This window comes from Flavobacterium sp. 103 (assembly GCF_003096795.1).
Classification (GTDB): domain Bacteria; phylum Bacteroidota; class Bacteroidia; order Flavobacteriales; family Flavobacteriaceae; genus Flavobacterium.
Map to the genome: position 1 here is coordinate 3,667,229 of NZ_QENX01000001.1, position 57,671 is coordinate 3,724,899.

The 57,671-nt window shown below is 34.8% G+C and carries 50 protein-coding genes (2 of these 50 running past the window's edge); 22 read left to right on the plus strand and 28 right to left on the minus strand.

Features of this window, described 5'->3' with window-relative positions:
• The 8 genes from C8C85_RS15590 to clpB all read right to left on the minus strand — a co-directional run.
• On the minus strand, positions 1-25 hold the start of the coding sequence (locus C8C85_RS15590) for a DUF4199 domain-containing protein (protein ID WP_116797891.1). 470 nt of this gene lie to the left of the window's left edge; 25 of the gene's 495 nt are visible here — the first part of the coding sequence; the start codon lies at positions 23-25; its stop codon lies off the left edge, out of view.
• A 120-nt stretch (positions 26-145) separates the two neighbouring features.
• On the minus strand, positions 146-820 hold the full coding sequence (locus C8C85_RS15595; protein ID WP_116797892.1) for an HAD family hydrolase: 675 nt from the start codon (positions 818-820) through the stop codon (positions 146-148).
• 110 nt (positions 821-930) lie between these two features.
• On the minus strand, positions 931-1,152 hold the full coding sequence (locus C8C85_RS15600) for a hypothetical protein (protein WP_116797893.1): 222 nt from the start codon (positions 1,150-1,152) through the stop codon (positions 931-933).
• Positions 1,153-1,446: 294 nt separating this feature from the next.
• Positions 1,447-1,830 carry a hypothetical protein gene (locus tag C8C85_RS15605; protein WP_116797894.1) on the minus strand — a complete coding sequence of 128 codons (384 nt, stop codon included), beginning with the start codon at positions 1,828-1,830 and terminating at the stop codon, positions 1,447-1,449.
• Positions 1,831-1,989: 159 nt separating this feature from the next.
• Entirely contained in the window at positions 1,990-2,343 is a 354-nt protein-coding gene (locus tag C8C85_RS15610; protein ID WP_116797895.1) for a hypothetical protein, read from the minus strand.
• Between the two features lie 17 nt (positions 2,344-2,360).
• Entirely contained in the window at positions 2,361-2,645 is a 285-nt protein-coding gene (locus C8C85_RS15615) for a YtxH domain-containing protein (RefSeq protein ID WP_116797896.1), read from the minus strand.
• A 384-nt stretch (positions 2,646-3,029) separates the two neighbouring features.
• On the minus strand, positions 3,030-3,536 hold the full coding sequence (locus C8C85_RS15620) for a hypothetical protein (protein WP_116797897.1): 507 nt from the start codon (positions 3,534-3,536) through the stop codon (positions 3,030-3,032).
• Positions 3,537-4,202: 666 nt separating this feature from the next.
• Positions 4,203-6,806 carry an ATP-dependent chaperone ClpB gene (clpB, locus tag C8C85_RS15635; RefSeq protein WP_116797900.1) on the minus strand — a complete coding sequence of 868 codons (2,604 nt, stop codon included), beginning with the start codon at positions 6,804-6,806 and terminating at the stop codon, positions 4,203-4,205.
• A 229-nt stretch (positions 6,807-7,035) separates the two neighbouring features.
• Here clpB and ytxJ point away from each other — a divergent pair, with 229 nt between their 5' ends.
• The gene (gene ytxJ, locus C8C85_RS15640; protein WP_116797901.1) at positions 7,036-7,425 is read left to right on the plus strand and encodes a bacillithiol system redox-active protein YtxJ; all 390 of its coding nucleotides are present in this window, start codon (positions 7,036-7,038) and stop codon (positions 7,423-7,425) included.
• Between the two features lie 84 nt (positions 7,426-7,509).
• On the opposite strand, the gene C8C85_RS15645 is transcribed toward ytxJ, so the two are convergent.
• The 3 genes from C8C85_RS15645 to C8C85_RS15655 all read right to left on the minus strand — a co-directional run bounded on the left by C8C85_RS15645 (position 7,510) and on the right by C8C85_RS15655 (position 10,469).
• Positions 7,510-8,697, minus strand: coding sequence for a hypothetical protein (locus C8C85_RS15645; RefSeq protein ID WP_116797902.1), 1,188 nt, complete (start codon positions 8,695-8,697; stop codon positions 7,510-7,512).
• The gene (locus C8C85_RS15650) at positions 8,684-9,679 is read right to left on the minus strand and encodes a DUF2157 domain-containing protein (protein WP_116797903.1); all 996 of its coding nucleotides are present in this window, start codon (positions 9,677-9,679) and stop codon (positions 8,684-8,686) included. The genes C8C85_RS15645 and C8C85_RS15650 overlap by 14 nt, the downstream gene beginning before the upstream one ends.
• Before the next feature lie 211 nt (positions 9,680-9,890).
• On the minus strand, positions 9,891-10,469 hold the full coding sequence (locus C8C85_RS15655) for a hypothetical protein (RefSeq protein ID WP_116797904.1): 579 nt from the start codon (positions 10,467-10,469) through the stop codon (positions 9,891-9,893).
• A 518-nt stretch (positions 10,470-10,987) separates the two neighbouring features.
• On the opposite strand from C8C85_RS15655, the gene C8C85_RS15660 reads away from it, so the two are divergent.
• The gene (locus tag C8C85_RS15660) at positions 10,988-11,248 is read left to right on the plus strand and encodes a hypothetical protein (protein WP_133243393.1); all 261 of its coding nucleotides are present in this window, start codon (positions 10,988-10,990) and stop codon (positions 11,246-11,248) included.
• 100 nt (positions 11,249-11,348) lie between these two features.
• Positions 11,349-12,029 (plus strand): hypothetical protein, encoded by a 681-nt coding sequence (locus tag C8C85_RS15665; RefSeq protein WP_116797906.1) that lies wholly within the window; start codon positions 11,349-11,351, stop codon positions 12,027-12,029.
• Between the two features lie 69 nt (positions 12,030-12,098).
• On the opposite strand, the gene argH is transcribed toward C8C85_RS15665, so the two are convergent.
• The 11 genes from argH to C8C85_RS15720 form a co-directional block, all read right to left on the minus strand.
• Positions 12,099-13,379, minus strand: coding sequence for an argininosuccinate lyase (argH, locus tag C8C85_RS15670; RefSeq protein ID WP_116797907.1), 1,281 nt, complete (start codon positions 13,377-13,379; stop codon positions 12,099-12,101).
• Between the two features lie 180 nt (positions 13,380-13,559).
• Positions 13,560-14,660: a M20 family metallo-hydrolase gene (locus C8C85_RS15675; RefSeq protein WP_116797908.1), complete on the minus strand. Its 1,101-nt coding sequence runs from the start codon at positions 14,658-14,660 to the stop codon at positions 13,560-13,562.
• A gap of 55 nt (positions 14,661-14,715) precedes the next feature.
• The gene (gene argB / locus C8C85_RS15680) at positions 14,716-15,492 is read right to left on the minus strand and encodes an acetylglutamate kinase (protein WP_116797909.1); all 777 of its coding nucleotides are present in this window, start codon (positions 15,490-15,492) and stop codon (positions 14,716-14,718) included.
• 74 nt (positions 15,493-15,566) lie between these two features.
• The gene (locus tag C8C85_RS15685; protein ID WP_116797910.1) at positions 15,567-16,526 is read right to left on the minus strand and encodes an N-acetylornithine carbamoyltransferase; all 960 of its coding nucleotides are present in this window, start codon (positions 16,524-16,526) and stop codon (positions 15,567-15,569) included.
• Positions 16,527-16,787: 261 nt separating this feature from the next.
• Entirely contained in the window at positions 16,788-17,162 is a 375-nt protein-coding gene (locus C8C85_RS15690; protein ID WP_243412118.1) for a GxxExxY protein, read from the minus strand.
• A gap of 149 nt (positions 17,163-17,311) precedes the next feature.
• On the minus strand, positions 17,312-18,073 hold the full coding sequence (gene proB, locus C8C85_RS15695; RefSeq protein ID WP_116797911.1) for a glutamate 5-kinase: 762 nt from the start codon (positions 18,071-18,073) through the stop codon (positions 17,312-17,314).
• 85 nt (positions 18,074-18,158) lie between these two features.
• Positions 18,159-19,355 carry a glutamate-5-semialdehyde dehydrogenase gene (locus C8C85_RS15700; RefSeq protein ID WP_116797912.1) on the minus strand — a complete coding sequence of 399 codons (1,197 nt, stop codon included), beginning with the start codon at positions 19,353-19,355 and terminating at the stop codon, positions 18,159-18,161.
• A 176-nt stretch (positions 19,356-19,531) separates the two neighbouring features.
• Entirely contained in the window at positions 19,532-20,671 is a 1,140-nt protein-coding gene (locus C8C85_RS15705; RefSeq protein WP_116797913.1) for an aspartate aminotransferase family protein, read from the minus strand.
• Between the two features lie 87 nt (positions 20,672-20,758).
• Positions 20,759-21,736, minus strand: coding sequence for an N-acetyl-gamma-glutamyl-phosphate reductase (gene argC / locus C8C85_RS15710; RefSeq protein ID WP_116798510.1), 978 nt, complete (start codon positions 21,734-21,736; stop codon positions 20,759-20,761).
• A 262-nt stretch (positions 21,737-21,998) separates the two neighbouring features.
• Entirely contained in the window at positions 21,999-23,198 is a 1,200-nt protein-coding gene (locus tag C8C85_RS15715; RefSeq protein WP_116797914.1) for an argininosuccinate synthase, read from the minus strand.
• A gap of 111 nt (positions 23,199-23,309) precedes the next feature.
• Positions 23,310-23,933, minus strand: a complete 624-nt coding sequence (locus tag C8C85_RS15720; protein ID WP_116797915.1) for a GNAT family N-acetyltransferase — start codon at positions 23,931-23,933, stop codon at positions 23,310-23,312.
• Positions 23,934-24,806: 873 nt separating this feature from the next.
• Between C8C85_RS15720 and C8C85_RS15730 the strand changes: the two genes are divergently transcribed.
• From C8C85_RS15730 to C8C85_RS15740, 3 genes are all read left to right on the plus strand, one after another.
• Positions 24,807-25,238: a hypothetical protein gene (locus C8C85_RS15730; protein ID WP_116797917.1), complete on the plus strand. Its 432-nt coding sequence runs from the start codon at positions 24,807-24,809 to the stop codon at positions 25,236-25,238.
• A gap of 241 nt (positions 25,239-25,479) precedes the next feature.
• The gene (locus C8C85_RS15735) at positions 25,480-26,136 is read left to right on the plus strand and encodes a carbonic anhydrase (RefSeq protein WP_116797918.1); all 657 of its coding nucleotides are present in this window, start codon (positions 25,480-25,482) and stop codon (positions 26,134-26,136) included.
• 11 nt (positions 26,137-26,147) lie between these two features.
• Positions 26,148-27,323 carry a porin gene (locus C8C85_RS15740; RefSeq protein WP_116797919.1) on the plus strand — a complete coding sequence of 392 codons (1,176 nt, stop codon included), beginning with the start codon at positions 26,148-26,150 and terminating at the stop codon, positions 27,321-27,323.
• Positions 27,324-27,440: 117 nt separating this feature from the next.
• Here the strand turns inward: C8C85_RS15740 and C8C85_RS15745 are convergent, their stop codons facing one another.
• Positions 27,441-28,625 (minus strand): hypothetical protein, encoded by a 1,185-nt coding sequence (locus tag C8C85_RS15745; RefSeq protein WP_116797920.1) that lies wholly within the window; start codon positions 28,623-28,625, stop codon positions 27,441-27,443.
• 140 nt (positions 28,626-28,765) lie between these two features.
• Positions 28,766-30,049 carry a fumarylacetoacetase gene (gene fahA, locus C8C85_RS15750; protein WP_116797921.1) on the minus strand — a complete coding sequence of 428 codons (1,284 nt, stop codon included), beginning with the start codon at positions 30,047-30,049 and terminating at the stop codon, positions 28,766-28,768.
• 107 nt (positions 30,050-30,156) lie between these two features.
• Here fahA and glyA point away from each other — a divergent pair, with 107 nt between their 5' ends.
• The 7 genes from glyA to C8C85_RS15785 all read left to right on the plus strand — a co-directional run bounded on the left by glyA (position 30,157) and on the right by C8C85_RS15785 (position 36,306).
• Entirely contained in the window at positions 30,157-31,431 is a 1,275-nt protein-coding gene (gene glyA / locus C8C85_RS15755; RefSeq protein WP_116797922.1) for a serine hydroxymethyltransferase, read from the plus strand.
• A gap of 133 nt (positions 31,432-31,564) precedes the next feature.
• Positions 31,565-32,158, plus strand: a complete 594-nt coding sequence (locus C8C85_RS15760; RefSeq protein WP_116797923.1) for a tRNA-(ms[2]io[6]A)-hydroxylase — start codon at positions 31,565-31,567, stop codon at positions 32,156-32,158.
• 123 nt (positions 32,159-32,281) lie between these two features.
• On the plus strand, positions 32,282-32,839 hold the full coding sequence (locus C8C85_RS15765) for a helix-turn-helix domain-containing protein (protein ID WP_116798511.1): 558 nt from the start codon (positions 32,282-32,284) through the stop codon (positions 32,837-32,839).
• Between the two features lie 24 nt (positions 32,840-32,863).
• Complete coding sequence (locus C8C85_RS15770; protein ID WP_116797924.1) at positions 32,864-33,316, plus strand: response regulator; 453 nt, start codon at positions 32,864-32,866, stop codon at positions 33,314-33,316.
• Positions 33,317-33,326: 10 nt separating this feature from the next.
• The gene (locus C8C85_RS15775) at positions 33,327-35,111 is read left to right on the plus strand and encodes an ATP-binding protein (RefSeq protein ID WP_116797925.1); all 1,785 of its coding nucleotides are present in this window, start codon (positions 33,327-33,329) and stop codon (positions 35,109-35,111) included.
• Between the two features lie 14 nt (positions 35,112-35,125).
• Positions 35,126-35,626, plus strand: coding sequence for a GNAT family N-acetyltransferase (locus C8C85_RS15780; protein WP_116797926.1), 501 nt, complete (start codon positions 35,126-35,128; stop codon positions 35,624-35,626).
• A gap of 221 nt (positions 35,627-35,847) precedes the next feature.
• Positions 35,848-36,306, plus strand: coding sequence for a VOC family protein (locus C8C85_RS15785; protein WP_116797927.1), 459 nt, complete (start codon positions 35,848-35,850; stop codon positions 36,304-36,306).
• A gap of 6 nt (positions 36,307-36,312) precedes the next feature.
• Here C8C85_RS15785 and C8C85_RS15790 read toward each other — a convergent pair whose 3' ends face one another.
• Entirely contained in the window at positions 36,313-36,882 is a 570-nt protein-coding gene (locus tag C8C85_RS15790) for a pentapeptide repeat-containing protein (protein WP_116797928.1), read from the minus strand.
• 442 nt (positions 36,883-37,324) lie between these two features.
• Here C8C85_RS15790 and C8C85_RS15795 point away from each other — a divergent pair, with 442 nt between their 5' ends.
• The 4 genes from C8C85_RS15795 to C8C85_RS15810 all read left to right on the plus strand — a co-directional run bounded on the left by C8C85_RS15795 (position 37,325) and on the right by C8C85_RS15810 (position 43,663).
• Positions 37,325-37,720 (plus strand): hypothetical protein, encoded by a 396-nt coding sequence (locus C8C85_RS15795; protein WP_116797929.1) that lies wholly within the window; start codon positions 37,325-37,327, stop codon positions 37,718-37,720.
• 173 nt (positions 37,721-37,893) lie between these two features.
• The gene (locus C8C85_RS15800) at positions 37,894-38,976 is read left to right on the plus strand and encodes an efflux RND transporter periplasmic adaptor subunit (RefSeq protein WP_116797930.1); all 1,083 of its coding nucleotides are present in this window, start codon (positions 37,894-37,896) and stop codon (positions 38,974-38,976) included.
• 90 nt (positions 38,977-39,066) lie between these two features.
• Positions 39,067-42,237 carry an efflux RND transporter permease subunit gene (locus C8C85_RS15805; protein WP_116797931.1) on the plus strand — a complete coding sequence of 1,057 codons (3,171 nt, stop codon included), beginning with the start codon at positions 39,067-39,069 and terminating at the stop codon, positions 42,235-42,237.
• A complete protein-coding gene (locus tag C8C85_RS15810; protein ID WP_116797932.1) occupies positions 42,227-43,663 on the plus strand; it encodes a TolC family protein in 1,437 nt (478 codons plus the stop codon). The genes C8C85_RS15805 and C8C85_RS15810 overlap by 11 nt, the downstream gene beginning before the upstream one ends.
• 185 nt (positions 43,664-43,848) lie before the next feature.
• Here the strand turns inward: C8C85_RS15810 and C8C85_RS15815 are convergent, their stop codons facing one another.
• On the minus strand, positions 43,849-44,871 hold the full coding sequence (locus C8C85_RS15815) for a LacI family DNA-binding transcriptional regulator (protein ID WP_116797933.1): 1,023 nt from the start codon (positions 44,869-44,871) through the stop codon (positions 43,849-43,851).
• Between the two features lie 921 nt (positions 44,872-45,792).
• On the opposite strand from C8C85_RS15815, the gene C8C85_RS15820 reads away from it, so the two are divergent.
• From C8C85_RS15820 to C8C85_RS15830, 3 genes are all read left to right on the plus strand, one after another.
• Positions 45,793-47,274 (plus strand): xylulokinase, encoded by a 1,482-nt coding sequence (locus C8C85_RS15820; RefSeq protein ID WP_116797934.1) that lies wholly within the window; start codon positions 45,793-45,795, stop codon positions 47,272-47,274.
• A gap of 6 nt (positions 47,275-47,280) precedes the next feature.
• Positions 47,281-48,606: a xylose isomerase gene (xylA, locus tag C8C85_RS15825; RefSeq protein ID WP_116797935.1), complete on the plus strand. Its 1,326-nt coding sequence runs from the start codon at positions 47,281-47,283 to the stop codon at positions 48,604-48,606.
• 252 nt (positions 48,607-48,858) lie between these two features.
• A complete protein-coding gene (locus C8C85_RS15830; RefSeq protein WP_116797936.1) occupies positions 48,859-49,737 on the plus strand; it encodes a hypothetical protein in 879 nt (292 codons plus the stop codon).
• On the opposite strand, the gene C8C85_RS15835 is transcribed toward C8C85_RS15830, so the two are convergent.
• Positions 49,720-53,388 (minus strand): metallophosphoesterase, encoded by a 3,669-nt coding sequence (locus C8C85_RS15835; RefSeq protein WP_243412119.1) that lies wholly within the window; start codon positions 53,386-53,388, stop codon positions 49,720-49,722. The genes C8C85_RS15830 and C8C85_RS15835 overlap by 18 nt on opposite strands.
• A 385-nt stretch (positions 53,389-53,773) precedes the next feature.
• On the opposite strand from C8C85_RS15835, the gene C8C85_RS15840 reads away from it, so the two are divergent.
• Positions 53,774-54,946 carry a Pycsar system effector family protein gene (locus C8C85_RS15840; RefSeq protein WP_116797938.1) on the plus strand — a complete coding sequence of 391 codons (1,173 nt, stop codon included), beginning with the start codon at positions 53,774-53,776 and terminating at the stop codon, positions 54,944-54,946.
• On the opposite strand, the gene C8C85_RS15845 is transcribed toward C8C85_RS15840, so the two are convergent.
• Positions 54,943-57,312, minus strand: a complete 2,370-nt coding sequence (locus C8C85_RS15845) for a GAF domain-containing protein (RefSeq protein WP_116797939.1) — start codon at positions 57,310-57,312, stop codon at positions 54,943-54,945. The two genes, C8C85_RS15840 and C8C85_RS15845, sit on opposite strands and share 4 nt — an antisense overlap.
• Positions 57,313-57,554: 242 nt before the next feature.
• Here C8C85_RS15845 and C8C85_RS15850 point away from each other — a divergent pair, with 242 nt between their 5' ends.
• Positions 57,555-57,671 carry the 5' end (the start) of a glucose 1-dehydrogenase gene (locus C8C85_RS15850; protein ID WP_116797940.1) on the plus strand. 636 nt of this gene lie beyond the right edge of the window, so only the first 117 of its 753 coding nucleotides appear in the window; it begins with the start codon at positions 57,555-57,557; the stop codon falls past the right edge of the window.

The window sequence follows — 57,671 nt, forward strand, 5'->3', positions numbered from 1 at the left end:
CGTTTCTTAAGATGTTATTGAGCATAATTATAGTTTTTGGTATTGAATATCAAAGATATAGAAAAATTCCTTTTGTCATTTTTCGTTTTTGAATACCAATTCCTGGTCAAAGTTTGATGTGAGTTGCGTTTTAGGGAGGCACGAATTACATCAATATAGTAACGCCTTCGGGTTGCAAAACTTTAATTAAATCCAATGGATGGTTTAATACATATTTTGCTCCTTCGGCAAACAGTTCTTCTTCTGGACGATATCCCCATGACACTCCCACAGCAAGCATATTGGCATTGGCAGCCGTTTGCATATCAATACCAGAATCTCCCACGAAGATTATTTCTTCGGTTTTCAATCCTAATTTTTTACTTATTGCTATGGCTTCAGATGGATTAGGCTTTTTTAGTGATTCAATACTCAAACCGACTATAGGGTCAAAATAGTTTGGGAATAAAGCAGTCGTGATTTTCTTGCTAAGCTCATCCGATTTATTGGAGAATACGCTCAGTTTGATATTGTGTGAAATTAAGTGATCCAATAATTGGACAATCCCATCGTAAGGTTTTGTTTTACGAGTACAATTATCGCTATATTCTTCAATCATCAATTGGTAACAATGATCGATATGCTTTTCATCATTATGTGTTTCGGGCAATGATTTGCTTACCAAATTTCGAAGGCCGCTCCCAATAAAATATTGGTACGCATCATAATTATGAGTAGGGTAGTTGAGACCTTGAAGGACACTATTCATAGCATCTGCAATGTCTTCAAGTGAATTAACCAGTGTTCCGTCTAAATCAAAAATAACTCCTTTGAATTTCATTCTTTATTTTTTAATTCAATCGAAAGGATGTGCTTTTCGATTGTTGTTTTGGTATTGTGTCAAAGGTAGGAATATTGTTTTTTAAACATTTAGAATTTTATGTATTATAGTTATCTAACATCAAAAGGGTTTTGATTGTGTACTTTAATTGATTCCTCAGCGGGTTCTGCAAAATCGGTAGACTTGCGAGAGCTAGTGGTAGCCCATTTGAAATACTCCCCCAAAAAAACTATAAAGCCAACGACCAAATCATATTGCAATGCAAAAAAATCAATAACCAAATCATAAAGAGTCGCAAAAAAATCAATTAAGAAGTGTAATGTTGATTTCATAGTAGTATAGTTGTTTTATATCTTTTGTTTTTAAATTCTTTGAGAGACAAATCGTTACTGCTTTTAAGCTTGGATTTGGTTCTCAAAATCTGTCATAAAATTAGTTAAACTTTATTAATATATCGATAAAATACATTTATTTTATTTAAAAGTAAGAAATAACATTGTTTTAATGAATAATGAAATCAGAAGGATATCTACTAAAAAACGGCACTTCCATAATGTAGTATTGGAATCGCAGAGCTGTCTTATCGATAAAATAAAATCTAAATTATTGTCTATACAATAATTTGCTTAGCTTTTATTTTTATGAAAAAAATGATTCAAAAGATTGCTTCCAATGTTTTTGATGCTATCTGAATGCTTCGCCGCCACATTGGTCACAGCAAATTGGAGCATGGTTCCTAATACCTTTTTGACAGGACTTTGTGGATTGTCTCCAAAAATTTTTTTGGAAAGAAATCCAGCACCTAAGCCAAGCGTGTTTCCAACCAAATCATTTTTTATCTCGGGTGAAGTGGTTACTTCGTGAAATAGGCTTTTGATCAGATTGACAGGTTTTAAACTTTCATAGGTAAGATCAAATTGGTTTCTCAATAGAGCCAATTCAGTATCGTGTTTTTTCTCCTGTAGAAGAATCAATTCATTTAATGAATCTGTTTCGTTTATCATTTTCATATGTAGATATTTATTGTTTTTTATCGGTCATATGTAATTGCTTCGCCTGTTCGCTATCGCTTGGGTCACATATCTCCAGTGGTGTTTATCTCATCGGTTATTATTTTATTTTGGTATTCGATGATTTTCAATTGTGACCAATTTACGTTTATGCTCATTTCATAGCATTTTTTCTTTTAGCAATTGTTTAATAATAGAATTGCTAACGGGATATTTTAGCCATTGTTTGCGAAATAAATGAAGAAGAATTGCCATAAAAACATAAAAAGCACCTACTATAAAAAATCCGTAAGAGGTATCACCAAGCAGTTTTCCTAACCATATTGATACGCCCATGCTAATAATTAAAACTGAGAATACAACGGTCATAACCACTGCAAGTCGAGCAACAAGAGATGAGGCTACATCGGCGGATTTGTCTATGGCATTTAGCTTAATCAACTTTAGAGTTGTTTTACTGTAATCTTCTGCCCGCTCAAAAAGCATTGCTATAGGGCTTGTATCCTCAGTCATAATATATTTATTTTGGATTAATATTTTGAAGCGCTGTGATTGGTATCAAATTTTGCTTCATCAAATTCTGCTTTAGCATCCTCTGTTAGGCCTTGAGCAAATTCTTTTGCGTTTTGAAGTTTATCTGTGATGGAATCAGAAAACTCGTTAAGTTTTGATTTCAAATCGTCAGCATAATCATTTCCTTTATCCAAGATTTGTTTTCGGGTTACCGAACCTTTTTCGGGAGCAAATAGAATTCCTAAAATTCCGCCTATGGCAAGACCCGCTACTGTTCCTAATATTACTTTACCTGTACTCATAACTGTTTTGTTTTAGATTGTTTATATTTTTATATTGAATAGAATTTAAATTTTTAACTGCACTGCCCCAAAAGCACCCAGATAATTATAAAAACTAAAATTGTGCCGAAGCATCCACCTCCTAGTTTTTTTGCTCCATAACCTGCTAGCAGGCCTCTGAATATATTGTTCATAATGTTTTGTTTTTAAATTATTTTCAACCTTGTAAAGGTCAGAGTATTGGTTAAAGATTGTATTATAATACTTTTTAGAAAAGTTGTATTATTTACGGGTTATTCATTAGATAAACTAAAAAAGCAACTCCATTAGGAGTTGCTTTTTTGTTTTGTAAATACTAGGCTTCTGTTAACGACCCAGAGGCATAGAATTAATGGTGTATTTGAATTATTCATTCTCATCATCATCCTCAAAATCAAACAAATCCTCAGGATTAAAAGGAATATCTTCATCGGGGTCTTTATCGTGTGCATTTACTCCTGGTGGGTTGAACAATCCCCAATCGTCTTTAATATAATTCCACACATCAAAACCAGCTACCCAATCAATAAATAAAAGTCGGAATTCATCGATTTCTTTTCTCAACAAAAGGATATAGTCTTTGTCCGAGATATCCTCTTCAAAACGTAAACTACCAGCTTGAACATAGAGTTCTCTTGCTGCTTTTCGAATTATGGTGGCATTTTCCATTTTTATATCATACAACTCGACTGCTTGGGCTCCTGCAATTTTAGCGGGTATTATCATTGCATTTTCCAAGATAAATCGAACTCTTGTTTCTTGTAGAAATTCATTGTCAGCGGGGACAATTTCTACTAATCCTTGCGTGATTTTAAAAATTTGTTCTGCTTTTTGGTATAATGGTAATTTCTGTAATTCGTCTCGTTTTGACATACTTTTTGTTTTAAGTTCAAATTGGAATGGGAATGGATTGCAAATTCGCGTTATTGGTGTTGTTGAGGGTGTGCGACGAAGTCGGGAGACGCCGTTGAGCGGGTTAAATAACTAACAATTTTTGTTTATAAGTAATGGTGTAATTTAAGTTATTAAACTTGATTATCAGTAAATTTGATATTATTAATTTAAAATAAAGTATGTGATGAAGCATATTACCCGCAAAGTTGTACTTAGTTGTACTACCGAAAAAAAACTGTTTGTGTTTACTATGACACAAGTGAATAAAGATTCACAAAATGAAATTTCCTCAAAAAAATCAAATCAATTTAATATCCTGATAAACTCTCCAAATTATTCTAGTTTTGGACTAGAAGCAAAAAAGTTTATTTGCAAATAATTATAGATGTTGTTATCGGCGTTATAATTTTATTTATCCAAAAAAAATATTTCTAAAAAATTAGATGCCTTGCCTAGCCCCGATGGAAGCAAATATCCTTTTGGGATGGGGTTCAGCCCAAAAGATATTGCGTACAGCGGGAGTGAAGTTGATGAAAAAGCTAATTGCTCTGCTCCTAAACAAAAAAAAACACCAGCTTTTCGACTGGTGTTGTTGATGACCTTTGCCAAAGTTCAAAATTTTGGCAAAGGTTTTAGTAAGCTATATTAGTGTACCAACTCGGTTTGATTTCTAAAAACGAGTTCGTTGTCGAAGGCATCGAGTAGGATGATGCTCTCGGGATGTACTTTTCCGGCGAGGATTTCTTTGGAGAGTTGGTTGAGGACTTCTCTTTGAATTACTCGTTTTACGGGTCTGGCACCAAATTGCGGGTCATAACCTTTCAGAGACAGATACGCGATAGCTTCGGGAGTGGCGTCCATCGTGATGCCTTGTTGAGCAAGCATATCGGTAACGTTTTTCAACTGCAAGCCAACGATTTTGGTAATGTTTTTGGCGGTAAGCGGCGTGAACATTACGATTTCGTCGATACGGTTGATGAACTCGGGGCGTACAGTTTGTTTCAATAATCCGAGTACTTCAACTTTAGCGATTTCGGTGGCGGCTTCGATACTTCCTTTTAGATTCTCGAATTTTTCTTGAATAATCTGGCTTCCCATATTGGAAGTCATAATGATAATGGTGTTTTTGAAATCGGCCAAACGTCCTTTGTTGTCGGTCAGACGGCCTTCGTCGAGTACCTGCAACAAGATGTTGAAGGTGTCCGGGTGGGCTTTCTCGATTTCGTCCAGCAGAATCACAGAATACGGTTTACGACGCACGGCTTCGGTCAATTGTCCACCCTCGTCATAGCCCACGTATCCCGGAGGCGCACCTACCAATCGGCTCACGCTGTGGCGTTCTTGGTATTCGCTCATGTCGATTCGGGTCATGGCGTTTTCGTCATCGAAAAGATATTCAGCCAGAGCTTTAGCAAGTTCGGTTTTCCCAACTCCCGTTGTTCCAAGGAAAAGGAAGGTTCCCACTGGTTTTTTCATATCCTGCAGTCCGGCACGGCTACGACGCACGGCGTCACTCACGGCTTGTATGGCTTCTTCTTGACCTACCACACGTTTGTGCAGTTCTTCTTCCAGATGCAACAGTTTTTCGCGTTCGCCTTGCAACATTTTCATTACGGGAATTCCGGTCCATTTGGCCACTACTTCGGCAATGTCTTCGCGGGTAACTTCTTCCTTGATCAATGAAGTTCCTGATTGGTTTTCGGCCAATTGTTTTTGGAAAACAGCCAATCGATCTTGTGCTTCCTTGATTTTTCCGTAACGGATTTCGGCTACTTTTCCGTAGTCGCCCTCACGTTCGGCGCGTTCGGCTTCGAATTTGAAATTTTCGATTTCGGTTTTTACTTCCTGAATATTATCGGCGACTTCTTTCTCGGATTTCCATTTGGCATAAATCTCATTTCGATCTTCTTTGAGATTGGCCAAATCCATTCCCAATATTTTGAGTTTGCTTTCGTCTTTTTCGCGTTTTATGGCTTCAATTTCGATTTCCAACTGCATTATTTTTCGATCCAGAACGTCCAGTTCTTCTGGTTTGGAGTTGATTTCCATACGCAGTTTGGAAGCCGCTTCGTCCATCAAATCGATGGCTTTGTCTGGAAGAAAACGATTGGTGATGTAGCGTTGCGAAAGCGTTACGGCTGCAATAATCGCATCATCCTTGATTTGTACTTTATGATGTGTTTCGTATTTTTCCTTGATACCTCTAAGGATTGAGATGGCACTTTCTGTATCGGGTTCTTCGATGATGATTTTTTGAAAACGACGTTCGAGGGCTTTGTCTTTTTCGAAATATTTTTGGTATTCGTCTAGAGTCGTTGCACCGATGGCTCTTAATTCTCCACGAGCCAAAGCTGGTTTCAGAATGTTGGCGGCATCCATTGCGCCATCGCCACCACCTGCACCCACAAGCGTGTGAATTTCGTCAATAAATAATACGATGTCTCCTTCGGCAGCAATCACTTCTTTAACCACCGATTTCAAACGTTCTTCGAATTCCCCTTTGTATTTGGCACCCGCAATCAAGGCTCCCATATCGAGAGAGAATACGATTTTGTCTTTCAGGTTATCGGGTACGTCGCCATCCACAATTCTATGTGCGAGACCTTCGGCAATGGCTGTTTTACCCACACCGGGTTCTCCCACAAGCATTGGGTTGTTTTTGGTTCTTCGGGTCAGGATTTGTAATACACGTCGAATTTCCTCGTCACGACCAATCACAGGATCCAGTTTCCCGGTTCTGGCCAGTTCGTTGAGGTTTTTGGCGTATTTGTTCAAAGAATTGTAATTTTCTTCGGCTGAGGCTGAGGTTACTCTTTCGCCTTTACGCAATTCTTCGATAGCGGCTTTCAGTCCTTTTCCGGTTACGCCTTGGTCTTTCAGGATTTGGGCTGCTTTGCTTTTGGAATCAAAAATGGCCAGAATCAAATGCTCGATGGAAACGTATTCGTCGTTCATTTTTTTGGCAATGATTTCGGCTTCGTTCAGGGTTGTATTGGCGGTTCTGGAAAGCTGAATTTCGCCTCCGGATACTTTTGGAAAACTCTGAATTGTTGCATCCAAAATTTGAATAAATAAAGGCACATTGACGTTCAGTTTTTTCAAAATAAACGGAGCCACATTCTCATCAACTTCAAAAATAGATTTGAAAATGTGTTCGTTTTCTATTTGTTGTTGACCCAAACTCTGAACCAGTTGCTGCGAAAGCTGTATGGCTTCCTGCGATTTAATGGTAAATTTATTAATGTTCATGATTAAAGGTTTTATGTTTTATATGTTTGTTTTACTTGTAATTAGCTATAAGTTTTAATTATGGTTAATCAGTTATAACCAATTGTTGATTACTGAATTTCACTATTTAATAACTAACTTTGCAAAATAATCATCAAATGGTATTCCACTATAAATTTACGGACAATTTGACGTTTCCGTGATGATTTTTATCATATTAAAAAGACAAAAAGACATAAAATAAGACAAAATGAGCATATTCAATTCCCTATTCGGTAGTTCAGAAGAAAAGAAAGTAACAGGAAGTAAAATCAATTGGATTCCGCTTCAATTCGTAGGGCAGTTGGATGAGATTGCAGCATCATCGGACGAAAAGCCTGCAGTGATTTTTAAACACAGCACACGTTGTAGCATCAGTAGATTTGCCCTTAAGCAATTTGAAAATGAATATGCTTTAGAAGATAAAGTTGATGCTTACTTTTTGGATTTAATCGAATACCGTGATGTTTCCAATGAAATTGCTAGCCGCTTTCAGGTAGTGCACCAATCCCCACAATTATTGCTGATCAAAAATGGTCAATCGGTTTATGATGCTTCGCATAGTGATATTGATGCGGGTGATTTGGTGGAGAGATTGTAAAATAATACCGCAGATTCGCAGATTTTTTTTAAAGTTTAAATCTGCGAATCTGCGGTAAGATTTTTATGTTTTAATGGTCTTGTTTCAAAATTTCCCATTCGAACCGCCACCGCTAAATCCGCCGCCACCAAACTTCATTGGTGATTCATCGACTTTAGCTTCGGGTTTAAGTCCAAATTGTGAAGCGACCACAAGAGTTTGCAGATTGGCAAAAGAATTTGGATTGGCAAATCGGTCTTCCTTGAAGGTAATTCCGGTTTCTTTATGCTTTGTTTTTTTTATGGAAAAATAAGTAAAAGCAAATACAGCCAATCCTCCAATGGTTAAAGCCACTTCAGGAGGTAAAACGTGATGATACATTCTGATGGTAAAAAGGGCAAAACAAAGTGCAAGAAAACCAATCCAAAGCATCATTCGGTCTTTGTTTTTCAAAGAAAAGAACAGATAGAGTGCAGGAACTGAAATTGTAAAAGCCCAAAAGAAAATTGCAAAAGGAATTTCGGTACTTACACCACCATAATAATACTCTCCCGATAGGCTGAAATTTAATTCTCTTACCACATAATAGTTTCCTGCGAGATAGAATAGAATTAGACAGAAGGCTTTGGTTAGTTTCAATCCGCTTGAATAATAAGGAACTGTTAGATTTTGCAGTTTATTTTTAGAAATGAAATAACCAATACCTGAAAGCAACAACATCACAAATGGCAATATGGCTTTGCCGATTATAAGATAATCAAATGTTAGATATGCAACGCTTGCCGTTATTCCTAAGCAGGCTAGTAGTGCCAAAGAAAGATTGAGGTATCGTAAATAAGCAATACTGGAAACGATTGCTGTTACTATGGCAATAAGCAGATAGTTAGGATTATAATTTTGTTCAAAAGTGAGTCCAATTGCAATCTGTAGCGCTAAAATCGCTCCCAAAATAAAGGCATCATCTAGACCAAAACCAAAATATTTCATTTCTCTGGACATAAATTCTTTGGCTCCAAAACCAATTATGGCAAATAGGTAAATGAAAAATAAATAGGCATCATCCATAATTGCCAGTCCAAATAACGATAGCATTCCACAAATCGAGGAATACAACATACAACCCAGAATGAAGAAACCAATTCGTATAAAGATATTCTTCTGACTTTTCAGTCTTGGTAATTGATAGGCAATCGATTGGTATTGCTCCAGACTAATGAAACCCGATTTTTTTAATCGATTGGCTTCTTCATCTATATAAACGTTGTCTAAAAGTGTTTTATCATATACTATCATCGGTAGTGTTTTTGTTGAAGTGTTTAATCAATTTTATAAATCCAATTATGGAGCCAATAAAATAAAAAGGCGTTGTGAAAATGAATACAGAGAATAAGTCTTCCAGATGGATTGAGTCTAAAAGTCTTACCATTAATATGTTCATTCCAATATATCCATATAAAACCGTGAAAATAAACAGAGAAATAGACCTTATTTGGAAACTTAAATTATAAAAATAGTAGGCTGCGATTCCCAATACTACCCCAAAAGCCAGCCAGTAATCCTGAAATAAATTGACGATGCAGGCGATGCTAACCAGATGAAGTGAAAAAGTTAGATAGACCAAATTGAAGTGTTTTTTTAAATTGATTTTCGTCGCATACAAAACCCAAAGTAATAAGGTCAATCCAAAAGCTAATCCAATATAGCTCAAGTAGGTATTGTCGATCATCTCGTTTTTAAAAATATGCTTTGGATCGACCGAAAGTCCTAAATAAGCAGCCATTCCTGTAATTCCTATAGACAAAACGCTTTTATTGTCGAAATAATAGGCACAAAAAAGACTGATGAATGTCGGCACCAAAGTAGCCAATCCGTAATGGGTTCCAAAAGTTTGGTATTGAAATTGTAAATATCCCACAAACGTACAGCTCAATATAACCGCTGTAAGTACCAAGTAATCATAAAGTGGATTAGGGAATGGTGCTTCTTCTTTTTTAAAGCCCTCGTGATTTTTAAAGCAAAAATAAAAACAAGTCAATGTCACCAAAAGCAGCAATCCAAGAATTGCGGTATGTCCGATGGTGTCTATGTTTTGGTAAATCAAAATACCAATTCCCGACGTAAACATCAACATCGAAAGGTATAACAAGAACTTCAATTCGTTATGAACCGAAAATAAATTCAATCCTCGATACGCCTGAATGGCTTCGAATTGTTCTTCTGTAATATGATTTTTGTCAAAAAGCGTTTGAGTAGCTTGTTCTTCGAAATTCGCCATGCTATTTATTTAAGATATTTCTCAAATATATAGAATTTTTAGTACTAATTAATGAGTAAGCCGGAGTAATTTTAAGCTTTTATAATGCAGAGGGGGATTATGATTTGTTTTGAGTTTTATTCAGTTTTAACTGGCTCAAACTAAAAAGCACAAAAAAACCAATTTTTCTATTTAGAAAAATTGGTTTCAACAATTGAATTAGTAAGCAATATTATTTTTGGATTTTGATATCCACTACAATTCTTGGATCGTAACCCACTCTGTGAACTGATTTTATGTAGATAGCTCCTTTTTTGCCAGCAGCATTTTTGAATAATACTACATTTGGAGTTTTATCATCTGGGAATGAATCGTCGTCGTCGTTATCTATTTTGATAGTATCAAAATCGGTACTTTTTTCTATTTTGTTGAATTGTTGAATTGTCAATAGGTCTTTTTGAGCATTTATAAATAGACTAAGTGAGGCACCTTTAATTCCATAATTAGCATTATTAGGACTCATGAAATAATTTAAACTATAATTTGCGCTATAAAAAGCAATGTCAATTTTAGGTAAAGTTGCAGCATCAATTTTATTAGTTTTAAATGATTTTCCTAATTCGGTAGAGAAATATAGACCAGCATCGTATCCTTCTGACTGGTCTAAAGAAAAAGTAACATCGATAAAAGTTTTTAATGTTCCATTATCTGTTGCGCTTGAGTCCGTTTTAGTATCGGCATCACTTGAACAACTGTTAAAAAAAAGAGAGCTCATACATACTAATAATGCAATTGTGTAGGTTAATTTCATTTGGGGTTAGTTTTAAATTTTTTGTGAAAATATAAAATATTATGCATGCATATTATTTTTTTAATGTTAAAAAAATGAGTTTCTATGTTATATTTTATTAATGTTTTAGGGCAGAATAGGTTACAAAAGAATCTATAAATTGAACTACCCTCAAAAAGTTAGACACTATTTGGGGATATTTTGTTTAATCAATTTTATTTTAAAAACAATTGTTTTACGATTTTTTCTAGTGAATATAACTAATTGATTTTTAGTTGAAAAATGTATTTGCTTCATTTTTGACTAAAAAAATAATTAAAAATTAAGGAAATATTTGATGATTTTATAGTTTTTTGTTAAGAATGTTATTCTAAAATTTATACATTCGTGATATATATGTTGTCAAAAGGCAATTACAAGTATATTTTTTTCATTCACTAATTAGGCTATTTTTTATATACGGAAAACTATATTTTGAAATGAAATAAAAAATCAATTTGTAATGACTTGAAATGTTTAAAACTATTAATTATATAAAAATGAATCGAATCAATATTTTTTTTCTAGCTATTATTTTCTTTTCCGTTGTAAGTTGTGAAAAGCAAAATCTTTGTGATGAGGGTTATAAGCCGCATGAAAATAATGGCCAAACTATATGTATTCCTAATTATGTAGGACGTAATCCAAAGGATTCTAAATTTGGAAATATGTATTATCATGAGAAATATGGAATAATTGTATTTTCAAATGGAATATGGAAGAATGAAAACAATCAAATTATTGATAACCCAGATAAATAATTTGAGTAGATTTATTGAAATTAAATGTTTTTTGACTCGTGTTTTTTTGTACTTCATAAAAATGTATCTAGAAATTTCAAAATATAAAAGAATAAAATAAATGAAAATAAGTAAAAGGCTAATAGCCGGAATAGTTGGTGCTCAACTGATATTATGCTCATGTGAAGCAGTTCGTATTAGTGAAACTGCTAATTATCAAGATTCCAAATTTGCTTTTGGCCCTGATAAAACTGCGGTACTAGTTGGTAATGACAACATATTGTTAAGTGAATTTACTAAAACATTCAATAAAAAGTATAATCAAAAGCATGATTTTGTAAAACAGTATGATAGTTTATATACTGCTAAATTGAAAGAAGAAAAGATATTTGGAGATATAAAATATGATAAATCTTTGGAATTTGTTTCAAATGATCCTTTGACATTTACTCAAGAACAGCAAAAAAAGGTAGATTCATTATTTACGAATTCTAAAGCGGATTATCTTATACGAATTTATGACCATGAAATTACAAACCGTATACAAGGAAGTCCTGGTATGCCTATGGCTATGTCAAATGGAGGTATGGGTATGTCTTCGGGAACTCAAAGCGAAAGTTGTATTATAAAATCTCATTTTCAGATATATGATATAAAGTCAAGAAAAAAAGTTTTAGATTTTGTATCCAATGGAAATGGGAGTGTGGTGTTTTTTGCCTTTGAACAAGCTTTTACAGATGCTATGAATAGTTCAATCAAAAATTCAACGATATATCTAAAAACTGGAAAATTGAAATTTTAAAATTTAAAAGAGCAAAAAAAAACCTCATTTAATGTCGATTTAAATGAGGTTTTTCTATTTTGTTAAAGTTTAAAAACTTAGCTTCATCTTCTCTTTTATCTCCTCCAAACAAAGGTTATTGATACTTCCTTCATGTGTGTGTTTAGTTTCTTTTGGAGATTGGTAGGTTCCGTTTTCCAATTGCTCAGCAACGGCTTTGTAGGCGTCTCTAAATGGCATTCCTGCTACCACCATTTCGTTTAGGGTATCAACTGTAAATAAATAATTGTATTTTGGGTCATTCAAAATATTATCTTTTACCGTGATGTCTTTGATGGAGAAAATAGCAATATCCAAACAGGCTTTCAGGTTTTGAATCGCTGGAAACAATCCTTCTTTCAATAATTGAAAATCCCTGTGGTAACCACTTGGAAGATTATTGGTAATCAAAGTGATTTCATATGGCAAAGCTTGAATTTTGTTGCATTTACCGCGAATCAATTCGAAAACATCGGGGTTTTTCTTGTGTGGCATAATGCTGGAACCGGTGGTAAGATGCGATGGCAAACCGATAAAATTAAAATTTTGGCTCATGTATAAACACACATCCATTGAGAATTTTGCCAAAGTTGCGGCAACACTGCTCATGGCAAAAGCAACCGTTTTTTCCGATTTTCCACGGCTCATTTGTGCGGCAACCGAATTGTATTTTAAAGTTTCAAAACCTAATTCTTTGGTAGTGAAAGTTCTGTTGATTGGAAATGAACTTCCGTAACCCGCAGCAGAACCTAATGGATTTTGATCGACAATTTTTAAAGCTGCATTTAGCATTGTTATATCATCAATCAAGGTTTCGGCATAGGCGGAAAACCACATCCCGAAAGAAGAAGGCATCGCAATTTGAAGGTGTGTGTAACCTGGCAACAATACATTTTTGTGTTTCTCTGCCGATTCCATCATTAAATCAAAAAGCGTTTTTACTTGCTCTTTCAATTCTTTGACTACATCTTTAAGGTATAAATTTACATCGACCAAAACCTGATCGTTACGGGAACGTGCGGTGTGGATTTTTTTTCCGGCATCACCCAATTTTACTGTCAGTAAATATTCGATTTTGGAATGTACGTCTTCAAAACTGTCTTCGATTTCGAAATTTCCGTTTGCAATGTCTTTTATAATTTCGTTTAAAGCGACAACCAAGGATTCTGTTTCGTCATTGGTCAACAACCCGATTTGTCTCAACATTTTGGCGTGCGCAATCGATCCTAAAGCATCGTATTTGGCCAAAACCAAATCAAGTTCCCTGTCATTTCCTACTGTAAAATGTTCGATTTGTTTATCGGTTGGTATTCCTTTTTCCCAAAGTTTCATAATTGGATTTTTAGATGTTTGGATTTTAGATTTTTAGATCTAAACTTTTGTTGTTATGTGTTTTTTGGCCCCGATTGCTTCGCCAGTTCGCTATCGCTCGTGTGTAGCGAAAATCCTTGTGGGCCGGGGTTCGGCACACAAGATTGCAGCGGATAGCTGGATTAGCTCCTAAAAATTATTTTAGTTCTTTAAAAAGTCTCCCAGTATTTTGATATACAATTGGATTCCTTCTTCAATTTCGTTTACAAATATAAATTCGTCTGCCGAGTGTGATCGCAGTGATTCTCCTGGCCCCAATTTCAAGGATTGACAATTCAAAACCGACTGATCCGAAAGGGTAGGCGAGCCATAGGTAGTTCTTCCCAATGCGATTCCTGCTTTCACCAAACCGTGATTTACAGGAATTGATGAAGCGTTTAAATGCATGGAACGCGGAGTAACGAGTACTTCTATTCCCTCGATTTTCACTCCCCCTTTGGGGGTTGGGGGGCATACGGTTTCTAAAATCTCTACATTGCTGTAACAGTCATTCACGCGAATATCGACTACCAAATGACATTCGGCAGGAACTACGTTGTGTTGTCTTCCTGCATTGATTTGGGTTACGGTCATTTTTACAGGCCCTAAAACCTCGGATATTTTCTCGAATTGATAGGTTTTGAACCAATCAATTACAGGCATTGCATTGTAAATAGGGTTGTCAGGGTTATTGTGAGCCGCATGACTGGCAGTTCCTTTGACAACTACATCGAGTACCAATAAACCTTTTTCGGCGACAGCCAATTGCATTAATGTAGGTTCGCCAACAATAGCGCAATCCAACTCGGGTAAATGTTTCAAAACGCTGTTAAGGCCCTTTTTGCCGCTGCTTTCTTCCTCGGCTGAAGCTACGATTACAATATTGTGGGACAGGTTTTCTTTGGCATAAAAATAAACAAAAGTCGCCATAAGGGAAACCAAACAACCTCCTGCATCATTACTGCCCAATCCATACAATTTACCGTCTTTTTCGATGGCTTTGAACGGGTCGTTGGTGTAACCTTGATTCGGTTTTACAGTATCGTGATGGGAGTTGAGCAATAATGTTGGTTTGGATTTGTCAAAATGTTGATTGAAAGCCCAGATATTATTGTTTTCCCGCTCGAATGGAATGCTATTTTGTGTAAACCAATTCTCGATTAAAAGCGCAGTTTGTTCTTCTTCACTCGAAAAGGAAGGAGTTTCAATCAGCGATTTTAATAACGCAATGGCTTCTTGTGTTAGGGTTTCTATGTTTTTCATATATTTTTCTGAAACCTAAGTCGTTTTTAAAACCGGTTAGGTTTGTTAGTGTTTTTTATAATTCAATGCTGGTATGTATAACTTCAGCATTTTGTAACATTCTATGGTGTCCAATTTTTATTTTTTGAACCCCTTTGGACAAGCTATTGAAACAGTTGTCTAACTTAGGAATCATCCCGGAATGTATCGCTTTTTCGGCTTTTAATTTGGTGTATAATTCGTGGTTGATTTGTTCGATTACAGAACTGTCATCATCAGCATCGTACAAAACTCCCGGTTTTTCGAAACAATACGTCAAGGTTACTTCAAAAACTTCGGACAATGCAATGGCCAATTCACTGGCAATGGTATCGGCGTTGGTATTCAATAATTGCCCTTTTCCGTCGTGAGTGATGGCGCAAAAAACGGGTGTTATTCCGCTCTTTAATAACGTTTCCAATAAAGGAGTATTCACTTTTTGAACGTCGCCCACAAAACCATAATCAATTGTGGGGTGGTTTCTTTTTGTAGACAAAATCAGATTCCCGTCTGCACCCGAAAATCCAACTGCATTTGTATTGTTAGCCTGCAATTGAGCAACTACATTTTTATTGATTTCACCGGCATAAATCATCACCACCACATCGAGCATCGGGGCATCGGTAATACGTCGTCCATCAATCATTTGAGGAATTAATCCGATACTTTTCGCCATTTTGGTTGCCGATTTTCCGCCACCGTGAACGAGTACTTTATAGCCTTCAATTTTGGAAAAATCAGTCAGGAACTGTTTTAATTCGGCTGGATTGTCGATGATGTTGCCACCAATTTTTATGATTGATAAAGGAGTCATATTGATTTATGATTGTTGATTAAAGATTTTAGATTTGTGTTTACTAAAATGTCTATTATCTATTCGCCTATGTTCTATTTTCTTTTCTCTAAACTTTCCAAAATCTTCTGCAAAACCAATTGAGCGGAATAGGTTCTGTTATTCGCCTGTTGAATTACAATCGAATTTTCGCTGTCAATTACTTCATCCGTTACAATTACGTTACGTCTTACGGGCAAACAGTGCATGAATTTGGCATTATTAGTCAATTTCATTTTATCGGCAGTGATGGTCCAATTCGGGTCGGAATTAGTTATTTTACCGTATTCTTTATAGTTGCTCCAGTTTTTGGCATAGATAAAATCGGCATTTTCAAAAGCTTTGTCCTGATCGTATTCGATTTTAGAATCTTTTGTAATTTCAGGGTTCAATTCATAGCCTTCCGGGTGTGTAATCACAAAATCCATTTCGGTTTGCAATTGCATCATTTCTACAAATGAATTAGGTACGGCCTGAGGCAATGCTCTGGGGTGTGGTGCCCACGAAAGAACCACTTTTGGTCTGTGTTTGGTTTTGTTTTCCTCCATTGTGATGGCATCAGCAAGGGATTGTAACGGATGTCCTGTGGCACTTTCCATATTTAGAATTGGGACCGTGGCGTATTTCAAGAAACCATTCATTACCGTTTCGGCATTGTCTTTTTCTTTGTCAACCAAACCTGCAAAAGCTCTGATGGCAATAATGTCGCAGTATTGCGAAACTACTTCTGCCGCTTCTTTGATGTGTTCCGAAGCACCTTGGTTCATAATGGTTCCATCTTCGAATTCGAGTGTCCAACCCTCACTGCCAAAGTTCATTACCATTACGTTCATGCCCAAGTTCAAAGCTGCTTTTTGTGTACTCAAACGTGTTCTCAAACTCGAATTAAAAAACAACATTACTAAGGTTTTGTGTTTTCCTAGTTTCTTATTCTTAAGTGGATTTTTTTTGATTTTTATAGCTTCTTTCACCCATTTTTGGAGTGAATCTATTTCTTTTATTGAGGTGTAGTTCATGTTTTTTTTGTTTAGTATAGATACTTATTATTAGACGCGGATGAAACGGATTCGCTAAAGCGAAGACACGGATAAGGCGCGGATTTTTTTATTTTGTTACTTTTGATTTAGACGCTGATTAAACTGATTCGCCATAGCAAAAACGGTGATAAAAACTGTTTTTTTTTTGTTACTTATTATTTTGATATCGATTAAACGGATTCGCTAAAGCGATAATTCGGATAAAAGCAGATTTATATTTTTACTTATGATTGATGCTGATCAAGACTTTTTTTCTTTTCTTATTTTTCGATTATTTTCATATATTTTCCTTTTGAATTCAGGTTTCTTTCCAAAGTTTAAAAGCAATCCTACTTCACAATCTGTTGCTCTAAAATAGTTTAAAATTTGATTTTCAAAATCTTTTACAATACCATCAGCAGCTTTTAATTCTAGGATGACAGCATTTTCGACGATCAAGTCAGCAAAGTATTCACCAACTTCGGTTCCTTTATAGTAAACGTTAATTTTCTTTTGAGCTTCAACTTTATAACCTTTATTTTTTAATTCTAAATACAGGGAATTTTGATACACTTTTTCTAAAAAAACCATCCCCCAATTCATTATAGACTTCATAAAAAGTTTTAATGATAACATCTGTTAATTCTTGGTGCAATAAACCCATATTTAAAATCAGTTTTATCTGTTTTCTCTTTTTTTTGCAATCTAAAGAAACTCAATATTAAAAAAAATCAGCTTTTATTAGCGTTTTTGCTTTAGCAAATCCGTATCATCAGCGTATCATACTACACAATCTTTGTAAAAGCAATTTTGTTATCCAAAGCCTTCAACATAAAATTATCTTCGAGTCCGTTTACAATCCAAGTTTCGATATTTGCAGCTTTGGCAATGGCTGCTGAATCAATTTTGGATTGCATCCCACCTGTTCCGTGAGACGATTTTTTATCGCCAATTTCCTTTTGCAAAAGCGATAAATCGGTTACTAGTTCGATAGTTTCTGGTACTTCATCGTGAATTGACGATTTGGTGTAAATACCGTTAGTGTTCGTTGCAATTATCAGGATATCAACATTTAATAAAACAGCAGCCAATGCCGCTAGTTTATCGTTATCACCAAATTTAATCTCATCTGTAGCCACAGTGTCATTTTCATTGATGATCGGGATATAATTGTTTTTGACTAATACATTGATGGTATTTACAATATTGACTTTAGATTGTTCTTTTTCAAAATCAGAATATGACAACAAACATTGTGAAGTCAGCAATCCTAAATCGCTGAAGTTTTCATGGTAAATCCGCATCAAATGAGGCTGACCTATCGATGCCAAAGCTTGTTTTACAAAAACATCCTCATCCTGATTTTCCAGTTTTACGAATTGCTTGGCTGCAGCAATTGCTCCTGAGCTAACAATGATAAACTCATATTCATCTTGTAAAGCAGCTATCTGTATTCCTATATCCTCAATCTTCCCTCTCGAAATATGATTGGTTTCCTTGGTTAAGGTGTTGCTGCCTAACTTTAGTAATATTCTTTTTTTAGTCATTTTTTTTAAAGTCTCTAAGGTTCTAAGTTACTAAGATCCTAAGTTTTTTCTTGAATCTGAAATCAACAATCTGCAATCTAAATTCTTATCTTATCTGTCCATCACCGTACACATACCATTTATTGGTTACCAAATGCTGTAGTCCTATTGGACCGCGTTGGTGTAGTTTGTCAGTGCTGATGGCTAATTCTCCGCCAAGACCAAATTGACCACCGTCGGTGAATCGGGTAGAAGCGTTTTGATACACGGCTGCTGTATCCACATTTTCCATGAATTCTTGTGCCAAAGCATCATTTTGAGTGATGATCGAAGCCGAATGTCCTCCACAATATTTGTTTATTTTTTCAATTGCTTCTTCATCAGAATTTACGACTCCGATAACAATTTTATAATTCAAAAATTCTTCGTACCAAATTTCCTCGTTTTCAATTGTAGGCACCTGAGTAGCATTTGCGAAAGCGGTATCACCTAAAATTTCTACATTGTATTTTTTTAATTCTGCTACTAATTCTGTTGCGAAAACTTCCCAATTAGGTAATTTAGTATCAATCAAAACCTTGTCTAAAGCATTACAAACACCGATATTGGTTGTTTTTCCGTTGATGATAATGTCAAGTGCTTTTTTTAAATCGGCTTCTTGATTTACATAAACAAAGTTATTTCCTCGCCCGCTTACAATTACTGGACAAGTAGCGTGTTTTTTAGTGAATTCAATTAATTGTTCTCCACCACGAGGTACAATTAAATCTACTTTTTGCGTTGGTTTTTCTAAAAATGCTTGAGTTTCGAGGCGATTGTAATTCAGGTATTCTACCCAATTCGTATCAATTTCATTTTCCTCTAAGGCTTGGTGCCAAAGCGAAACAATTTTTAAATTGGATAACAAAGATTCTTTTCCGCCTTTCAATAAGATTTTATTTCCGGATTTGAATGCAATTCCTCCCGCTTCAACTGTTACATCAGGTCGGGATTCGTAAATGATCATAATTGTACCGAAAGCAGCTGTTTTATTGGTTACTTTCATTCCGTTTTCGTGAGTGAAATCAAAGCGAACTTGTCCAACAGGATCTTCTTGGCTAGCCAATTGCTGCATAGACAAAATCATTCCGTCAATTTTGGCATCATCAACTAATAAACGTTTTTCCATAGCTAAATCCTCTCCAGAATAATTGCTCATATCCTGTTGATTAATCGCTTTAATGCTGTCTCTTTCTTGTTCTAAAAGTACAGCCATTCGATTCAGAACTGCGTTTCTTTTTTCTATGGATAATAAATGATTCATTGGTTTTTAGGTTAAAAGAGCAAAAAATAAAATTTAAAACATATAAGTCAGATAAGTTTATTTTAAGCTAGTTGGTTGTTAAAAAAAGGGAACCATATAAGTTATATAAGTTTTTGTAATTTACTCTTTTTTTGTTCAGTTTAAATGAACTTATATGACTTATATGGTTAATAAATTTATGCTTTTAATTCAGCCAAGCTTTCTTTCAATGCAACTATAAATATATCGATAGCTTCCTTTTTGACTGTCAAAGGAGGAAGGATTCTCAATAGATTTTTATTGTTGGCACTTCCTGTGAAAATCAGTTTTTCGACAATCAGTTTTTTGCGTAATGGGCCTACTTCAAAATCAAATTCTACTCCCAACATCAATCCTTTTCCTTTCACCTTAACCACTTCAGGAACTTGTTTGATGGCTTCAAGGAAATAACCGTAAACGTCATTTACGTTGTCTATCAGTTTTTGATTTTCAATTACGTCCAAAACGGCAATTCCAGCCGCACAGGCAAGGTGACTTCCTCCAAAAGTAGTTCCCAATAATCCGTGACTAGCGGTAAATTTTGGCGAAATTAAAATACCTCCAAGCGGGAAACCGTTCCCCATTCCTTTTGCAAGCGTAATAATGTCCGGTTTAATATTGTGGTGTTGAAAAGCGAAAAACTTCCCGCTTCTTCCATAACCTGATTGTACTTCGTCCAAAATCAAAACTGCTTCATATTGATTGCAAAGTTTTTCTAATCCTTGGAAAAATTTGGTTGTTCCTTCATCCAATCCGCCTACTCCTTGAATTCCTTCAATAATCACTGAACAAACATCTCCTTTTTTCAATTCGGTTTCCACCAAATCAAGGTTGTTCAAAGGCAAAAAAGTAACCACTTGTTGCGCATTAATCGGAGCGACAATTTTTTTGTTGTCAGTCACAGCAACGGCAGCCGAAGTTCTTCCGTGAAAAGAGTTGTCAAAAGCAATCACTCTTGATTTTCCGTTGTGGAAAGAAGCGAGTTTCAGTGCATTTTCATTGGCTTCAGCTCCAGAACTGCACAAGAATAAGCTGTATTCTTCACATCCTGAAAGTTTGCCTAATTTCTCTGCCAATTCCACTTGCAATGGATTTTGGATGGCATTCGAATAAAACCCTAGATTATCCAATTGATTTTTCAATTTGGCTACATAATCCGGTTGTGTGTGTCCAATGGAGATTACTCCGTGGCCACTGTATAAGTCTAAATATTCCACACCATTTTCATCTGTTATTGTGCAGTCTAGTGCTTTTACAGGAGTGATGTTATATAATGGGTAAACGTCAAATAAGTTCATTTTTATTGTTTTTTAGTTTGAAGTTTCAGGTTTAAAGTTTCAAGTTCTGTGAGTAACCTGAAACTTTAAACTTGAAACAAATTTTTTCTAGAATCCGCTTGGTTTCAAATGCAATCCCGTGGTTTCTTCCAATCCAAACATCAAATTCATATTTTGGATGGCTTGTCCTGAGGCGCCTTTGACTAAATTATCGATTACCGAAGTAATCAAAATCCGGTTTCCTTTTTTCATTAAACTAATAATGCATTTATTTGTCTGAACCACTTGTTTCATATTGATGCCAGTTGTGGTAACGGTTACAAAAGGTTGGTTTTTATAGAACGCTTCGTATTTTGCTACAAGATCCTCCAGGCTTTCGGTACAATTGGTGTATAATGTTGCAAAAATTCCTCTTGGAAAATCCCCTCTATTTGGAATGAAAAGCAATTCATTTTTGTAATCATTTTGCAATTGGTGTAAACTTTCTGAAATTTCCCCCAAATGTTGGTGTTCAAAGGCTTTGTAATGCGACATATTGTTGTTTCTCCAACTAAAATGCGACGTTTCTGCAAGTCCAACTCCGGCTCCGGTGCTTCCGGTTGTGGCGTTGATATGCACATCGCTGTTCAATAATTTGGCTTCCGCCAATGGCAATAAAGCCAATTGAATTGCAGTGGCAAAACAACCAGGATTGGCAATGAACTGAGCGTTTTTAATCGTCGCTTTGTTCAATTCCGGTAAACCATAAACGAACTTTTTGCCATCAAAAACTTCGTCTTTGTGCAATCTGAAATCATTTCCTAAATCAATGATTTTGGTATGGCTTGCAAATTGGTTTTCTGCTAAAAATGATTTCGATTTTCCGTGTCCTAAACATAAGAAAACCACATTCACATTTGGATTTACGGTATCGGTAAAATTCATTTCGATGTCGCCCAACAAATCGTGATGCGCCACTGAAAGCGGTTTGCCGGCATTAGTTGTACTGTATACAAAGTCTAATTTTGAATTAGGATGAAACATCAATATTCTGATGAGTTCTCCCGCAGTATAACCTGAACCTCCAATTATTCCAACATTAATCATAATTTTAATTTTTAAAACTAAATGTGTTTTGTTCCTTCCTGCAAGGTTTTTTCCAAACCTTGTAGGTATTAAAGTATTCTCAATCATACCTACAAGGTCCGAAAAAGACCTTGCAGGAGATAAATCTAAAAATCCCAATCTCCCTCTTTAGCCCCGACAGAAGGGAAAATCCTTGTGAGCTGGGGTTCAGCTCACAAGATTGGAATGATGGCGGGAACAATCTTTCTGAAAAAGCAAAATGTTTCTGCTCCTCAAAAAAAGACTATTCGTAAGTTTCGTTGTTTACAGACGAAAATATATTTTGGGCATTCCCTAAAATTTTGATAAATCCTTTCGCATCGTCAGATGTCCAAGCATTGTTCATTTCTCCATATTGGCCAAAACCAGTATTCATCAAATCATTTTTGGACTCAATTCCGTCCAATGAAAAGTGATATGGTTTCAAAGAAACAGTCACAGTTCCGTTTACCGTTTTTTGAGTGTCTTCTAGAAATGTTTCTATGTTACGCATTACAGGATCTAGGAATTGACCTTCGTGGAATAACATTCCGTACCAGTTTCCTAGCTGTTCTTTCCAGTATTGCTGCCATTTTCCAAGAGTGTGTTTCTCCAATAAATGGTGCGCTTTGATAATGATTAAAGGAGCAGCTGCTTCAAAACCAACTCTTCCTTTGATTCCGATAATAGTGTCACCCACGTGGATGTCTCTACCAATAGCGTAAGCACTTGCCAATTTTTCTAAAACTACAATATTGTTCGAAGGTTTGTCGGCTACACCATTTACGGCAACCAATTCTCCCTTTTTGAATTCTAATGTTACTTTCTCTTCACCTTCTTTTGTCAATTGTGATGGATACGCATCGCTTGGTAATGGTTTATCAGAAGTCAATGTTTCTTTTCCGCCGACACTTGTTCCCCAAAGTCCTTTGTTGATAGAATATTGCGCTTTTTCCCAAGAATATTCAACTCCATTAGCTTGTAAATAAGCCACTTCTTCTTGTCTAGAAAGTTTCAAGTCTCTGATAGGAGTGATGATTTCGATTTCTGGAGCGATGGTTTGGAAAATTAAATCAAAACGGATTTGGTCATTTCCAGCACCTGTACTTCCGTGAGCAATTGCTTCAGCACCAACAGATTTGGCATATTTTATAGCTTCAATCGCTTGAAAAACACGCTCAGCACTTACAGATAAAGGGTAAGTGTTGTTTTTTAACACATTACCATAAATCAAATATTTGATTGCTTTGTCGTAATATTTATCTAGAATGGTAAGATTAGCGTGTTTGGCACTTCCCAGTTCATAAGCTCTTTCTTCGATTGCTTTTAGTTCGGCATCATCAAAACCACCAGTGTTGATTAGTACTGTATGAACTTCATACCCTTTTTCATTTTTCAAATATTTAAGACAATATGATGTGTCTAATCCTCCGCTGTATGCTAATACTACTTTTTTACTTCCCATTTTTTATTGTTTTGTGGAGGTCGTGAATCTCCGATTTTATAATTTTATTGGCTATTAGCTTTTGGCTATTAGCTGCGAGTTTTTTGTATGTTATAATTTTTTAAATTTTCTCTAAAATAATTTTGTCAAGAAAAGCGCTTTTTTAATGGCTGTTAATCTATTAAGGACCCTCACATTAAAAGGATGTTTTGGCGGGTCTTTCGGTTTCTCTTTCGGATCAAAAAGCATTCCGGTACACAAACACATTTTATAATCTTTACTTTTTAAGATTTCGAAGTTGGTACAGGTTTGGCACCCTTTCCAAAAACTGGGATCGTTTGTCAGTTCCGAAAAAGGAACCGGTTTGTATCCCAAATCCGAATTGATTTTCATTACCGCTAAACCGGTTGTGATTCCAAATACTTTGGCTTCTGGATATTTTTGTAATGAATAGTCAAATACAAACGATTTTATTTTTTTGGCCAGTCCCAAGTTTCTATAATCCGGATGTACGATTAAACCGGAGTGTGCCACAAACTGACCGTGTTGCCAACTTTCGATATAGCAAAAACCAGCAAAAATTCCGTTGTTAAGTGCAATCACAGCATCTCCCTTCTCCATCTTTTTTTGGATGTATTCCGGTGTTCTTTTGGCAATTCCAGTACCTCTCAACAGGGCAGATGATTCTATCGTATCGCATATTTCCTGCGCGTACTTATAATGTTCTTCCTGAGTTACTACAATAGAAATATTCATTTCAAGAGTTATATTTTAGGTTAAATAATGTACTGTAATGAAGTTTGAAATGTTCTGGTTTTGCACTATCAAATATAGAATAAATGAAGCAAAGAACAATCCAAATAATTGAATTACAGATAGATAAAATTTGTTTGGTAATTTTTTTAGGATGTATTAATCCAAATAAAAATGGAAGTAATTTCAAAACGATAAAAATAAGAAATGAATAATATAATACGATTACACTATGGAGGCTATAGTTATAGCATCCGTACTTCGGGAGAAGTCGTAGGTGTAATTATCCGAGAGATAATTGTTTTATATGTTTCTTTATTTTTCATTGGTGCAAAAGTACACTTATTTTTCAAACCAAATGCTAAATTTTTTGTAAAAGTCAAATTTTTAACAAATCATACTATTTTTGTAATAAAAAAGAAAATTTTAATTAAAATGACTGTTTTTTAGCGTTATTTTTTTTTTTTTAAGAGGGAGGTAGTTTGGATTCAAAATTAGTTTTCAAAATCTTTTACTTCGTCAGTTCGCAAAAGCTCGTGTGGGCGTGTCCCCGTTGAGCAAAGGGGCTTTCTTATAGTATCGCTTATACAGCCCCTTCGCTCAACGGGGTCGAGCTATTCGCGCTACTTCGGTAGCTAGCTTCAAATGAAATTTACTGAACTCCTATGAAAATAAATGTATAGTGAGGTAATCCCTCACGCGAGACAACTTTAAGGAAAACAAGAGTTTTTGTTTTTATAAGATCAAAATGATATGAAAGTAAATGCTCTTTTAAAAATTGTTAGGGATATTAGGTATATTTGAAAAAGTGAATATTTCGAAACAAATTTTGGTTAATATTAAAATTTGTAAATAAACATAAACTCCCAATTCACAATGGAAAAAAAACAAGCAAAAAAGAAACTACTCATCCGGAAAGTGCTCAAAATTATTATGATTGTGGCTTTGGTCAGTGTGATACCATATTATTATTCTAGAAATAAGTCGGTGGGGAAGGAACTAACAGCATTGGTTACCAATTATAATAATGCTTGCCCGATGATGATTAGTAATGATATTCGAATGGAGAGTGTAAATACATTGCCAGATAATACTATTCAGTATGACTTTGTATTGGTGCGTGTTCAAAAAGAAAACATTGATGTCGAAGCTTTAAAAAAGTCTGTGGAAAAAGAAATATTGGTAAGTTCCAAAACGAATCCGAGTCTTGAAGCTTTCAGAGATAATGGTTCTACGGTTATTTATCATTATATGGATATCAACGGAAAAAACCTGTTTATAGTTACTTTGACACCGGAAATGTATTGATAGAAGATTGATTAGCCATCAAATAAGATTTTTTTTTAAGTAAGAAATTGCTAAACACAAAAACCACCTCGTTTAAAAGCTTTTAAACGAGGTGGTTTTTTCATGTAATTAATCCGTCAAACATGATAAATATCAATATTTACGAGGTTTTATACTTCTAAATTTGTTGTCTCATTGACAAGTATAAGTTTGTCTAAATTTTTCGGATAGACTTAGGTTGTTGCAATTTAGGGAAACTATCATGATTAAAAGAGGACTACTTTATCTACTTTTTATAAGCGTATTATCTGCTTGTAGCCACACTGAAAATACCAATTTATCTCCACTACAAAAACTGGAAGAAGGAAACAAACGATTTGCTTCGGGAAAACCAGTACATCCTGATGAAACCCTCGAAAGATTACGGGAACTTAAAAAAGGACAACACCCATTTGCTATTGTTGTAAGCTGTTCTGATTCCAGAGTTCCGGCAGAACTTGTTTTTGACCAAGGCCTCGGGGATATATTCTCGATTAGAACTGCTGGGAATGTTATTGGAGATTATGAATTGGGTAGTTTGGAATATGCTGTCGAACATTTGGACTGTAAATTGATTGTTGTTATGGGACACAAAGACTGTGGCGCCATCAAAGCATTTATCAATTCAAATGGGCATTATAAGCATGCGGATCACATTAAAAACATCATTAATTACATAGAAAGCGAGAACGAAGAAAAAAATCTAACCAGTACCAGTAAATTATCTGTTGATAAAGCTATTGATGCCAATATTGCTCATGGTATTAATTTCTTAAAATCAGCAGAACCAATTTTAAAAGAACGTTTTGTTCAAAATAAAATTACGATTATCGGTGCGTTGTATGATATAGAATCCGGTAAAGTAACTTTTAAAAAATAAAATATCTTATAATGAAAAAGTACTTTATTTATTGGATACTTATACTATTGCCTATTTTTTCTGTTGCTCAAAAACAAATTCAAGAAGGAAATGCGGTGATAGCACCTTTAATTCCAACTTCAAAGTTGTCCTTATTGAAAGATGTGGATGTTATCTTTAATACCCGAATGGCTTTCGATAATTATTTTGTTGATAATGAACACGTAAATTCTCTGTTTTCGGTGAATCAATTCCGATTTGAAGTGAAAGGAAAAATTCATGACAAAGTTTCTTTTCGATTCCGAAATAGATACACCAAAATAGCCGATCCAAGTACTGTCGACAACATCAGTCGTTCGGTGGATATGGCTTATGTCGCTATTGATATTGCTGCGCAAACTAAACTGACGGTAGGAAAAATGATTGGGGATTGGGGAGGTTACGAACTCTTGACGAATCCAATCGAAATTTTATCCTATAACACTATTAATGATAAAGCGGACAATTTTATGGTGGGAGCAGCTCTTTCGTATGCATTAAACGATCACAAAAATAAATTCAATCTACAGCTGTTGAATTCCAGAACTAAAACCTTTCAAGAGCAGTTTGGTACTACGGTGCCTCCTGGAATTACCACTACCAAAACACCTTTGGCTGCAGTAGGAAATTGGAAAGGCAGTTTTTTTGACGGTAAAATAGAAACTACCTATAGCTACAGTTATTTTATTGATGCCGAAAATACAAACAGGAATTTTATTTCTCTGGGGAATAAATACAAAAGCAATAAATTGGTACTGTATTATGATTTTCAATATAGCAAAGAGGATTTGGATCAAAAAGGAGTGATTTCAAATATCATCAAGAGCAAGTATGTTTACGCTGCACAAAATGTTTCTTATGTAGAAAATTGGATTAGGGCAGAATACCAGATTCGTCCAAAAGTTAATTTGTTGCTTACGCTCATGAATGATAATTCTTATTGGAATGGCAATCCAAATTCCAATAAAGACAGCCATTTGTTGAGTTCTTATGGTATTATCCCAACGGTTGAATATTCTCCTTTTACTGATTTTAATATGAAGTTTTACGTAGGTTATGTTGCTAAAAAATACAATTATTCTGCTTATGCCGAAAATAATTTTAATGCAATCGATGGGACAACTGGACAATTTAGTTTTGGTATAATTGCACCGTTGTTGGTATTATAAAATTGTGCTAGCTAACCACAAAGGGCACAAAGAATTTCGCAGAGTTTTTCGATTAATTTTAAGGTATAAAAAAAGCAACTCGATGTGGAGTTGCTTTTTTAGTAATACTTAAAGGTGTTATTTTCTAAACTGATTGCTATTAATAACGGTATTGATTTTTTCTTTTAAATTTTCGCTAGTGTCATAGACCATTTGCTCGCTAGAAGGGAAAGGTACTGCTTTATTGTAGAAATTTGAATTGTAGTTGTCATCTGCAGCACGCGGATCACCTTTGTAAGAGGCAAAAATGTTTTCAAAAACAAACTCACTTGTTACTGGAAAAGAACCTAACGATTGTTTGGTTTTATTGTCAACGTAATCCACTTTGGCAGTAATTTGACATGATTTAAACTGTCTAACTTCGTTGATTTTTACCATAGCATTAATTAGGTTGTCCACCATTATTGGCTTTCCTTGTCTGTCCAAGACGATTTTTCCATTGGAGTCAACTTGTTTTCTTTGTCCGTCAACTACTTGACGTTCTTTTGTGAATTCTCTTTCTTTTATTTGTTCTGGAGAAATTAAAATTGATCTGAAGTTGATAAGCATTCCATAATCATAATAAGTGTCTTTTTGTTTGACACTATGATAAACGGTCCATTTGTCATTCAATTTATAGCTTTTGAAATCCAATAAGTCATTTTGAAGTTGCTCAGGAATAATCATATTGGTTTCGTTTTTGGTATATACGATTACATAATCAGTTCCTTTCAACTGAGCTTCATCTAGCATGTTGGCAATATCCTTGTAGTTATGGTTTATTTTGTCCAAATAAATTAAATCATCATAAACTCTGCGGTAATTCATTTTGTTTTTAGTCAGCATCAAAGCTTTTGCATTGGTATACAAATAATTGGATAAAGCATTTTTGCTGCTGATGATTTGGTCATTATAATCATCAAAAGGAAAAATAGCGTTTCTTTCTTCTTTGATTAATTTTAGAGGAAGCAATGGTTTTATTTTCTCTTGGCGGTCATGTAATGCCAAATAAGTATTGTAAATTTTTTCCAAATTACTTGGGTTGTTTTCTTTTTTCAAAAAAGAAAGGGTATTCAAATCTCGTTCTTTGACTTTGGCGAAAGCCTCTTCAAGTAAATAGATATAGTCTTGTTTTCCTTTTTTGTCTTTATTGGAACGTAAATTGGAAAGTGCTATGTCAATAGCGGCGTCATAATTTCCGGAAGTCAAATTGTTTTGGGTTTGTTTTACACCACAAGAAGTAAGTAGTGTAAAAAAAGCAATTAAAAGAGTAATTTTTTTCATTTTATGGGGATAATGAATTATATCAATAGTAGGTTAAAAATATTTTGCAAATCTACTATTCCTTTAGTAGATTTTGCTAAAAATATTTCAAAAAAAAACCGACAAGTATAAATTGTCGGTTGTGTATAAAAAGAATTTGGTTATTGTCTTACAAAGGGAGGAAGTAGCTTACTGGAGCATTCCCCAAAACCAATACGAACCTGTCCGTTTTGACTATATCCTTTAATAATTACGGTATCGCCATCATTTATGAATTTACGCTCGGTACCATCATTTAATTTAATTGGGTTTTTACCGCCCCAAGTCAGTTCGAGCATAGAACCATAACTGTCTGGTGTAGGACCGGAAATAGTTCCGGAACCCATCATGTCACCGGAGTTAACACGGCATCCGTTTGAAGTATGATGTGCCAATTGCTGGCTCATAGTCCAATACATATATTTGAAATTGGTTCTGGAAACAACTGTTGGCTCAGCATTTTCTGGAGCAATGGCTACTTCAAGATTGATATCGAATGAATGTTTTCCTTTTTGTTGCAAATAAGGAAAAGGAGTTGGCTCTTGTTTAGGACCTTTTGTTCTAAAAGGTTCTAGAGCATCTAAAGTAACTATCCAAGGAGAAATTGATGAACCAAAGTTTTTGGCTAAGAATGGTCCAAGCGGTACATATTCCCATTTTTGAATATCGCGTGCACTCCAGTCATTTAATAAAACCATTCCGAAAATATAATCTTCGGTTTCACCAATAGGAATGTTCTCTCCCATAATATTGACATCGGTCGTGATAAAAGCAGTTTCCAATTCGAAATCAACTAAGCGAGAAGCACCAAAAACTGGCATAGTTTCACCATTTGGTAAAGTTTGCCCCATAGGTCTGTGTACTGGAATCCCCGATGGAATAATAGTCGAACTTCTTCCGTGGTATCCTACTGGTATATGTAACCAGTTTGGTAATAAAGCATTTTCCGGGTCACGAAACATTTTCCCAACATTGGTAGCGTGTTCTTTGCTGGAATAAAAATCAGTGTAATCACCAATTAATACAGGAAGTTGCATCTCAACATCCTCCATTCTAAAAATCACTATGTCTCTATGTTCGGTATTGTCTCTTAATTCGGGATTTGTTGCGTCAAAAATTTCGGCAATTCTATTTCGTACCAATCTCCATGTTTTTTGACCATCCGATATAAAATCGTTCAAGGTATCTTGCATGAACATATCGTCTGTCAATTCGATTCCTTCAAAGTAATTTAATTGTTGTAAAGCACCCAAATCGATTGCAAAATCACCAATTCTAGAACCTACTGTAACGATGTTTTCTTTGGTAAGAAAAACTCCAAATGGAATGTTTTGGATAGGGAAGTCGCTGTCTGGCAGTACTTCTAACCATGATTTTCTACTAGTGTCGTTGGCTGTTATTGGCATGATAATGTTAATTGTTTGTTGAAAATTACTTGTCAAATATATTATAATCTAAGGGTTAAACAAACGTTTTTTTGTATTTTTGCGTCAAATTAACGAAAATCAAAGAAATGCAACGCGACGAACAAATTTTTGACCTCATTCTTGAAGAACAAGACAGACAAATTCACGGACTAGAACTTATTGCTTCTGAAAACTTTGTAAGTGACGAAGTAATGGAAGCTGCTGGATCTGTTTTAACTAATAAATATGCTGAAGGATATCCTGGCAAAAGATATTACGGAGGCTGCGAAGTAGTTGATGTAGTAGAACAAATTGCTATCGACAGAGCTAAAGAATTATTTGGTGCTGAGTATGCAAACGTACAACCTCACTCAGGTTCACAAGCTAATACAGCAGTATTTTTTGCTTGCTTGAAACCAGGTGACAAAATTTTAGGTTTCGATTTATCTCACGGAGGACACTTAACTCACGGTTCACCAGTAAACTTTTCTGGACGTTTGTACAATCCTGTTTTCTATGGTGTAGATAAAGAAACTGGTCGTTTGGATTATGATAAAATTCAAGAAATAGCTACTAAAGAACAACCAAAATTAATTATTGCAGGTGCTTCGGCTTACTCTCGTGATATGGATTTTGAGCGTTTTAGAGTAATTGCTGATAGTGTTGGTGCTATTTTAATGGCTGATATTTCTCATCCTGCTGGGCTTATCGCCAAAGGTTTGATGAATGACCCAATTCCTCACTGTCATATTGTTACAACAACAACTCACAAAACATTGCGTGGACCACGTGGAGGTTTGATCATGATGGGTAAAGATTTTGAAAATCCTTGGGGATTAACTACACCAAAAGGAGAAATCAGAATGATGTCATCATTATTGGATCTTGCCGTTTTTCCTGGAAATCAAGGTGGACCATTAATGCACATTATTGCTGCCAAAGCAGTAGCTTTTGGAGAAGCATTAAAAGATGAGTTCTTTACCTATGCTATGCAATTGCAAAAAAATGCAAATGCAATGGCTGATGCTTTTGTAAAAAGAGGATACAATATCATTTCTGGAGGAACAGACAATCATATGATGTTGATTGACCTTAGAAACAAAGGAATTTCTGGAAAAGAGGCTGAAAATGCTTTGGTAAAAGCAGAAATCACCGTAAATAAAAACATGGTTCCATTTGATGATAAATCTCCATTTGTAACTTCAGGTATCCGTGTGGGAACTGCAGCAATCACGACTCGTGGTCTTGTTGAAGAAGATATGGAAACTATCGTTGATTTGATCGACAGAGTTTTGGTAGATCACACCAACGAAGATGTTATTGAAGAAGTAGCCAATGAAGTAAACGAAATGATGAGCGAAAGAGCAATCTTTGTGTTCTAAATTTTTGTTTAATAGTTTAAAGAGTTTAAAGTTTAAGGTTTTGTATTGTGCAAAAGTTCGAACTTTAAACTCTTTTCTTTTTTAGAAAACCTTAAACTTTAAACAAATTTTTAAACCCTAAACTAATTTTAAAATGTCAGTACTAAGATTAAAACTGCCAACCGATCCTAGATGGGTTAATATCGTTGAAAAAAACATAGAAGAGATTCTTACCGATCATGCTTGGTGCGAACAAAAAGCAGCAACAAATGCGATTACAATTATTACCAATAATTCAGAACATCAGGATTTGGTAAAGGATTTATTGGCTTTGGCCAAAGAGGAAATCGATCATTTTGAGCAAGTGCATAATATTATTATCAAACGCGGACTGAAATTGGGTCGCGAGCGCAAAGACGATTATGTAAATGAATTGTATTTGTATATGAAAAAAAGCGGTGACGGAAGCAGAGTTTCGGGTTTGGTGGAGCGCTTGTTGTTTTCGGCCATGATTGAAGCAAGAAGTTGTGAGCGTTTCAAAGTACTTTCGGAAAATATTAAGGATGAAGAACTGGCTATTTTCTATAGAGATTTGATGGAAAGCGAGGCAGGTCATTATACTACCTTTATCACGTATGCTCGAAAATATGGCGTTGGAATTGACGTTGAAAAACGCTGGAGGGAATGGCTGGAATTTGAAGAATCGATTATTGCCAACTACGGAAAAGGCGAGACAATTCATGGGTAGATTTTTTTTATATTGTATTATAAGTTAGTCTTTTATGCGTAATCATATTTGTATTTAATTTGCTTTTGGTTGGTTATTTGTGATGAATTTTTTATATTTATCGAAAACCAAATAAGTATTGCTATGAGATTCTACATAAATTATGATGTAAATATTGCTTGTAGAGTTATTTTGCAAGAGCAATTAGAGTTGTTAAATATTAAATACAAACTTTTGCCTTTGGGCGGTTTTGAAATAAGCAATACCGTTTCTAAAGAAAATTTTAAAACACTGAAAGAGAATCTTGGCAAGTATGCAATTAACATAGTTGACAATCAAAAAAAACATCTTTTTCAGCAAATTAAAGAAACGATTGTAGAAATTGTATTTGATAAAGACAAATATCCTAATACCAATATTTCCTATTATCTTTCTGAAAAGTTCAATTTAAGTTATGGCCACTTGGCTAGTATCTTTTCAGAATATACCTATACCACTATTGAGAATTTTATTATTATTCAAAAAATTGAAAAAGTCAAAAAATTAATTATTGAAGAAAAATTAAACATGACTGAAATTTCATATGAATTGAATTATAGCAGTGTAGCACACTTATCCAGTCAGTTTAAAAAAGTAACTGGCTTGACTCCCAGCGTGTTTAAAAGAATTATTGAAAAGAGAAAGCAATTAATCGATAATTAAATTTAAAATTCAATCAAGAGATATATGACTAATGATTTAACCCCCTTACAGATCTTTTTGGCTGATGATGATGAAGATGATCGCATCTTTTTTAGAGAAGCCATTGAGGATCTAAAAATGAAAAACAAGCTTACATTATTCAATGATGGAAAGGACTTGATGGATTATTTATTAGACCCCGATGCTAGTTTGCCCGATATTTTATTTCTCGATTTAAATATGCCTTATAAAAATGGATTGGATTGCCTCAAAGAAATTAGGGCAGATGATCGGTTTAAGGATGTTTCTATCGCCATATATTCCACCTCTTCATCTGAGGAGGATATTGAAAATACTTTTATCGAAGGAGCAAATATTTATATAAAAAAGCCCAATGATTTTTCTGAATTGAAAAAAGTAATCAAAGGTGTTTTCCATATGAATTGGCAATTTCATGTTTCTGGTTTAAATAAGGAAACATTTTTCTTTAGCATATAATAAAGTGCAAATGAAATTTTTTGGATTATATAAAAATACCCAAGTATTTAAAATTGCTTTGATTGTGGCAATAGTCGTGATAGGCTATATTGCCAGCGTATTTTATACTCAAATGCAAAAACTGGATACTTCGGTTGAATTAATCGCAAGTTCAAATAAAACCCAATATGAGTTAGAAAAGCTCCTGTCTATTATGGGAAGTTATGAGATGAGTTTGCGTAATTATATTATTACCCAGGATGAAGTTTATTTGGAAGACCGCTTTTTAAACAGAGGAGAAATCGAAGTATGCATTAAGAATTTAAAAAAGATTGCAGGAAATGATTCTGCTAAGATTAAAGATATTGACAGTCTGAAAAAACTGATAGATTATAGATTTAAGCTTTTTAGGGATTTATTGTTAATTCAAAAAAGCCCGAGAAAAAACACTTCTGAATTGTATATAAAACTGTTAGAAAGCAGTTCTTGCACAGAGAGCATGCACGCTTTTGTTTATAAAAGAATCAATGCGGAAATAAGCAAGATAAAACGCTATAATACAAATCATCAATTTGAGTTAAATGATTCCATAATAAGCGCTTTTCTACTTGTCATGCTTTCATTAGCAATATTGTTATTATCATTTAATAAAATGAATGTTGACATTAATGAACTCAAAAAGGCCAATGATGAATTGAAATTTACAAACCTTTCCTTTAAAAATGCTGAACAAATTGCAGGATTTGGTCACTGGAAATTTAATTTAGACAAGAACACCTATACATTTTCGGATAATTATTATCGATTGATGGGAGTAGAACCACGTTCTTTTGAACCCAATTTAGAAAATGCCAGCAAATTTTTGCATCCAGATGATTATGATAGTGTGATGGAAGTTCATAAACAATCCTTAATCGATCATCAACCCACTTCAATAATGTTGCGATATTTGCTGCAGGATGGAACTATAAAATACATTATGTCCGTTGGTAGTTTTACCAGAAATAGTAATGGTGATCTGATTAAAATAGGTGTCAATTATGATATTACTGCGCAGTATAAAAAAACACTAGAAATAGAAGAGAGTAATAAACAATTGAAGACGATTAATGCCGAACTGGAATCGTTTAATAATATTGTAAGTCATGATCTTCAAGAACCGCTGCGTAAAATTCAAATGTTTGTATCTCGACTAGAAGAAAAAGAGATAGACTTATTGACTCCTAATGGAAAAGAATATTTTGTAAAAATTCGTTTGGCAGCCAATAAAATGCAAACATTATTAATCGATTTACTGAATTATTCAAGAGTTGCCAAAGGAGATAAAATTTTTTCAAAAATAAATTTACAAGATTTGGTAGAGCAATGCATTCAAGATTTATCAGTAAATATTGAAGAGAAGAAAGCTGAAATTGAAGTTATAGATCTACCGGAAATTAATGGAATAGGATTTCAAATCGAACAATTATTTGTCAATTTAATTTCGAATTCGCTTAAGTACAGTAAAGAGAATATACCGCCAAAAATTAGTATCAAATCTGAAAAAATTTCTGGAAAGGAAATGTATAATAGCAGGATTATTTCTAATGCTGACTATCATAAAATTGTTGTTAGTGATAATGGAATCGGGTTTAAACAGGAATATGCCGATAAAATATTCCAGTTATTTAAGCGTTTAGAAACTGATTCTAAATATAGGGGTACAGGCATTGGTTTAGCAATTTGTAAAAAGATTATGGAGAATCATAATGGTTTTATCAAAGTGAAATCCAAACTAAACGTAGGTACCAAATTCTCTATTTTTTTTCCAAAATAAATTAATTAAAAATAATGATTACAATAAGCGAAGCTTCGATTGTTGATTACGAGACGATTCAAAATATTGCGCATCAAACATGGCCTATTGCCTATGGAGAAATCCTTTCGAAAGCACAATTGGATTATATGTTGGATGCCTTTTATAACGAAGAAGCATTAAATGATAGTGTTGCCAATAAGGGGCATCATTTTATATTAGCCAAAGAAGGTGAGCAGACTTTAGGTTTTGCTTCCTATGAGCATTATTACAACCAAAAGCAACAAACCAAAATTCATAAGATTTATATTTTGCCTCAAACACAAGGCAAAGGAATTGGCAAAAAGTTAATAGATTTTATCGAAAAGATTGCAAAAGAAAACGATTCGAATGCACTTTCATTAAATGTAAACCGATTCAATAAAGCATTGCACTTCTATCGAAAATTAGGTTTTGAAATCGTTGAAGAAGTTAATATAGAATTGGATCACGGTTACCTGATGGAGGATTATGTGTTGGAGAAACCGATTACTTAACCTATTCGCTATCGCTCGAATCAATAAAGATGCTATTTAGAAATTTTGAGAAACCGAAGCCCATTTGCTTCGGTTTTTTTATGCGTTTTTGTTTCAAATATTTTCTTTATGTTAAAAATACTAGTTTGTAATGTGTTGGTATATAGTAAAATGAGTAATTTTAATGTTCTCTTTATGATAGCGTTTTAAGAGCTATATGAAAATTTAAAAAATAAATACACATGGAAACATCACACATTTATCCGGGAGCGTACACATTGAATGCCTACATAACAATCAAAGGATGCAGTGACGCTATTGAGTTTTATAAAAAAGCTTTTGGGGCAAAAGAAAAAGGAAGATTACTGATGCCTGATGGGTCAATTGGCCATGCAGAAATAGATATTGAAGGTTCATTATTAATGATGGCCGACGAGAACCTAGAATGGGGAAACAAAAGCCCTTTAACCATTGGCGGAAACCCAATGACTTTTGGATTGTATGTAAAAGATGTTGATGCTGCATTTCAAAAAGCTCTCGATGCATGTGCCACTTCACTCATGGCAATCGAAGATATGTTCTATGGTGATCGTGTGGGGCAGGTAACGGATCCATTTGGCTATAAATGGATGATTGCAACGCATAAAGAAGACATTAGTTATGAGGAAATGCAAAGACGATTTGATAAAATGGTATGTTGAAATTTCTTATTTTATTATAATATCATGTTTGTAAAGCAAACCTTTTAGTCCTTCTACTGAAAAAATTGCTTTCTTCAATTTGGTAGTTTTTGGGTCTATTGTATAATTATAACTGGTTCTGAAATTGGCTTTGTTAGCTATGGCTTTGGCAAATTCGGAACGGTATAAGTCACAATTATCAAATAGTGTTTCAGTCAAATCGGCAGCCATAAAATCCACAGCAATCAAACTGCAATTGATAAACGGAGTCCCTTTTATTTTTAGGGTATAAAATTTAGAGAAATCCAATATGCAATCGTTAAAACGGACTTCAAAAATAAGTTTGTTGCACATTGCAAAATTAACCTCCTTGATTTTACATCGATTGAAAGTTACGGTTCTCAAAGCCACATGATTGATTCTGCCTTCACTAAAAATACAGTCATTAAAAACACAATCAATAAAAGTTACATCCATAAAATTACAGGCCGAAAACGTACAGTTATTAAATGTACAACATTCAAATTCCTTAAAATTAACTTCGTCAACGCCGTAAGTGTGATTGTTGTATTCGATATCTAGGAAATATTCTGGCATCAAAGAATTTTAATTTCAGCAAAGAAACGAATTTCTATTTCTTAATGACATAGAACTTCAGTGAAAAATGACTATTTGAAGCCATGGATCTTTAGGAGCAGAAGTTTTTCGTTTTTCATCAACATTTTTCCTGCTGTCCACTATATCCGTCTCGTCTCGTCCAAAAAGACGAGACGAGACGGGATGCCGCTTCCATCAGGGCTAAGTAACACATTTAGTTATTCTAGCAACTTTCCCATAAATAATTTGTTATCATAAGAAAAATTACAATCAATAATATGCATGTAGGTTTTTAATGACTAAATTAATAAGAAATTATTGTTAACATAGCATAAAGTATTCGTGGTTTTAAACGAAAGAAAACGTTTTCGTTGGCTCTTATAACTTTTGCCTGCTAAAAAAATGTTTTTTTATCTCAATCTTTTATTATTTTCGCACCCAAATGAGAGTAATTATAAATTTCATATGTCTGTGTATTTTTCTGCTGGGTGGTGGACAACATCTCCATGCCGATACACATCCTATTGCTATTTGTGATTCTCCTTCTTGGGATTTTGTAAAAAAACAACAAGTAAAACTTAGAACTGCAGAACCAGGAAGTGTCTTAATTGAAGATGCTGACGTGGACTTAGACGAGGAATTTCACAGAAGTGATGATCTTAAAAATGGTGGTGCCAATAAAATCTTAGCTGCAAAACATAGTTTGTTAGACAGTTGGTATTTGACATTCTCCAATGAGTTTATTTTCAAGGATTATTCCAAACAGTTTGAAAACTTCGCGTCCAATTGCGCCCATTCTAATCCTATTTACTTAAGAATAGGAGTTTTAAGAATTTGATATATACCCTACATCAGTTGCCAAAAGTGTGATGATGTATACCTCTTGGGGGTATATTAAATTTATTTCATCTTGAATGATAGTTCTGGTCTCACACTGGTAACTGATGGTCTTTTGCTTTCAAAGGAATTTTCTATTCCATCAATTATTGCATAACAACCATTTTTATTACAATGAAAAAATCACTCGTGTTCATGGGCTTAATTGCCGTGTTGTCTCTTGCTAGCTGTACAAGTAAGAAAGAAGAAAAAGAAGAAGTCGAAACTTTTGCAGTTACTAATCCTGTAAAAATTGATACTTCGCTAACGAAGCAATATGTTGCACAGATAAAATCTTTTCGAAATATTGAGATTCGTGCACAAGAAAAAGGATTTCTGCAAAATATTTATGTTGATGAAGGCCAATTTGTAAAAGCAGGCCAGGTATTGTTCCGAATTATGCCAAAAGTGTATGAAGCTGAATTGTTAGGAGCTCAAGCAGAAGAAAAAGCGGCAGAAATTGAGCTTAAAAATGCTAAAACTTTGGCAGACAAAAATATAGTTTCAAAAAATGAGCAAGCTGTCGCTCAAGCTAAATTAGATCAGGCAAGAGCTGAAGTTTCCCTTGCAAAAGTTCATTTGTCATTTACCGAAATCAGAGCTCCGTTTGATGGGACTATCGACAGAATCCCAAAGAAACTTGGAAGTCTTATTGATGAAGGAGAGCTGCTTACCAGCCTTTCTGATAACAGCCAGATGTTTGCTTATTTTAATGTTTCTGAACCAGAATATTTGGATTATGAAACCAATGTTAAAGGCAGAGCAGAAACCAAGGTAGGATTACTTTTGGCTAATGGTAATACATTTAAAGAAAAAGGAAATGTAGAAGTTATCGAAAGTGAATTTGATAATGAAACCGGAAATATTGCTTTTAGAGCGCGATTCCCGAATCCGGGTAAGTTATTGAAACACGGAGAAACCGGAAAAGTATTGATGGAAGCTCCTCTTCCAAATGTAATTGTGATTCCACAAAAAGCTACTTATGAAATTCAAGACAAGAAATATGTTTTTGTTGTGGATAAAAACGATGTTGTATCTTCTAGAGAAATTACAATTAAAGGAGAAATTCCAGATTTGTATTTGATTGACAGCGGTATAACCGTAAATGACAAAATCTTGTTGGAAGGTGTTCAGAAGGTTAAAGACAATGATAAAATTCACTATAAATACGTAGCGCCTCAAGAAGTTATTACTCATTTGCGATTAAAAGCAGAATAGTTTTAAGTAATCAGTTTGCAGTGTTAAGTAATCAGTATGCAGTTTACGATGTAAACACGAATTTGGTTTAATCATAAAAAATAGAAACAAATGTTTGATAAATTTATCCAAAGACCTGTTATGTCGATAGTAATATCGCTTATAATTGTCTTTTTAGGGGTGTTGTCGGTGATGAATTTGCCAATAACCCAATTTCCGTCCATATCACCGCCAATGGTGAATATTACGGCCGATTATCCTGGTGCTAATGGAGAATTGATGATTAAGTCGGTAGTTATTCCTTTAGAAAGAGCTTTGAATGGAGTTCCGGGAATGAAATATATGACTTCTGATGCGGGAAATGACGGTGAAGCTAGTATTCAAGTTGTATTTAACTTAGGTACTGACCCTAACCAAGCCGCTATTAATGTTCAAAACCGTGTGGCTTCGGTTACAAATAAACTGCCACCGTTAGTAGTAAGAGAGGGTGTAAAAATTACCCGTGAGGTTCCAAGTATGTTGATGTATGTGAATCTTTTTAGTACCGATAAAAATACGGATCAAAAGTTCTTGTACAACTATGCCGATATCAATGTATTGTCAGAATTAAAAAGGGTAAACGGTATTGGATCGGGAGATATTTTAGGAACTCGTGAATATGCGATGCGTATTTGGCTGAAACCAGACCGTATGTTAGCGTATAAAATTTCTGCTGATGAAGTAATGGAAGCATTATCAAGTCAGAGTTTGGAAGCTTCGCCAGGAAAAACGGGTGAGGCATCTGGAAAACGTTCTCAAGCATTTGAGTATGTTTTGAAATATTCAGGAAGGTTTACTACGAAAGAACAGTATGCCAATATTATATTGAAATCCAATCCAAATGGAGAGATTTTACGTTTGAAGGATGTTGCTAATATTGAGTTTGGAAGTTCGATGTATGATATTTATTCGAATTTGAACGGAAAACCATCTGCGGCAATCGTATTAAAACAGTCTTTTGGAAGTAACGCAAATCAAGTTATTGAAGACTTAAAGGTCAAATTAGAAACCATCAAGAAAAAATTCCCAAAAGGGATGGATTATGAAATTTCGTATGACGTTTCTAAATTCTTGGATGCTTCGATTGAAAAAGTAATTCACACGTTGATTGAAGCGTTTATTTTGGTAGGATTGGTTGTATTCCTTTTCTTAGGAGATTGGCGTTCTACGGTTATCCCAGCGATTGCTGTACCGGTTTCATTAATTGGAACTTTTGCGTTCATGCAGTTTTTCGATATTTCGTTGAACTTAATTACTTTGTTTGCATTGGTATTGGCAATTGGAATCGTCGTCGATGATGCCATTGTGGTTATCGAAGCCGTTCACGCCAAGATGGAGGAAGAACATCTCTCGGCATTGAAGGCGACTAAAAAAGCAATGCACGAGATTTCAGGTGCTATTATCGCTATTACATTCTTGATGGTAGCAGTATTTATTCCTGTTACATTTATGTCTGGTCCGGTTGGAATGTTTTACAGACAGTTCTCAATTACGATGGTAACTGCAATTATTCTTTCGGGAGTTGTGGCATTAACATTAACGCCGGCACTTTGTGCTATGATGTTAACAAATAATCATGGAGTACCGAAAAAGAAAACACCTATAAATAGATTTGTTGATGGTTTTAACAACCTGTTTAATCTTACGCAAACTAAATATCAGCATATTCTTGGAAAAATAGTAAACAGAAGAGCAGTTACAATTATCGTGCTTTTAGGATTTTGTGCTGGAACTTGGCTTATCAGCAGTACTGTTCCTTCAGGATTTATTCCAAATGAGGATCAAGGTATGTTTTATGCCATTATTCAAACGCCTCCGGGTTCATCATTAGAAAGAACAAATGATATTTCAGTAAAACTGCAAAAAATTGCCGAAAAGGTAGACGGAGTAAAATCTGTTTCTTCATTGGCTGGTTATGAAATTTTGACTGAAGGTACTGGATCGAATTCAGGGACCTGTTTGATCAATCTTAAAGATTGGAAAGACAGAAAGCATTCTGTTCAGGAGATTATGGATGAATTGGAGAAAAAGTCTAAAGACATTCCAGGTGCTAATATCGAATTTTTTCAACCGCCAGCAGTACCAGGATATGGAGCTGCAGGAGGATTTGAGCTTCGTTTATTGGATAAAACGGGTTCAGGCGATTATAAGAAAATGGAAAAAATTAACAATGATTTTGTTAAAGAACTCAACAAACGTCCTGAATTATCGAATGTATTCAGTTTCTATAGCGCCAGTTTTCCTCAGTATATGATGAAAGTGGATAATGACTTAGCACAGCAAAAAGGAGTATCCATCGAGAATGCGATGAATACGTTATCTACGCTGGTGGGAAGTAACTACGAAATCAGTTTTATTAAATACGGAATTAATTATAAAGTTATCGTTCAGGCGTCTCCGGAATATCGTGCCCAGCCAGATGATATTTTGAAACTTTACGTAAAAAATGACCGAGATGAAATGGTGCCTTTTTCTGCCTTTATGAAATTAGAAAAGGTATACGGTCTATCAGAAATTACCAGACATAACATGTACACTTCTACGGAGATTAGTGGTGCTGCAGCTTCAGGATACAGTAGTGGAACTGCCATTAAAGTTATTCAGGAAGTGGCTGAGAAAACATTACCTAGAGGATATGATATTGACTGGGCTGGTATTTCTGCCGATGAGGTTGCGCAAGGGAATCAAGCCATTTGGGTTTTTCTTATCTGTTTAGGTTTCGTTTACTTGGTTTTAGCGGCTCAATACGAAAGTTTCATTTTACCAATGTCAGTAATTTTATCATTGCCTGCTGGTATATTCGGTGCTTTCCTTTTACTGAAATTTACAGGTTTGGAGAACAATATCTACGCTCAGGTTGCAATGGTAATGCTTATTGGTTTATTAGGTAAAAATGCCGTATTGATTGTAGAGTTTGCTATTCAAAGGCATGCCGCAGGCCTATCTGTTCTTGATGCTGCAATGGAAGGAGCCAAAGCAAGGTTCCGTCCTATCTTGATGACTTCTTTTGCTTTTATTGCCGGTTTGCTTCCATTGGCGTTTGCAACAGGACCTGGAAAAATTGGTAACAGAACTATTGGTACTGCTGCTGCAGGAGGAATGTTAATAGGTACAATATGCGGTGTATTCATAATCCCTGGATTGTATTACATTTTCGGTAGAATCGCTGAAAGATATACCTATGTAAAAGATCAAAAAGAAAATCCATTAACCGAAGAATTTGACGATAATCATGCACAATAAAAAATCCTATAAATATATTGTCCCGCTAGGTATTTGCTTAGCGGTGGCAAGTTGTACTCCGGCTATTGCGCCCTTGGCTGAAACCAAGACTGTTCCGGAATCTTTCGATAAAAGTAAAGGTACTGATACCACCAATACTTCAACCACTCCATGGCGTACTTACTTTAAGGATCCAAATCTGGTGAATTTGATTGATACTGCCTTGAAAAACAATCAGGAATTGCAGATCACTTTGCAGGAAATTGAAATCGCCAAAAACGATATTCGTGTGAAGAAAGGTCTTCTTTTGCCAAGTGTTAGCGTTGGAGCAGGAGCAGGAATCGAAAAAGTGGGGAGATATACTAGCCAAGGAGCAGGAGATGCATCAACTGAAATACTTCCTGGTAAGGAAATGCCAGATCCATTGGGAGATTTAAAAATTGCAGCCTATGCACATTGGGAAGTAGATATCTGGAAAAAACTGCGTAATTCAAAGAAAGCGGCGGTAAGCCGATATTTATCGACTGTGGAAGGAAAGAACTTTGTGATTACAAACCTTATCTCGGAAGTAGCCGATTCATATTATGAACTGCTAGCTTTAGACAGTCAGTTGGAGATTGTAAGAAAGACTATCGAGCTGCAATCAAACGCCTTAGAGGTTGTTAAAATTCAGAAAGAAGCTGCAAGAGCAACCGAATTGGCCGTTCAAAAATTTCAGGCCGAGGTTTTGGCTTCAAAAAGCATGGAGTTTGATATTCTTCAAAATATAAAAGAAACAGAGAATAAAATCAATTTCTTGTTAGGACAATATCCACAGGAGATAAAAAGAGACAAAGGTAATTTCATGAATTTGATGCCTTCGGTAATCAATTCAGGGATTCCATCTCAATTGTTGGCCAATCGCCCGGATATCAAACAAGCCGAATTGGAATTGGAAGCTGCTAAGCTGGATGTAAAAGTGGCTCGTGCGGAGTTTTATCCATCACTAGACATTACTGCGGCTATTGGCGTAAATGCCTTTAATCCGTCCTATTTATTTACGCTTCCGGAGTCGTTGCTGTATTCATTAGCGGGTGATCTGGCCGCCCCTTTGATTAACAGAAATGCTATCAAAGCCGAGTATAGCAGTGCCAATGCACGACAACTTCAGGCTTTGTATAACTATGAGCGTACAATTCTAAATGCGTATTTAGAAGTATCGAGCCAACTTTCCAAAATCAATAATTTGGAAAAAAGCTACGACCTAAAATCGCAGCAAGTAGTTGCTATGAACCGTTCGATTGATATTGCTGGCGACTTATTTAAGTCTGCCAAAGCCGATTATTTTGAAGTTTTGATGACACAGCGTGATGCTTTGGAATCCAAACTTGAATTGATAGATACCAAAAAAGAACAACTCAACGCCTCGGTCCTTGTTTATAGAGATCTAGGTGGTGGATGGAAATAACGTGGTTGTTATAATTGTGATTAAGTCCTAAACATGTAAAAGTGTTTAGGACTTTTTTTATAAAATATTTGTAAGGTCCTGAAATAAGTTAACATAAAAGTTGACCTATTTTAGGACCTTATAGGTTTTTGAAATCTTGTTGTTTTAATAAATAATGAAATAATGATTCATTAAAAAACAATTAATTATTTCAAAGGTAAAGTTGTTCCTCGTTCTATTAAGCTGGTTTTAATGATTTTGGTAGTAAACTCTAAGTCGGATTTATTTTCCAAACGGTCCACCAGCATCTTGGTTGCAACTTCACCTATGTATTTGCCATGTTGACTTATGGTAGTTATTGTAGGGGTAACATGTTGAGGCAATTTTCCATTAGTAAAACAAATGATTGACATTTCTTCTGGAATTTTATAATTCATGGATTTAATCAATTGTAAAGATTGAATGGCAGAACTTTCCTCGAGACATAATAAGCCATCTATAGATTTGTCTGATAAAATAATTTTCATGGAGGTTTCGAGGTCTTCTTTTTTATTTAATCGTACTATAATTTTTTCATCAATCGTGATGTTATGATCTTTGAGAGCTTGTTTATAACCTTCAACACGTAATTTCCCTACGCTTAAATTATCGATGACGGAGACTAATGCGATTTTTTTACACCCCGTTTTGATGAGGTGTTCTGTGGCATGCCTTGCGCCTTCAAAGTCGTTTACAATTACTTTGTCGCATACTATTTCGTCGGTTACTCTGTCAAATAGTACAATAGGTACACCTTCGTTTATGGCGTCATTAAAGTGTTTGAAGTTTTTGTTGATTTGGGTTTCTTCGGCAATGGAAACAATAAAACCATCGATGGTTCCGCTTTTTAATAATTCCACTGTATTGACCTCTTTGTCATAGGACTCATTAGAAATACAGGAAATTAAATTATAGCCTAACTCAGATGCTTTTTCCTCGATACCGACAAAAACTTCCGTAAAAAAACTATTCATGATATTGGGAATGATTACACCCAAAGTTTTGGTTTTTTTGTTCAGTAAACTTAAAGCTATTTTATTGGGTTTGTAATTATGCTTTTTGGCAAACTCCTGTATTTTTTCTTTGGTTTTCAAACTGATTTCATGACTATCATTCAGAGCTTTCGAAACAGTCGCAATAGATACATTAAACTCAGCAGCAATTTTTTTTAATGTAATTCTATTGTTCATTTTTGTATTATGATTTGGCGATTTGATGTAGTAGGCTAATTTAAATTAATTTCTTGATACATTTTTGATTTTGGCTCTAAATATGGCAGTATTATAAGTCGTTTTTATTTCAATAATTTAGGTTTTGGTTTTAGTTCAATTATTAATTTTTGGAGCAGAATGATTTGCTTCGCTTATTCGCTATCGCTCGGGTGGCTTTTTTGCCGATATCGTCCCGCTTTCTGTTACAAACAAAGTTCACTGAACTCCGATGAAAATAATAATGTAGTGAAGTAATTTTTTGTCTCTCGTAAAAAAAACGAGCCACAAAAAGATTTCTACTTCACACGAGCGAGGCGAACTGGCGGAGCAAGGGGGGCTTAGGGCAATGTCATTAAGTTATGAGATTTTAGATTGAGGATTAACGATTGCTGATTTCAGATTTGTTGTTGCTAAATATTAGATTGTCGATTTACGAAGTCTGCTACATCTTAAATGCTTCGCCTGTTCGCCTTTCAGGCTCGGGTCAAAAATCGTTAATCAAAAATCGTTAATCAAAAATCAGCAATCATTTTATCATTTAAATCCTTAACTTAATGACATTGGGCTAAGGGGTGGTATTTTGTTTTTTTTGCCATCATCAAAAAAGAAGAAATAATAATCGAACTTATGTTTTTAAGATTTCTTGATAGTCAAAGGGAATATCTGTTGCCTTTATCACTGTTAATTTTAAAAAGTTACTTAAACCTTTAAGTTGTTATTTAAAGATGATTTTTTTGGATAGGATAGTTTTTTAAGTATTTGATTATGTTGTGTTTGTTGTGTATTTTGTAAAAATCATAATGAAATCATTCTCTTGAATGAAAAGTATGTATTTTGTCTTTTTTTATTCAAATTATAAAGAATACTATAATTTTAGCTTCATAAATTAAATAATAATAAATGTATTATATAGGATATGATATAGGAAGTTCATCGGTGAAGGTGGCTTTGGTTGATGCAGTTACCGGTGAAAAAATTATCGCCTTGCACGAACCTGCCGATGAAATGGCAATAATCGCTTTTCATAAGGATTGGGCCGAACAGGATCCAGAACTATGGTGGGAATATACTTGTACGGCCACCAAGCGCGCCATCAAAGAGGCCAACTTAGATGCTTCAAAAATTTCAGGTATTGGGATATCATATCAAATGCATGGATTGGTCGTGGTTGACAAAGAGGGCACTGCGTTGCGTAATGCCATCATCTGGTGTGACAGCAGGGCAGTAGCGATTGGTGACAAAGCCTTTGAGGAAATTGGAGCCGAGAAATGCGCTACCCATTTATTGAATTCTCCCGGAAATTTTACGGCTTCCAAATTGAAGTGGGTAAAAGACAACGAGCCAGAAATTTATAAAAATATCTACAAATTCATGTTGCCGGGTGATTTTATTGCTTTTAAACTTACGGGTAAAATAGTATCTACCAGAAACAGTTTATCCGAGGGGATTCTTTGGGATTACAAAGAGAATAAGGTTGCCAATTTCTTGTTGGACTATTATGGAATTGACACTGCATTGACACCAGACTTGGTCGATAATTTCACAAACCAAGGGGAATTAACCGATAAAGCATCAAAAGAGTCGGGGCTTCCTGTGGGAATTCCGGTGGTGTATCGCGCGGGAGACCAAGCTAACAATGCCTTGTCGCTGAATATTTTCAAACCGGGTGAAGTGGCTACAACAGGCGGAACTTCGGGAGTTTTGTATGCCGTAACAGACAAATTGGACTCAAAGGAAACTTCAAGGGTAAACAGCTTTGTGCATGTTAATTACACCACTGAGCGCCCTATAGTTGGTAAGTTATTGTGTATAAACGGAGCAGGCATTCAATACCGATGGTTGCGTAATAGTGTGGTCGATTCTTATGAAAATATGAACCATAAAGCATCCAAAGTTCCTGTAGGATCAGATGGGGTTGTGGTGATTCCTTTCGGGAATGGGGCAGAACGTATGTTGAATAATAAAAACGTGGGAACCCACTTTTTGAATTTAAATTTAAACAAACACAGTCACGGTCATTTGTGCAGGGCGGCATTGGAAGGAATCGCATTCTCCTTTGTTTACGGTATGGAAATCATGAAAAATGACAATACAGAGATTAAAGTGATTCGCGCCGGAAACGACAACCTTTTTCGATCTGAAATCTTCTCGAAGACGGTGGCGACATTAATCGGGTATGAAATTGAAATATACAATACTACGGGTTCGGTCGGTGCAGCAAGGGCCGTTGGACTTTTGGACGGTGATTTTGAAAAGTTTGGCGAAAACATCATCAAGAATGACCATGTGATGACTTATATGCCGTTGAAAAATAACGAGCCATATGTGGAAGCTTACAATAATTGGAAAAAAGAATTGGAATTAATAATAACAAAAAAATAGAACAAGATGATCAGTTTGGGAAATAAAGAATATTACAAAGGAATTGGGAAAATTCAGTTTGAGGGAAAAGAATCAGATAATCCGTTAGCATTCAAGTACTACAATCCAAACCAAATCGTGGCCGGAAAAACAATGCGTGAACACTTTAGGTTTGCAATTGCTTATTGGCATACTTTCTGTGGCCAGGGTTCAGATCCGTTTGGTCCAGGAACACAACATTTTGCTTGGGATCAACCAACTGATGCAATCGCTGCCGCAAAAGAGAAAGCGGATGCCGCATTTGAATTTATTACCAAAATGGGATTTGACTATTACTGTTTTCACGATTTTGACTTGGTTAGAGAAGGAGCCACTTTCGCAGAATCAGAAAGCAGATTGGCTACCATCACAGACTATTTGAAAGAAAAACAAGCCGCTTCTGGAGTGAAATTGCTTTGGGGAACTGCAAACTGTTTTTCTAACCCAAGATATATGAATGGTGCGGCTACCAATCCAGATTTTAATGTATTGGCAAGAGCCGGAGGACAAATAAAATTGGCTTTGGACGCTACCATTGCTTTAGGCGGTGAAAACTACGTGTTCTGGGGAGGTCGTGAAGGATACATGACTTTACTGAACACCGATATGGGAAGAGAATTGGATCATATGGGACAATTTTTGGCCAAAGCCAGAGATTATGCCAGAGCACAAGGATTCAAAGGAAATTTCTTCATTGAGCCAAAACCTATGGAGCCAATGAAACATCAATATGATTTTGACAGTGCCACGGCCATTGGATTTTTGCATAAATATGGTTTAGAGAAAGATTTCAAGATGAACATCGAGGTGAACCATGCAACACTGGCTCAACACACTTTCCAACACGAAATGGAAGTGGCTGCCAAAGCAGGAATGTTGGGAAGCTTGGATGCCAATAGAGGGGATTACCAAAACGGATGGGATACGGACCAATTCCCAAACAATATCCAGGAAGTTACCGAGGCTATGTTGGTTTTCCTAAAAGCAGGCGGACTACAGGGAGGTGGTGTCAATTTTGACGCCAAAATCAGAAGAAACTCGACTGATATGGAAGATGTATTCTTGGCCCACATTGGCGGAGCCGATACTTTTGCGAGAGCATTATTGACAGCCGACAAAATTATCACTTCTTCCCCTTATGAAAAACTAAGAACGCAACGTTACAGTTCATTCGATTCTGGAAACGGAAAGGCTTTTGAAGAAGGAAAATTAAGTTTAACCGATTTGTATAAAATTGCCCAAGAAAACGGGGAGTTGAATTTACAAAGCGGCAAACAGGAGCTTTTTGAAAATATTATCAATCAATACGTATAATGGTATAGATACAGAATAATAAATTTCACTTTGAAATATAAGGCATCAGCCTTAAAGGAAAAGCAGAAAGGCTATTACTTGTAAGAATTCAAGTAATAGCCTTTATTATTTTTTTTAATTTTTTGTAATAGATTTAGTTTGTAATATTTTGGTGAAAAATATTTTGTCAACAAGAAATTCAATTATTTAGCCAAGAAATAAGTTTAGTTTCATCGAAATTTATGACTTATTTTTGTAACTATACATAAAGCTATGAAAAATTCTATCTCTATTGTAATTGCTTTTATTTTAATAGCGTGTCAAAACGGTTCTGAAACACTTACGACACTTTATAGTTTACCAAAAAAGTTAAAAGAAGTTTCCGGGATTGTTTATACTGAAAAAAATGATTTATTCTGGACTTTGGAAGACAGCGGTAATGCCAATAAAATCTATGGACTGAATGCTAAAAATGGCACAATTGAGAAAACAATTACCATTGAAAATGCCTTAAATATAGATTGGGAAGACATCACAAAAGACAAAGCAGGAAATCTTTATATTGGCGATTTTGGCAACAATGACAACGTTCGAAAAGATTTGTGCATCTATCAAATAAGTAAAAATTCATTAGAGAAAGAAAAGACAATTCCAACCTATAAAATTTCATTTTCGTATCCCGAGCAAAAAGAATTTCCACCAAAAAAAACTAAATTATTCTTTGATGTGGAAGGTTTCTTTGAATATAAAAACAACTTTTATCTCTTTACCAAAAACCGAAGCAAAGGATTTGACGGCACCGTTTTAGTATATAAAATTCCAAATAAAGTAGGTTTTCATCAAGCGGTTTTAATGGGGAAATTAAAAACCTGCGAGAACTATAATCACTGTGCAATTACCAGTGCTGCCATTAGCCCTGATGCTTCCAAAGTAGTTCTTTTAACCCACGATAAAATCATATTGCTGGAAAATTTTAAAGGAGATGATTTTCTTAAAGGAAAGCAGTCGCAACTGAAATTAAATCATTTTTCACAAAAAGAAGCGATTTGTTTTAAGAACAATGAAACCCTGATTATTGCTGATGAAAAGACTAATAAAATTGGCGGAAAAGTTTATGGAGTGAATCTTTCAAAGCTAAAAGCCATACCCTAAACCAAAAGTAATTCTGGCTCGGTCATCGGTGCCTTTGAAATAGGTTATTCGCCCCGTAATTACATTGAGGCCATTTATCCATATTCCGCCACCAATGGATTGATGCCATTTATGGGAGTCCTCACCATCTAGCCAAACTCTTCCGTAATCATAACCGCCTAAAATTCCGTAAGACATTGGTATAATGCTCTTTTTAATTTTGCCGATGTTCCAGCGTAGATCTGTACTTTGGTAGAAAGAAGCTTTACCCAAGAATCGTTCGTTTCTGAAACCTCTCAAATCATAATCACCACCTAAAGTTGCGCCTTGATAAAATTCGAAATTATTGTTGAACAATACTTTTGATTTCAGAATAGTGGCCAAAACAAGCTGACCTTTCGGATCAATTTTATGGTTGAAATTAATTTTTGCGTCTAATGCAGGAAAATTGGTTTGTGTATGGTCTACATTCATTTTCCAACTGCCCGCTACTGAAAATCCAAATCCCATTGTCGGTAGCGATGGAACATCATAATTTTCAAAACTATATTTGATTATGGCTCCCACATACTGTTGGTTATCAAAAACATTTGGGTTTACTGCCCCCGGAATGTTTATATAACGATCGGTAGTTTCTTCGACTCTTATTTTTTCAAAAGAGGTAGCAAGATTAATTTCACTTCCATAACGACCTGTTTTTTTGATGGATGGCATGGCTTTTAGTGTTCTCAATCGAACCCGATTGTAATCCATTCCATAAAAATCATCATTGTTTACGGTTTCATTTCCATAGCCAAAATAATTAACGGTGAAGTTAGGACTCGTGAATTTTGATTCCAACTCAAAATCCCATTTGCCTAAAGTTTTTGGAAAATAGCCGTTATAAGTAAATTCATAACCGCTGGTGGCAAATAAATAATTGGCTTTTAATAAGTGCCTTTGAGTGTATGGATATTGATTGAATTTGTTTATCGTGTAGCTTGCCACGATGCCTAATTTCACACCATCATCTGGATTGTAGCCTCCAAAAGGGAATCCCGCGAAAGCATTGTATTTTACTTTTTCATAGTTGTAAAAATTGGGCTCATAATCATCGGTCAAAAAGGTTTTGGTTTTAGAGTCCAAAGTAAAATTGTTCGGTTTGGATTTAAAATCATATATCTTTATTTTTTTTCCGTTTTCAACAGTATAGCTGTCATTATTTTGCCCGCCTATCAATCGAATTTTTATATCCGATTTAGCGTCTCCTTTTACTTCAAATACATCATCGTCATCTAAACCGTAAATCCAAATATTTTTGGTTTTATCTGCCGTGAAATTTTTGGTATAAAGCAGTTCATTACCTTCTTTTTTGAGTCTGTAAACCGCTATTTCAGTATTGTTTTTTGAGATATTCGTAATTGTAAATTTGTCTTTTTTGTCTGTTCCAACAATCAAAACCGTTTTTTGCAATACCCTGTAATATTCTTTTGCGTATTGCTGTAGTTTCGTTTTTCTTATTTTTAGTTTGCGTTTAATGTCTTCGATCGTTTCGTCCTGCACTTCTTTGGGTAAATTAGTAAAAGCACCATCAATATCATCATCCGAAAGATGTTCTTGAATGTATTTGGCCTGTGCTATCCATTCCTTTTCATCAGTTGTTTTTAGGAACGCAATATCTTGTGGATAAGGTTCACGGTTCAGCCATTTTACGTTGCGAATATCTTCTTTAAAAGTTTGTTGATGGCGTAACGCCGGCATATTCATTAATAACGATAACAGAGCTCCATCATATTTGGTAAAGGCTTGATCTCGATCTCTCGGAATGGGTTTGTACACTATTTTTCCATCTTCTTTGTATTCGCCCCAGCGCCATTGATCACTGTGTCTGTCCCAATCACCAATAAGCATATCAAATAATCGGGCTTTGATATATTCGGGTTCATCAATGGTGTATTTTTCATCTTTGTGCAAATTTTTCATCACATCATCAGTGCTGATAATATCCAATGGTTTTCCAAAACTTGTTGTGTTTTTTTGATTATCGGATAATTGTTCTTCCACCAGGTACAGTTCATCACCAAAATTATAATTGAAGCCCTTTAGAATTGGTTCTTTTGGAATGTAATACAAAAGAGGATTAGTATGTGCAACACCAATTTTGTCGGCTAGATTTCCAACCGCCAATGGGGTGTAAGGGTGCGAGGTAGTGTAAAAATCAAACAAAAAACCTTCGGCATAGGTATCATCAAACTGATTTAAAACAAACTGATCTTTAAAAACCACTGATTGCAGAAAACGGGAGGTGCTCTTTTTGAGGGCACGCATTACATATTCTTTGCCATTGGCATCAACCAGTCGCAATGATTTTGATTGGTGTCCGCCGCCTTCCCTTGTAGGTTTGACTCCGCCAAAAAGAGTGTCCAAAGTAGCCGTTTTTGCTTCAATGGGCAAACTATAATATTTTCGATAATGTAACCCAAAAAGGAATTTATGAAAGATGCTTTTTCGAGTCATCTCATTAGAGTAAATCGAAGTTGTAGTTGTTGCGGCAAATTTTGTGGGTAAATTTTTTGGTGCGACTGTATCTCGAACTTTTATGATGGTTTGCTCCAAAAGTAGTTTTTCCTGTTGGTTTTCATTGCCATAAAAGGATACTTTGGTTTCTCCGTTTTTATACAATGTCAATGTTGCATAGCCATTTCCTCCGTATGAAAAATCATTTGGATTCACAGCCTTGGCAGCTTCTGATTTTGAACCAGCACCGCTAATGATTTGTCTAATATTGTTTTTGCTTAGGTATTGTAAATTATGGTCATGGCCAGAAACTACGATGACATTTCTTTGATTTTGCAAAAGTGTTTTCACCCGTTTTGTAAAATTGAGATACACTTTATTTTGGATATCCTGCGGATAGATACCCGATGTTTTTCGGGTCAAATTAAATAGAGAACCAATAACAGGCAATGGAATTTTTTGCTCGAAGGGGAAGAGTTCTTTTTCCATTGAAAACTGTCCACCGCTGGTTCCATTGCTCATCAGCGGATGGTGAAGAGCTAGAATTATTGTTTTGTCTTGATTTTTATTTAAAATACTTGCCAGTTCGTCAAAAAAATCTTCACGGGTTTTGATACTGCAATCATCATTTATAGTTGGGTATTTGTCCCAATCTTCCAGAAACCATTGACTGTCAATAGCAATTAGAGTTATGTTTTTGTCAATTTTTAATTCTTCTAAGCCACAATTTTTTTGAGGCAAAAAAGCTTTTTTATCATTGAGATAATTGGTTACAAATTTTGCCTGACGTTCTAAACCTGCAGTTCCGGTGTTCCAATCATGATTTCCTGGGATGAAAATGGTTTTTCCTTTGAAATTTTTGGATAATTCTAACTGTTTTGTAAGTTTGTTTTGAGCCTCTGCATATTCTTCTGGGATTACGCCACTCGGAAATCCGTTAGGATAAATATTGTCGCCAAGAAACAATAGCGTACTTTTTTTATTTGAATTTTCTAACCTTTTTCGAAGTAAAGAAAATGTTTCTTGAGCTTCTTCTTTGTTAGGACTTCCAGCATCACCAATTAAGAAAAATGTATGGGCAATTTTTGAAGAATCTGTTTCATTTTGGATGACGTGGTTTTCTAGTTTTTTGCCATATTGGGCCTGGTGTGTCGCACAAGATTGAAGAAGCAGCATTAAAAAAATGAAGCTAAAATTTATTGAACAATTTTTTGAAAACAATCTCATTATTTTGTATTTAGTATTATTTTGATTATCCGGTAACCAAAAACAAGTATGCTCTTACTTATATTATTTCAAGAATCATACCTTTTTAATAAGGCTTAATAGTAGGCTGATTGCGTATTTATTTATTTTAAATTTAGCGAAATGTCGAGTTTTTTGATAATTTTTAAACGAAATTAAGAAAATGTATATAAAGGTAATTGATTAATCGATGTTACTTTTAAATAAAAACCTTAAAAGGTGAAAAAACAAAAATTACACAAAGTTTTGTTTATTCTCTAGTATTAAATGAATTTCAAAAAACAATTTCATAATTTAGACATGTAAAAACTTTTTTATGACTCTCGTAAATCAAGTTCAGGATTTTGTATCCAATTTACTGGAAAGTAAACTTTCAGGTGTTTATACGTACCATAATTTGAACCATACAACAGGTGTAGTTAACGCAGTGAACAGATTGTGTGATGAAGAAAAAATTTCTCTTTCAGATAAAGAGATTTTACTGATAGCGGCTTGGTTTCATGATACGGGCTATACAAATGGTTGTCAAAATCATGAAGATTCGAGTGCCAAAATCGCAACTCATTTTTTAAAGGAAAAAGGAAAAACCGAGGAGTACATTGCTAAAGTTTCCGGTCTAATCAAAGCAACAGCAAAGGAGTATGTGCCTCAAAACCTTTTAGAAAAAATAATAAAGGATGCAGACTATTATCATGTTCTGAATGATGATTACATTTTTGAATGTGAAGGTTTAAGAAAAGAGTGGGAAAATGTAGAAGGCAAATTGTTAACAGATATAGAATGGGCAAAAGAAAATGAATTGTTTTTGTCAAAAATTCACCAGTTTTATACTCCTTATGCGATTGAACATTGGAAACCTTTAAAAGAAAAAAACATAAAACGACTTCGAAAAAAAATAAAAAAAATGAGTGAAGAATTGCCTAAAGGAAATAAACGAAAAAAGAAAGAAGAAAAACCGGAACGAGGCATTGATACTTTGTTTCGAGTTACTTTAGGTAATCATACCCGATTGAGTGGTATTGCCGACAGTAAGGCCAATATTTTACTTTCTGTAAATGCCATTATTATTTCTATCGCCCTTTCTACATTGATTCCAAAATTGGACAGCCCAAAAAATGTGCATTTAGTTGTTCCTACTTTTATTATGCTGATGTCCAGTGTAATCACCATTATTTTTGCCATCCTTTCGACCCGACCAAAAGTGACCAAAGGGGTTTTTACAAAAAAGGACATTGAAGACAAAAAAGTGAACCTTCTTTTCTTTGGTAATTTTTACAAAATGCCTTTGGAGGATTACAAATGGGCCATGAATGAGATGATGAAAGACAGGGAATATCTATACAATTCAATGATAAAAGATTTGTATTATTTAGGTATCGTTTTGGAAAAAAAATACCGATTATTGCGAATTGCCTATAATATTTTTATGATTGGAATTGTACTGTCCGTAATTGCTTTTGTAGTAGCTTTTAAAACAATTGGCGGTTAATTTTGTTCATTCAATAAATCTTGATAAGAATTGTTTTGAAAAAAACTATCCTGATTATGGTTAACCACTTTTACCCTAAAGGCTCTTAATCCAGATACACCTTGCAAATCTTCAATTTCAAATTGTTCAATATTGGGTTCCAGTAATTTTTTGAATTGTAGGTATTTGATGTATTTCAAGTATTCGTTTTCTTCAGCATTGTGAGAATAAACAATGGTGATTTTTTCTTTTTGGGTGATTCGTTCTTTGGTCCCTTTTATATTGGCTTTATCGATGCGTTTTTTGACCACTTCATAACGGGCATTGTAGGTTCCATCTACATCAAATCGTTTTTCGTCCATTCTGAATCGGATAGAAATGGGCGAGCTAAATACCAAAATCAGGGAAGTAACATCCAGTTCATACGGCAAAGTAGCTTTTAGCAAGTGGTGTTCTATTTCCATTTCGCATAAAGTTTGCAGTTGCCACAATCTTAAATTTTGTAAATAAAGGCTGTTAAATGGTTTTGTGGGTGCAATTGATGCACCAATATAAAGGTTGTGTTCTACACCATCTGTTTTAAATCGTTCGTAATAATGAGGATAAATTAGTTGGGCTTCAACTTGCTTTTTATCTAGGACTGCGGCTAGTTTTTTATTGATTACGGACATAGCATTATCAAATTGCTTTCGGGCTTGATAAAACATTCCTGTTTTTTCGTCTAAGCTTTCAAAATAGTTTTTCGTTGCCATTTCACTTTCAATATCCATTTTAGTGTTTCTCAGGATAGGGTGAATTTCGGTTTCGATATAATTCTGAATTTGTTGCTCAGTATCTGCTTTTAATGATAATTCAAGCTCTTTATCAAAAGATTGCAGTTCGAATATTCGTTGTTCCAATAAAACAAGACTTTCATTTGATTTTTGCTTTTCAAGAAGTTGGATAAGAGTGGTTAATTGGTTTTTTAAATCCTCTTTTACCGTTTCATTTCGATGTTCGGAGGAACCTTTAATGTCAATTTGTCCATAAAGTGGATAGACTTCCTTGAATATGATTTCTTTGAAAATATAATCTTTATTGGGGCTGTTAGTTTGATAATATTTGAGCGCCTCTCGTCTAAATTTCCAATAAACGCTGGAATGAATGGCAGTATATTCTCTTTGAATAATCGCTTCAATCTGGTGCTGCATATCGGTTTTATACCGTTCTAATGTATCGATGAGATACGGTAAAATCAAATCTAGATTCGTTGCATTGATGGTGTTGAGTTCTTTTGGCTTTGCAGAAACCAATTCAATAATTCCAAGTATGGTATCGTCTTTTATTACTGGTGCAAAAATACAGCTCTGTATGTTTTGCTGCAGCAAATGTTGTGCAAGTCTCGCATTTCCGGAAATTTTGGAAAATTGTTCAACCTCAGAGATTATTATTGGTTTTTTTTCTGCTAAAAGAGCTTCAAGAGAACAACCATAAATGGTGTTTTTACAATCCATTTCCTCTAAGCCGTTTAAGATGAAACTTTTCATCTCTTTCTCTTCATGAGGTGGGTTTGTGAATTTTTCTTCTTCCTCATTGTATATGATAAAACCAATTCTTAAATCAGCAATTTTAAAAATAGATCTAAAAATGGATTCAAAACTCAAATTTAATTTAGTTTGTGATGATTCTGATTTTAAAAGATTGCTCTTTAAGTTGGATATGGCATTTTCTCTAGTAACATCAATGAGGCTTATTATTCCAAAACCTTTTAGTATCCAGCTTTCAATAGGGAATTTTTCTTTCCATAAATTGATGTTACCGTAATTATTCATTAAGAAATCGATATCATCTTGAGAAAGTTCGGGTGCATTTTGAGTTGGAATAATTTCGATGAAATCGGCATTATACAGAATACGGTAATGGTTCATGATGCCATTCGCGCTCGGAATATCATAAAATAAAGGCCTGTTGAAGTCAAAATGCTGACCATAATAAGCGTTTAAAATTAAGATACAATTAAAAATGTAAAATTCATCCTCCTCAAAATCACGTATCTCCATGTCAAATGTCATTCCTGCATTTTGAAGAATCTTTTTGAATCTCTCCGTATAATTAAAGGTGGTATTCTGAAATGGAATGCTAATGGCTTTAATTTCGTTGTGTGTTAATGCAGTCGGGAATAGATCTGCAAGCAAATTATGTATTAGTGTTTCGTGTTGTTTGATAAAGTTCAAATCTTCGATCCCGTCTCTGAATTCTGGGAAAGAGGCTATTTCTTTTAGCAGCGCTTTAGCATAATTAGAGCGATAATCTACATTGGTTGCAGCAATTTCCTCTAAATTTTCTATCAATTTGTGAAAAGAAATTAGAGTTTTGAAAGGGCTTTCTGTAAATGAATTATTGCTCATAGTCGATTGGTAAGTGTGACAGTAAAATTACGAATAATGAGGTTGAATTGATTCGATTTTAAAAGCAATGTTTTGATGTTGGTTTTATAATGATAAAAAATGGTAATCTATTGAATTGTTTTTGTGTTTAAAAACGACTGATATTCAGTTAGGTATTATTAACATAAGTTTAACTAACACAATAACGGAACGAACGTTCCGTTATTATATCTTTGTACCATAAAATATTAAAAAACACAATCATGAAAAAATTAATTAAAAAAGTAGCCCTAGTAACTGGAGGAAATAGCGGAATCGGGTATGCAGCTGCCGAAGAATTGGCTGCACAAGGTGCAAAAGTAATTGTCACCGGAAGAAAT

Bases quoted from the DNA above. Each gene is read 5' to 3' on its own strand.
- C8C85_RS15845 (WP_116797939.1), bottom strand. From the start codon at position 57,312: ATGAGCAATAATTCATTTACAGAAAGCCCTTTCAAAACTCTAATTTCT.
- C8C85_RS15770 (WP_116797924.1), top strand. From the start codon at position 32,864: ATGACTAATGATTTAACCCCCTTACAGATCTTTTTGGCTGATGATGAT.
- C8C85_RS15675 (WP_116797908.1), bottom strand. From the start codon at position 14,660: ATGAAAAACATAGAAACCCTAACACAAGAAGCCATTGCGTTATTAAAA.
- C8C85_RS15800 (WP_116797930.1), top strand. From the start codon at position 37,894: ATGAAAAAATCACTCGTGTTCATGGGCTTAATTGCCGTGTTGTCTCTT.
- C8C85_RS15815 (WP_116797933.1), bottom strand. From the start codon at position 44,871: ATGAACAATAGAATTACATTAAAAAAAATTGCTGCTGAGTTTAATGTA.
- C8C85_RS15685 (WP_116797910.1), bottom strand. From the start codon at position 16,526: ATGAACTACACCTCAATAAAAGAAATAGATTCACTCCAAAAATGGGTG.
- C8C85_RS15665 (WP_116797906.1), top strand. From the start codon at position 11,349: ATGAAAATAAGTAAAAGGCTAATAGCCGGAATAGTTGGTGCTCAACTG.
- C8C85_RS15595 (WP_116797892.1), bottom strand. From the start codon at position 820: ATGAAATTCAAAGGAGTTATTTTTGATTTAGACGGAACACTGGTTAAT.
- xylA (WP_116797935.1), top strand. From the start codon at position 47,281: ATGATCAGTTTGGGAAATAAAGAATATTACAAAGGAATTGGGAAAATT.
- C8C85_RS15810 (WP_116797932.1), top strand. From the start codon at position 42,227: ATGCACAATAAAAAATCCTATAAATATATTGTCCCGCTAGGTATTTGC.
- C8C85_RS15605 (WP_116797894.1), bottom strand. From the start codon at position 1,830: ATGAAAATGATAAACGAAACAGATTCATTAAATGAATTGATTCTTCTA.
- C8C85_RS15790 (WP_116797928.1), bottom strand. From the start codon at position 36,882: ATGCCAGAATATTTCCTAGATATCGAATACAACAATCACACTTACGGC.
- C8C85_RS15820 (WP_116797934.1), top strand. From the start codon at position 45,793: ATGTATTATATAGGATATGATATAGGAAGTTCATCGGTGAAGGTGGCT.
- C8C85_RS15760 (WP_116797923.1), top strand. From the start codon at position 31,565: ATGTCAGTACTAAGATTAAAACTGCCAACCGATCCTAGATGGGTTAAT.
- C8C85_RS15620 (WP_116797897.1), bottom strand. From the start codon at position 3,536: ATGTCAAAACGAGACGAATTACAGAAATTACCATTATACCAAAAAGCA.
- C8C85_RS15615 (WP_116797896.1), bottom strand. From the start codon at position 2,645: ATGAGTACAGGTAAAGTAATATTAGGAACAGTAGCGGGTCTTGCCATA.
- C8C85_RS15700 (WP_116797912.1), bottom strand. From the start codon at position 19,355: ATGAATCATTTATTATCCATAGAAAAAAGAAACGCAGTTCTGAATCGA.
- C8C85_RS15645 (WP_116797902.1), bottom strand. From the start codon at position 8,697: ATGATAGTATATGATAAAACACTTTTAGACAACGTTTATATAGATGAA.
- C8C85_RS15660 (WP_133243393.1), top strand. From the start codon at position 10,988: ATGAATCGAATCAATATTTTTTTTCTAGCTATTATTTTCTTTTCCGTT.
- C8C85_RS15775 (WP_116797925.1), top strand. From the start codon at position 33,327: ATGAAATTTTTTGGATTATATAAAAATACCCAAGTATTTAAAATTGCT.
- C8C85_RS15730 (WP_116797917.1), top strand. From the start codon at position 24,807: ATGGAAAAAAAACAAGCAAAAAAGAAACTACTCATCCGGAAAGTGCTC.
- C8C85_RS15705 (WP_116797913.1), bottom strand. From the start codon at position 20,671: ATGAACTTATTTGACGTTTACCCATTATATAACATCACTCCTGTAAAA.
- C8C85_RS15720 (WP_116797915.1), bottom strand. From the start codon at position 23,933: ATGAATATTTCTATTGTAGTAACTCAGGAAGAACATTATAAGTACGCG.
- C8C85_RS15765 (WP_116798511.1), top strand. From the start codon at position 32,282: ATGAGATTCTACATAAATTATGATGTAAATATTGCTTGTAGAGTTATT.
- C8C85_RS15690 (WP_243412118.1), bottom strand. From the start codon at position 17,162: ATGTTATCATTAAAACTTTTTATGAAGTCTATAATGAATTGGGGGATG.
- C8C85_RS15650 (WP_116797903.1), bottom strand. From the start codon at position 9,679: ATGGCGAATTTCGAAGAACAAGCTACTCAAACGCTTTTTGACAAAAAT.
- argC (WP_116798510.1), bottom strand. From the start codon at position 21,736: ATGATTAATGTTGGAATAATTGGAGGTTCAGGTTATACTGCGGGAGAA.
- C8C85_RS15600 (WP_116797893.1), bottom strand. From the start codon at position 1,152: ATGAAATCAACATTACACTTCTTAATTGATTTTTTTGCGACTCTTTAT.
- C8C85_RS15745 (WP_116797920.1), bottom strand. From the start codon at position 28,625: ATGAAAAAAATTACTCTTTTAATTGCTTTTTTTACACTACTTACTTCT.
- C8C85_RS15805 (WP_116797931.1), top strand. From the start codon at position 39,067: ATGTTTGATAAATTTATCCAAAGACCTGTTATGTCGATAGTAATATCG.
- C8C85_RS15830 (WP_116797936.1), top strand. From the start codon at position 48,859: ATGAAAAATTCTATCTCTATTGTAATTGCTTTTATTTTAATAGCGTGT.
- C8C85_RS15795 (WP_116797929.1), top strand. From the start codon at position 37,325: ATGAGAGTAATTATAAATTTCATATGTCTGTGTATTTTTCTGCTGGGT.
- C8C85_RS15655 (WP_116797904.1), bottom strand. From the start codon at position 10,469: ATGAAATTAACCTACACAATTGCATTATTAGTATGTATGAGCTCTCTT.
- glyA (WP_116797922.1), top strand. From the start codon at position 30,157: ATGCAACGCGACGAACAAATTTTTGACCTCATTCTTGAAGAACAAGAC.
- C8C85_RS15780 (WP_116797926.1), top strand. From the start codon at position 35,126: ATGATTACAATAAGCGAAGCTTCGATTGTTGATTACGAGACGATTCAA.
- C8C85_RS15715 (WP_116797914.1), bottom strand. From the start codon at position 23,198: ATGGGAAGTAAAAAAGTAGTATTAGCATACAGCGGAGGATTAGACACA.
- fahA (WP_116797921.1), bottom strand. From the start codon at position 30,049: ATGCCAATAACAGCCAACGACACTAGTAGAAAATCATGGTTAGAAGTA.
- C8C85_RS15835 (WP_243412119.1), bottom strand. From the start codon at position 53,388: ATGCTGCTTCTTCAATCTTGTGCGACACACCAGGCCCAATATGGCAAA.
- ytxJ (WP_116797901.1), top strand. From the start codon at position 7,036: ATGAGCATATTCAATTCCCTATTCGGTAGTTCAGAAGAAAAGAAAGTA.
- clpB (WP_116797900.1), bottom strand. From the start codon at position 6,806: ATGAACATTAATAAATTTACCATTAAATCGCAGGAAGCCATACAGCTT.
- proB (WP_116797911.1), bottom strand. From the start codon at position 18,073: ATGACTAAAAAAAGAATATTACTAAAGTTAGGCAGCAACACCTTAACC.
- C8C85_RS15785 (WP_116797927.1), top strand. From the start codon at position 35,848: ATGGAAACATCACACATTTATCCGGGAGCGTACACATTGAATGCCTAC.
- argB (WP_116797909.1), bottom strand. From the start codon at position 15,492: ATGACTCCTTTATCAATCATAAAAATTGGTGGCAACATCATCGACAAT.
- C8C85_RS15610 (WP_116797895.1), bottom strand. From the start codon at position 2,343: ATGACTGAGGATACAAGCCCTATAGCAATGCTTTTTGAGCGGGCAGAA.
- C8C85_RS15840 (WP_116797938.1), top strand. From the start codon at position 53,774: ATGACTCTCGTAAATCAAGTTCAGGATTTTGTATCCAATTTACTGGAA.
- C8C85_RS15735 (WP_116797918.1), top strand. From the start codon at position 25,480: ATGATTAAAAGAGGACTACTTTATCTACTTTTTATAAGCGTATTATCT.
- C8C85_RS15740 (WP_116797919.1), top strand. From the start codon at position 26,148: ATGAAAAAGTACTTTATTTATTGGATACTTATACTATTGCCTATTTTT.
- argH (WP_116797907.1), bottom strand. From the start codon at position 13,379: ATGAAACTTTGGGAAAAAGGAATACCAACCGATAAACAAATCGAACAT.